Raw genomic sequence first — 54,909 nt, 5'->3', positions numbered from 1 at the left:
CGTGCAGCTGGAGCAGCAGAAGCGCGAGCTCGCCGCGCAACTGGTGACGACGCGCCAGATGCTCGAAGCGAACGAGATGCTGATGGCGGTGCTCAGCCACGATCTGCGCACGCCGCTCGGCGCGGTGCTGGCGTCGGCGGAATACCTGATGCGCACGGCCGCCGACGAGCAGGCCGCAACCGTCGCCGCGCGCGTGAAGAACAGCTCCCTGCGCATGGCGCGGATGGTCGATCAGCTGCTGAACCTCGCGCGCCTGCAAGGCGGACGTCTGCCGTTGCAGCCGCGCTCGATCGAACTCGCGACGCTGTGCCGCTCGGTCATCGACGAATTCGCATCGCAGAAGAGCGGCAAGCAGATCGTGTTCACCTGCACCGGCAATACGGCCGGCGCGTGGGATACCGATCTCGTGTGGCAGGCGGTGTCGAATCTCGTCAGCAACGCGCTCCATCATGGCGCGCCGGAGGGCGATATCGGCGTGGAGGTCGATGGCGACGCCGAGGATTGCGTGCGCCTGAAGGTGTCCAATCGCGGCACGATTCCGGCGGAGCTGTTTCCGCATCTGTTCAAGGCGTTCGTGTCGAACGGCAACGGCGCGCGCTCGCGCGAAGGGCTCGGGCTCGGTCTGCATATCGTGCAGGAGATCGCGCGCATGCATGGCGGCGGCGTCAGCGTCGTATCCACGGACGAGTCCGGCACGACCTTTACGATCGAATTGCCGAGGACGGTGGCGTTGCAGCGGGGGTCGTTTACCCGGCGATAGAGCATCGCCAGGCCGGCGATCACGCCGGTGGGCCACCGCGTGCCCGCTGTGCTACGCTTGCCGCAACCCAATTCACGCAGCGCAAGCACGAATTCCCATCATGCGTTCCTGGCGCCTCGCATCACCGCAGCGCAGCGGTCAGATCAGCACCGCGCGCGCCACCGACCTCGTCATGGCGATCTCCCACCCGGATGCCGACGCGCTCGCCGCGAGCATTCTGCTGACGGTTGGCGAAACGTTGTCGCTGCCCGTCTCGCAGTGCACGATCTTCGCGTATGAGTTCGACGCGCGGCCCCGTACGGTGTCGGCGGCCGACCATCGGGGCGGCCATTTTCTGCGCGACGTCGCCGAACGCTACGCCGCGCATTTCTATGCGCTCGACGGCAATCGCGCGATCATCGGTCAATCGAACCACAGCCGGCGCACCGCTTTGCGCGATGCGCTGGTGCTGCATCAGCAGCGCGGCGACGAAATCGAAAACGAAGCGTATCGCGCGGCCTGCTACGCGCAGCCGAACGTATCGGACCGGCTGTCGTTGCTCGTGCAGCCGGCGGATAGCGTGTGGCTGTCGATCAACCTGTATCGCGACCGCGCGTACGGCGTGTTCGCGCCGGGCGAACTGGAGCGGATCGAAAGCGTCGCGCCGCTGTTCGCGCATGCGGCGAAGGGCCAATACGCGCTGAACGGGCAACATCAGCAGGGCACCGGTGCGGCGATGCTCGCGCGCGTGCGGCGCGCATGTCCGACGCTGACGCCGCGCGAGCTCGACGTGTTGCGTGGCACGCTCGATGGCGCGAGCGCGGCCGAGATCGCCGGGCAGATGGGCGTGAAGCCGGCGAGCGTCGTCACGTACCAGAAGCGCGCCTACGCGCGGCTCGGGATTTCAAATCAGCGACAACTGTTCGCGCTGTGTATGCAGCCCTAGCTGCACGTCTGTCGAAACTCGCGCCGAAGCGCGCGTCGCATCGCGCGTCGAGTCCGCTTCAACTCCGCTTACCCCGCGTCTCGGCCTGCGTCTCCCGATCCCAACGCTTCAACCACGGCATCACGAAATCCGCGAAGCCGTCGGCCGATGGCGACAGCGCACGCTCGGTCGACCGATACACGCACACCTCGCGAATCGTTTCAGGATCGACGATGCGCTTCATCAAGAGCCCGAAGGTCCGCGCGAGCGGTGCGACATAGGCTGGCGCGAGCGTGACCGCCAGCCCTTGCGCGGCGAGGCCGAACGCGGTGGTCACGTTGTCGACGACATCGACGGGAATGATGCGCGCCTCGACCGGCAGATTGGCGAGCATCTGGTCGACCGCGCGCTCGTGGTCGCGGCCGGTCGCGACGATCGGCACGTCGCGCAGATGCTGCCACCGCACGCGGCGGCGCGCGGCGAGCGGATGCGCGGCCGAGCACCACATGACCCACGGACTCGCGAACGCGGGCTCGGAGCGCACGCGCGGCCCGCTTTGCCGATCCGGGCCGATCGCGAGATCGATGTCGCCGCTCTCGACGCGCTCCACCAGTTGCTCGACCACGGTATCGCAGACGCGCACGACCACCTTCGGTTTGTCGCGCGCGTATTCGGCGATCGCCGCGGGCAGCGCCGTCGACGCGATGACGAGCGGCGCGCCGACCCGCACGATGCCGGCCGCGCGGTTGCGGATATCGTCGGCGGATTGGGCGGCTGCGCGCACGTGGCGCAGCACCGATTCGGCCGACGCCAGAAAGTCCTGCCCCGCGCTGGACAGCGCGACGCGCCGCGTGGTGCGATCGAACAGCCGGAAGCCGAGCTCCGTTTCGAGTTCGGCAAGCAGCTGGCTGACCGCCGACGAGGTCAGCCCGAGCCGCTGCGCCGCCGCGCCGATGCTGTGCAGATCGGCGATGGCGAGGAACGCTTCGAATTGACGGATCGTGACGCGGGTAAGCGGCATACGATCGATTCTAAAGAAAAACTTACGAATCGTGAAAAATCGATTGATTGTGCGCGGCGCGTCGACGACCGACACTCGTGCGGGTCGACTTGGCCCGGCAAACCCGCTTAGACTCAAGGTTTGCCATGTCGTCCCGCGGCGCGCGGACGACCGCTACAACAGGCCTGCAGAGGCCGTCTTCAAGGACCCGTCATGTTCGACCATATTCCCGCCTATCCGGGCGACCCGATTCTGAGCCTGAACGAAGACTTTCAGCTGGACCCCCGGCCGAACAAGGTCAACCTCAGCATCGGCATCTATTTCGACGACGCCGGCAAGCTGCCGGTGATCGACGCGGTGCGCCGCGCCGAAACCGCGCTGCTCGACGCGATCGGCCCGCGCTCGTATCTGCCGATGGCGGGTCTGCCGCTCTATCGCGACACCGCGCAGGCGCTCGTGTTCGGCGCCCACAGCGCGGCGCGCGCCGAAGGCCGGATCGCGACGCTGCAAACGCTCGGCGGCTCGGGCGCGCTGAAGGTCGGCGCCGATTTCCTGAAGCGCTATTTCCCCGGCTCGCAAATGTGGATCAGCGATCCGAGCTGGGAAAACCATCGCGTGGTGTTCGAAGGCGCGGGCCTCACGGTCAACACCTATCCGTACTACGACGCGCAAACGGGCGGCCTGCGCTTTGCCGAAATGCTCGCCGCAATCGACACGCTGCCGGAAAAGAGCATCGTGCTGCTGCACGCGTGCTGCCATAACCCGACGGGCGTCGATCTGAGCCCGTCGCAATGGGCGGAACTGGTGCCGGTTTTGCAGCGCCGCAAGCTGATCGCATTCGTCGACATGGCCTACCAGGGTTTCGGCGCGGGCCTCGAAGAAGACGCCGCGCCGGTGCGCCTGCTCGCCGACGCGAACGTGCCGCTGATCGTCGCGAACTCGTTCTCGAAGAATTTCTCGCTTTACGGCGAGCGCGTCGGCGCGTTGAGCGTGGTCTGCAAGAGCGCCGACGAAGCGGCGCGCGTGGCGGGCCAGCTGATGTCGGCGGTGCGCGCGAACTACAGCAATCCGCCGACGCACGGCGCGCGCCTCGTCGCCAACGTGCTCGCCGATGCGACGCTGCGCGCGTCGTGGGAAGCCGAGCTCGGCGCGATGCGCGAGCGCATTCTGGCGATGCGCAAGGTGATCCACGCCGGGCTCGACGGACGCGTCGATGAAGTGATGCGCGCGCGCTATGTCGCGCAGCGCGGCATGTTCACGTATACGGGCCTGTCCGAAAGCCAGGTCGAGCGTCTGCGCAACGAATACGCGGTGTACGTGCTGCGCTCGGGCCGCATGTGCGTCGCCGGGCTGAACGCGCGCAACGCGGACTATGTCGCGTCGTCGATCGCGGCGGTGGTGTCGGGCGCCTGAAGCGGTTCGGCGCTCGGGCCGCTGTTGCGGCACGCGTGAATATGATGGGCGGCGCGCACGGGCGCGCCGTCACAACGACAATCTTGGAGACACCGACGATGGCCACGACCTTCGCAGCGCAACCGGCGAGCCCGCCCAGATCGGCCGCGATGCATCCGGACGAATGGCAGGCGCGCGTGCAACTTGCCGCGTGCTACCGGATTTTCGATCTGCTCGGTTGGACCGAGATGATCTACAACCACATCACGCTGCGCGTGCCCGAAAGCGTCGGCGGCCCGGAGCGCCAGTTCCTGATCAATCCGTTCGGGCTGCACTACAGCGAAGTGACCGCGAGCAATCTGGTGAAGATCGACGCGCAGGGGCGCGTGCTCGACGGCTCGCCGTATCCGGTGAATCCGGCTGGCTTCGTGGTGCATGCGGCGATTCACGAGGGCTTGCCCGACGCGCACTGTGTGATGCATACGCATACGACGGCGGGCGTCGCGGTCGCCTGCCTCGAAGAGGGCCTGCAGCAGACCAACTTCTATAGCGCGCAGTTGCACGACCGGATCGCGTATCACGACTTTGAAGGCATCACGATTCATGCGGAAGAGGGGCCGCGGCTGCTCGCGCATATCGGCGACAGGCAGGCGGTAATCCTGCGCAACCACGGTCTGCTATCGTGGGGCCGAACATTGCCGCAGACCTTCGCGATTCTGTGGACGCTGAATCGCGCGTGCGAAGTCCAGGTGGCGACGTTCTCGATGGGCCGCGCTCGGCCGGTGCCGGAGGAGGTCGCGATTCGCTGCTCGCGCGACGCGCTGCAGTTCGATCCGCGCCACGGCGCCGGACAGGACGTGTTCGATGCGCTGGTGCGGCGGGTCGACCGGATCGATGCGAGTTTCCGGCAATGATTGAAGCCACGCATAAACGAGCGCGACAATCAACGCTGCAATAATCACAGCAACAGGCAAGGATTCAGGCGATGAAAGTAGCGATCTACGGCGCCGGCTCGATCGGCGGCTGGATGGGAGTGAAGCTCGCGCAGGCGGGCCATCGGGTCAGCGTGGTCGCGCGCGGCGCGACGCTCGACGCGGTGCGCCAGCATGGTCTGCGGCTGATCGAAGGCGGCGTGATCTTCGCCGAGCAGGTGAAGGCGAGCGACAAGCCGGCCGATCTCGGCGTGCAGGAACTCGTCGTGATCGCGGTGAAGGGCCCGGCGATGGCGACCGTGGCCGCGCATATCAAACCGCTGCTCGGCCCCGAGACGATCGTGCTGACGGCGATGAACGGCGTGCCGTGGTGGTTCTGCGACGGTTTGGGCGGCGAACTCGCCGGCCAGCGCCTGAAGACGATCGATCCCGACGGCGCGATCACCGCCGCGATCCCGGCCGCGCAGACGGTCGGCTGCGTCGTGCATGCCAGTTGCCTGATCGACGCGCCCGGCGTGATCCGGCATCACCAGGGCAACGGGCTGATCGTCGGCGAGGCGTCGGGCAAGCCGAGCGAGCGTGTCGAGCTGCTCGCCGCGCTGTTGCAGGCGGCGGGCTTCCATGCAACGGCTTCGGCGCAGATCCAGCGCGACGTTTGGTTCAAGCTGTGGGGCAACATGACGATGAACCCGGTCAGCGCGATCACCGGCGCAACGACCGACCGGATCCTCGGTGACGAACTCGTGCGTGGTTTCGTCACGCACATCATGCTGGAGGCGAAGGAAATCGGCGCGCGCTTCGGCATCCCGATCGACCAGGCGCCCGACGACCGTCACGCGGTCACGCTGAAACTCGGCGCGATGAAGACGTCGATGTTGCAGGACGTGCAGGCCGGCAAGGCGGTCGAACTCGATGCGCTGGTCGGCGCGGTGCGCGAACTCGGGCAACTGACGCGCGTGCCGACGCCCTATACGGATGCGTTGCTCGGACTCGCGCGGCTGCATGCGAGTACGTTGGGCTTGTATCCGAGGCAGTGAGGTCGGTCTGCCAGCGCCCGTTTTGTTGTGATGGCTGTAATTCCCTCGCACTGCTGCGGCATTGCCGTTACCGCCGCTAGCGAACCGCCTCCAGGGAGGCGGTTTCTTTTACCCGCGCCAGGCCGTGGCGGCAGCCGGCAGCTTCGCGGCTTCGATCAACGACAACGCGCGCCGCGAGTCGTCGAGTTCGGTCAGGCACAAGAGCGCGAGGCGCGCGAGATACAGCGACGCCTGCGCCTCGCCTTCGTGGGTCAGCGTGTTGCACAGCGTCGTATAGACGAGGTCGAGATCGGAATCGGTCATGATGTCGAAGGTCCTTGCGCGTTAGTTCTGCTGTGTCAGCGTGGCATCGAGCGCGCGCAGAACGGCCGCCGCGCTGCCGTTGCGCCAGCGCGCGAGCACGTGGCCGTCGGGGCGGATCAGATAGACGGTGCCGGGCCGTGCGTCGAGCATGTCGTGCAGGCGGCCGGTTGGGTCGATCGCTCGCGGGCTGTTTGCCGATTGCGCTTCGGCCGTGACGATATCGATCACGTTGAACGGAATGCCCCGGCTGGCTAGCGTGCTTTGCAGTTGCTGCCACGCGTCACCATCGTTCGCGAGGTCTGCGTCGAAGCGCAGCGCCGTGAAGCACGGTCCGAGCAGATCGGTTAGATGAATGCCGAGCCGTGCGCCATCTTGCGATTGTTTGAGCAGCCTGCCCTCGGGCAGCACGGTACCCGGCGCGGGGCCGCGATCGAACGCATCGGCTCCGTCGCCTGTGAAGTTCAGCGGCGATTGCCGATACGCGATCGCATGCGTCTGGCGCGGATTGATCAGCGGCCGCACCGCCGCATGCCGCTCGGCGAGCCCGAGCACGGCCGTGCGCAGCAAGTCGAACGCGAAGGTCGGCGGCGCCATGAATTCGGTACTTTTCATGCCGTAGCTCAGGTTCTCGCGCGCCGCGTACACACGTTCGTCGCTATAGCTATCGAGCAGCGCTGGCGACGCGCTCCCATTGATCACGCAGCCGAGCTTCCAGCCGAGATTGTCGGCGTCGTCAATGCCGGAGTTCGCGCCGCGCACGCCGAAGATCGGCACCAGATGCGCGGCGTCGCCCGCGAATAGCACGCTGCCATGCCGATAGCGTTCGAGCGTCAGCGCATTGGCCTTGTAGATCGTGATCCAGATCGGCGACCAAGCGCCGGCTTCGCCCATCGAGTCGAGCAAGTTTTGCACGCGCGGTATCACGTTCTCGGGCAGCACGGCGGCGTCGGGGTCTTCGTCGTCGCGTAACTGATAGTCGATGCGCCACACGTTGTCAGGCTGCTTGTGCACGAGCACCGTCGAGCCCGGATTCGACGGCGGATCGAAGTACGCGAGCCGTTCGGTCGCGCGCGTGCCGTCGAGTTCGATATCGAGGATCACGTAGCGGCCTTCGTAGGTCGTGCCTGTGAGCTTCAGCCCGAGCAGGTCGCGGATCGTGCTGCGTCCGCCGTCGCAGGCGACGACCCACGCAGCGTCCATCTGCCAGCTTTTGCCTTGCGGATCGGCAGGATCGGCGCTGCGCAAGGTCAAGGTCGCGCCGCCCTGCGGCCGTTGCTCGAGGCCCGTCACACGCGTTTGCCAGCGCACGTCGATCAGATCGGCGTGCCGTTCGATCTCGTCGAGCAGCAACTGCTCGATCTGATACTGCGCGATATTGATCATCGGCGGCAGCGACTGCTCGTCGTCCTGATGCATCGCGAAGCGGAACACCTCGGTGTCGCGATAGAAACTGCGCCCGCCGGTCCACGCCAGCCCCTTTTGCAGAAAACCGTCGACGACGCCGAGCCGCTTGAAGATTTCGAGGCTGCGTCGCGAGATGCAGATCGCGCGGCTGCCGGTGCACACGCTGTCGTCCGCCTCGATCAGCACCGAGCGCACACCCTGGCGCGCGAGCGCAAGCGCGAGCGTCATGCCGACCGGACCGCCGCCGACGATCGCGACGGCGCGCGCTTGTGGATCGCGTCCGTCGATGAGCGGCGGCACCACGGCTGGATAGCGGCGCGGGGCGAACGGATAGGGCTTGAACGGACGGGTCATGCGTGTCTCCAGTTTTCCTGCGTTATCGGTGCAGTATGCGTCGGCGTTCGCGCGCGGCTGTCCTCATTTTGGGTACAGCGCCGCGCGCGAGCGTGAGGAGTGGTAGAGACCTGGACCTTCGCCGCTCGTTAGCCGTCCAGACAGGCGCGCAAGCTCCGCGCGAGGTGGCCCGCCTCACCTGCATTGGCGATGTTCGCGAAGCCCATCACAACGCCACGCGGCGTGCTACGCGTGCGACCATTCGCGTACCAGACCGAGAGCGGCAGAACGGCGAGCCCCGCGTCGCGGGCGCGCGCCGCAACCGCGACGTCGTCGACCGGGCCATCAGGGCCCTCGACGAACTGTGCCGCGAACTGGATTCCCCCTGGCGGCAGTTCGACGATCAGCCGTTCGCCGAACGCCTGCTCCAACGCGCGCACGATCAGCACGCGCCGCTCGGCGTATAACGCACGCATGCGCTTCAGATGTCGCGCAAAATGCCCCCGCTCGATGAAGTCGGCCAAAGCGGCCTGCAACACGGTTGGCGATCCGGCGTTCATGCTGCGCGCCACCCGCCCGACGCGCTCGACGGCCCGCTCCGGCACCACCGCATACGCGAGCCGCAAGCCGGGAAACATCACCTTGCTGAATGTGCCGCAGTAGATCACGTGATCGCGACGATCGAGGCTCTTCAATGCCGGCAATGGCCGGCCCAGATAGCGGAACTCGCTGTCGTAATCGTCTTCGACGATCCAGCTGGACGCTTGCTCTGCCCAGCCCAGCAACGCCATGCGTCGGGGAAGCGATAACGTGTGCCCGAGCGGGCTCTGGTGCGACGGCGTGACCAGCGCGAAGCGCGCCTGCGCATCCAGCCGTGTGCCGTGTTCGACGTCGATCCCATCTTCGTCCACCGGCACTGCGACGAGCTGCACGCCGGTTTCGGCGAGAAAACCGCGCGCGAGCAGATAGCCCGGATCTTCGTACCACACGCTGTCGTTCGGGCGGGCGAGACTGCGCAACACGAGCTCGAGCGTCGCACGGTAGCCGCCCGTCACGAACACCTGGTCCGGCAGGCAGGTCACCCCGCGCGACAGCCCAAGATACGTGGCGATGTGTTCGCGAAGCGGCCGGTAGCCGACAGGATCCGGGTACGCGAGCATCGCGCGCTCGCCGCTGCGCGCGCGATGCGAAACGAGACGATTCCAAACCTTGAGCGGAAACGCGTCAAGCGCGGGCAGCCCGGGTTGCAACGGCCGGGGCTCGCCGCTCATGGCGGCGGCAATGGCAAGCTGGCGCGGCGCCGGTTGAGCGCCGTGCGATTCGCCTGGCGTCTGAGGTGCGGTAGCCGTTTTAACGCTCTGCGTGCCGTTCGAACTCTTTGTGCTTTGCGTACGCGAGCGCGTCACTGAAGCTGGCAGCGAGGGCGACACGAACGTGCCAGCCGCACCGCGCATCTGGAGGTAGCCTTCGTCGACGAGGACCGTATACGCCAGTTCAACCGTGCCGCGCGCTGTGTTCAGTTGCGTAGCGAGGCTGCGCAGCGCGGGCACGCGATCGCCTGGACGCAGATGCCCTGCGGCGATCGCGGTTCTGAAGCGCGCGCAGATCTGCAGGTAGATCGGCGACTGGAGCTGCCGATCGATATCGACGGTGAATGCGGTAGGCGATACGGTCATCACAGTCTTGCCGGCAAGCAGACCGGAATCAGGATGTCCTGGTCCGATCGACAATTCTTGGCACTTTTCGATAGTTCATGATCTTCTCACAATAGCCTCACACGATGCGACGGCGGCGAGTTCTTTCCCGCGATGCAACGGCCGCCAGTCGCCTGCCCGTGTCAACTGACTCTCATCTGGAGAATGTGCCATGAAGATCGTCGTAATCGGTGGTTCCGGCCTGATCGGCTCGCGCCTCGTCACGCTGCTCGGCGAGGCGGGTCATGAGGTACTTGCTGCGTCGCCGCGTACCGGTGTGAACGCCGTGACGGGGGAAGGTCTGAGCAACGCGCTAGCGGGCGCGGACGTCGTAGTGGATGTGGCGAACGCGCCTTCCTGGGAGCCTCAGGCGGTGCTCGACTTTTTCCGCACCTCGACGCGCAACCTCGGCAAAGCCGAAGTGGCTGCAGGGGTACGCCATCACGTCGCGCTTTCCATCGTCGGCTGCGACCGCACGCCGGAAAATGCGTATTTCGTTGCCAAGGTCGCGCAGGAAGAGGCGATTGAAGCGGCGGGCGTGCCCTATACGATCGTGCGCGCGACCCAGTTCATGGAATTCATCGGCGCAATTGCTGATTCCGGCGCAGAAGGCGGGACGGTGCGCGTTGGGGACGGACTGTTCCAGCCGATAGCCGCGGACGACGTCGCAGCGATCCTCGCGCAGGTCGCTCTCGCCACGCCACTGAACGGCACAGTCGATATCGCGGGCCCGGACCGTGAACCGTTTGCCGCCATCATCAGACGTTATCTGAAGTCTGTCAGCGACCCGCGCCCTGTTGTGACGGATCAGGGTGCGCGCTATTACGGCGGCCGCGTCGAGGAACAGTCGCTCGTACCGCTCGGCGAGGCGCGAATCGGCCGCGTGAGCCTGGACCAGTGGCTGGCGCAAACTGAAAAGGGGTGATTTCAGGTCGATACGAAACCAGAATCAGCATGTCTGCGTTTTGCTCGCGATCGGCGTATTTGAGAGGATGAACGTATCCCGTTCGTGTCGAAACGCTGGTTATTTGTAAGCGTGCGTATCCCGATCTTATTTGCAAATACGTTGGGATACAAAGGGAAGATGCGGGGAGAGAGGCAGGGCAGAGACGAGGACGGTGGCGTGACGTGGCGAGGCCTCAGCCGGTTTTGCTGGCTGATTCGGCTTCCATGTTCTTCGCCACGCCCCGCGAAAACCGCATTTGATATTCGCTCGGGGACAATCCGGTCTTGCGCTTGAACAATTGCCGAAATGTGCTGATATCGCCATAACCGACACGTTGACTCACCGCCTCGAGCCCAATTGGCCGCGTTTCCAGCAAGCGTTTTGCGACCTCGATGCGCAGATTTTGCAGATACGTCAACGGTGCCAGCCCGACCGCTTCCTTAAAACGGCGATTGAGCGTGCGTTCGCTGACAGCAAGCGACGCTGCCAGATCGCTCAAACGGAATCCCTGCTGCAACGTAGCCTCCATCTGCTGCTGGGCGCGCGCGACGAGCGTGTCGGTATGCCCATGTTCGTCGAGAAGCGTTGCAAAGGAAGCCTGCGAAGTCCGATTCATGTCGATCAGCAGCGCCTTCGCGGTCATCGCGGCGAGTTTTTCGCCGGCGAATGTTTCCACGAGCCGCACGGCGAGATTCAGATACGACGTCACGGACCCGCCAGAGATGATGCCGTCCTGCTCGATCAGCAGTTCCTGTGCGCGAACTTCGACACGCGGATAGCGGCGCCCGAAGTCCGACGCTCTCGCCCAGTGCGTCGTTGCGGCGCGGCCATCCAGCAGGCCGGCCTCGGCGAGCAGATAATTGGCCGTGCAATAAGCCGCCAGCACGGCGCCGGCCTTGCGTTGGCGCCGCAGCGCGGAAGACAGCTCGTTCAACTGCTCGCGGCGCCCTATGAACTCGTCGATGTTCGAGAAAAACGGTGCCGTCAGCAGAACGGCATCCGCCCGTTTGCGCGGGTCGATCTTTCCGTCGACGTGAACGGTCTGACCCGACGCAGCCGTGACGGGATGTCCGTCGAGTGATTCCACCCGCCATACGAACACGGGCGCGGATGTCGTGCCCGGTCCAGCCTTGCGCGTATGGAACTGATTGGCCGCGCTGAAGACATCAACAGGGCCCGCGACGCCGGACGCGAGGATTCCGTCATAGACCCAGATGCGGATGATGGCCATTTGCGTGTCTGAAATTCCCTGAATAATGGCGATGCTGCCACTTCTGGCCGCACCAGTAAACCCCGATCATGGCCACATTCAATGAACTGAAGGCAGGAGCAGAACCATGCCAATGATCGATGCACTGTGGCCCGAGGACGCCTTGGCGCCCGAGTCCGAAGCTCGCCTCGTCAAGGAACTGACCGACATCCTGATCGAGGCGGAAGGGTACGATCCCGCCAGTCCGCTCGCCCAGCGTGTCACCGTGTTCCATCTTCATCGGCCTGCGGCGATCTACATCGGCGGTGAACGCACGAACACGATCCGCTACCGGATCATTCCGTCTGCACCTGAGGGGCAATACACCGACGAATCGCGTCGCTCGCTCGTCAGACAGGTCACGGAAGCAGTGGCGCGCGCGGAGAACCGGCCGTTCGACGACGTCGCGCCGCGCGTCTGGGTCTTCCCAACCGAGATACCGGATGGCGCCTGGGGGACGCGCGGCGCGATCTGGATGTTGCCCGATATTCATGCGCTGCTGGCGGGCGAGTCGGAGCGCGACGCGGGCGTTGGACGGCTTGCGCGACGCCGCCTCGAAAAAGCGCGCATCACGCTCGAAGCATGGCTCGATGCCGCTGGCGCTGGCAGCACGAGCAAACCATAACCGGAGCGCCCAGCATGAAATTCAACGACACAGCCCCCGTCATGGCATCCGCTGGCGCTCCGCCGCTCTGGCTAACGAGCCTCGCTGAAAACGCGACGCTCGAAGCCTCCGTGCTGAAGCGTCCGATCGAAGGACGAGCCGATATTCTCTCCGTGATCAAACACGCGGTCTCGCTGTACGAATTCCAGCATCACAGCTACAAGGGCACGATTGGCGACGGTTTATATATGGAATCCTATCGCTCGCAGATCCAGGGGGTGCCGATCGAGACGGTGGTCGTCGCGCATATGAACGGGCAAGGCGAGACGGAGTCCGTGGTCATCAATCATCGCCCACTCAATGCGATGCTGCTGTTTTCGAAACTGATGGGGGAGTGCGTCGAAGAGCGCTTCCGCGATTGCTATCTGACGGGACCGGAAGCAGCGGCGCTGAATATGGTTCAGCCTCCGTTCGGAGCCGAATGATGAAACGGCTTCTTCCTGATTTGACAACAGCCTCCGTGCTGGTCGCTTCTGCTGGAGTTTCCATGGCGCATACCACTCAGATGCCAACCACGCCAACCACGAAGATATTGGCGATTGGCACCTTTCCGCCGGGCACGGACATGCAACTTGTCCAACACTTCCTTCCGAGCGAGGCTCGCGAGACGGCGCAGCGCTACCTCGAGGGCAAGATTGATCAGTGGTATTCACTGCAAGACCGGGCTGGGGTGGCGTTCATCCTGAACGTTACCGACGTAAGTCAAGCGCATGAAATGCTTGAGGCCCTTCCTTTAGGGAAAGCGCACTTGATGACATTCTCACTGCTCCCAATTGGCCCACTGAAGCCGTTGAGTAAGCTGTTGAATTCGCCTTCCCCCCAGCAATGAAGTGCAATTTACCTGGCGCAATTTCGCACTAAAACGGGAACCACGATCATGTTCAAACCTGTAACGGAGACGACAGTCTTCTCCGCAGTGACTGCGGCCATTTCAGCATGCAGCATCGTGCCCACGTCATCTTCGTCGGCGCCGAAGGTTGAAGTCGGCGAGGTGCAGGTCAATCCTGACATCAAGCTGCGTCATATGGTCTATCGGCCCGCGCATCCAAAGGGTACGGTACTGTTCCTGCACGGCTTCCCGGAGACGATGTATGCGTGGAAGCCCATTGCCGAGTCCCTGTCCAGCGACTACGAGGTGCATGCGTTTGACTGGCCGGGCTACGGACAGTCCTCGCGTCCAGGCGCCGAGCGCTTTTCCTACGCGCCGAAGGATTATGCGCATGTGCTGGAAGACTATATCCGCACTTCTGGCATCGACAGTTCGAAGCTGTTGATTTATGCGACCGATATCGGGGCCTTGCCTGCGCTGCTGGCAGCATTGGAGCAGCCGAATATCGCCAGGGAAATCATTGTTGGCGATTTTGCCCCGTTCAACCGCCCGCAGTACATGTACGAAAGCCTGCAGGGCCTGAAGTCAAAGCCATCGTCTGACGCCGTGCGTGCCGCGATGAACCAGAACCGTGACGAAATCCTGGCAAACACGTTCTTCCGCGGCATGTCGGCGAAGGAGCGCTACGCATTGTCCGAGGAGTTCAAGGACGATATGGCGAAAGGGTGGGGCGGTGATGTCACATCGGCGGACGCCTTCTTCCGCTACTACTCGTACTTCACCCGCGACCAGGACTACTTCGAAGCCAACATGGCAAAGCTGAAGGTCCCCGTGAAGGTGGTGTGGGGCGAGCAGGATTTCTATATCAAGAAGGAAATGGGCGTTGAGTACGCGAACCGTAACGGTGTGAAGCTTTCGATTTTTCCTGAACTCGGCCATTTTCCGCATCTGCAAGCGCCTGAACAGACGGTGAGCGAAGTTCGGGCCGCGTTTAGCGCGGGCAATCCTGTGAGTGACTAGAGCGAGTGCGCCGTCGGGCATGCAGCCGACTCCGCGTGCGTGCGATCTTGCCGTTCCGATATCCGATGCGTTACGACTGATACGGGGGACGTTGCGGCCCGACGAATTCGATCCGGCGACAGCCGATCAGGTGTTCACGATTGCAATGAACGACTATTCCGCTTTCGTTCTGCTGCCGCTGCTGTTGGCACGCCTGAGCATCGAGGCGCCTCATGTTGACGTGCGTGTGCGCGGTACGTTCGGCCGGGATGAAGCGGTGGAACTGCTCGACAGCGGCGAGGCAAGTCTCGCGATCGGCTTCCCCGTCGAAGTGTCAGCACGCATCCTCACGCGCTCCTTGCTACAGGAAGATTTTTCGTGCGTAGCTCGTCCAGGGCACCCCGCGTTTGCGGACGGTGCCAGCGTTGAGGACTTCGCGGCTGCGTCGCATCTGCTGGTATCTCGCGAAGGCGACCGAGCGAGTCTGGTTGATCGCGAACTCGCGAACCTGGGGCTCGAAAGGCGCGTGGCCCTGAGCCTGCCGCAATTCCTGGTTGCCCCTTTCGTCATCGCCGAGACCGATCTTGTCGCGACGGTGGCCTCTCGTGTGGCCCGACGCTTCGCGGCGAGCGGGCTCTCCAGGCTACCGGCAATCGACCGCACCGGCGAAGACGCCCAGGATCTAACGCTGCACAACTGCATCAATCTCCGATTGCCAACGCGAGATTCACTGCTCCCGTGGGAGCTACGGAAGGGGCGGCGAGAACTGCAGGTGCGGGTCGAAGGGCAGCTCACCTTCAATAGTGTCTACCAGATGATGGACGCAGCGCTTGGCGGGTTTGGGCTCGCGTACGTGCCCAAAGACCTGGCTGAGGTGCATGTCCGGGCCGGGCGCTTGAATTGGGTGCTGGAAGACTGGTTTCCCACGTTCGTCGGACATCACGTCTATTACCCTGGTCGCCGCAAATCATCCCGGGCAGTCGAGCTTGTGGTGGACGCATTGAAGAGCGGTTATCAGCGTCGAGCGCAGTGACCGCCAAATGGCGATCACGACGCAGATTTTCACCACTTCGGTCATACACGCATTCACTGAATGCGGCGCGGGCGTCAGCCCACCCAGCCTCAGCCGGCGCTGGCCGTCTGCGACGGCTGCCGCATGGGCTGCCCAGCCGTCGCCGCGTGACATGCCTCGATCATCGCGCGGAACGTCGGCGACGCATGCAGCTCGCCGCCCGCATCGAGTTCGACGCTGCCGTCCGGCGCGTCGCCGACGCCGACGCCGACCACCAGCGTCGCGCGTGGCCGCCATTCGCGCGTGCGCCGCAGCATGTTGCGCAGGTACAGCGGCGACTCGGGCGCGTCGAGCGACACGATGCAGATGATCGACGTGTCCTTGAAGCTCGGCTCGTCGGCGCGTGCGCTGCGATAGCCCGAGTGCGTCGCCATCAGCGGCGCGAAGCCCTGGCGATTCAGCAGTTGCACGGCGATCGCGGTCGTCACTTCGTCGAACGCGCCGCGGCCGGGCACGCACAACACCGCGGCCTTGCCCGCTCCGCCCGGCTGTTGCGAGCGCGTGAGCAGATCGCTGCGGTATCGCTGCGTGGCACCCACGCCCGGCGACGCCAGATCCGGCGTCCCGGCAAGCAGCGCGTTACCCGCGTCCGCCGGTTCGGCAGGCGACAGCGAATCGCGCAGCCCTTCGGCGATATCGAGGTTCTCGACGATATCGACGAGCGCGTCGTTGATCCGCTGCAACTGCTCGGGCATCAGCACGCCGCGCTGCGCGTCGTTGCGCGCGAGCCGCAGGCCTTCGAGCGCGACCTTGTCGTAGTAGTCGATCAGCGACATCTCGCGCAGCAGCCGTTCGGCCTGCACGATCGCCTCGTGCGGATCGTCGGCGAGCAGGCGCTGATAGAAGTTCTGCGCGGGCGTCAGCGCGGGCTGATCGCCGAGCAGCACGGTCAGGAAGTTCAGCCGGTCCGCGTAGCGCCCGAGCGTGACGACGCACAGCGTGAGCGGCGTCGACAGCACGAGGCCGATCGGCCCCCACAGCCAGCTCCAGAAAATCGCCGCGACCACCACCGCGAGCGGCGACAGGCCCGAGCGATGACCGTACAGCAGCGGCTCGGCGATCTGCCCGGCGACCACGTCGACGACGATGAACAGGATCAGCGTGAGGACCGCCATCGTCCATTGCGGCTGGATCGCGGCCGCGAGAAAGAATGCGAGGATCGCCGCGATCCAGATGCCGATGTACGGCACGAAGCGCAGCAGCGCGGCGATCACGCCGAACAGCAGCGCCCCCGGTACGCCGATGATCGCGAGCCCGATCGCGATGATGCCGCCCGCGCTCAGATTCACGCCGAGCTGCGCGACGAAATAGCGTGACAGGCGCCCGGCGGCGTCGTTGATCGCGGTAGTCGTGCGGTGCAGGTCGCGCGAACCGAACAGGCTGATCAGACGGTCGCGCAAATCCTCGCGCTGCAACAGGATGAAGATGGTCACGACGAGCACGATGAAGGTCGTCTCGATCGGCGCGATGGCCGGCGTCAGCGCGCGCTGCGCGAGTTGCACCGGCGTCGGCGCGGGCTCGTGCACCTCGACCTGTTGCGGCACCTGCGGCGCGTTGCGCGCAGCGCGGCCGGTCGGGCGCGGCGGTGCGGGGCGCGATGGCGCCACGCGCTGCAGCGCGCTGGCAGCGCTGCTCATCAGGGCGTCGGCGCGGCCCACGGTCTTTTCCTGCACGGTTTCGATCTTCTGCTCGATCGCTTCCTGGTACTGTGGCAGCGCGTCCGCGAGCTGCACGAGCTGCGCGCCGATCAGCGCGCCGACCGCGAGCAGCGAGGCGAGAGCGAACAGCACCGCGATGAAGATCGACGGCAACTGGCCCATGTGCAGACGCCGCAGCATCTGCACGAGCGGCGCGAGCAGGAAGCTCAGCAGCACCGACAACGTGATCGGAATCAGTACCTCCCGCCCGAAGTACAGCCCGCACACGACCACCACGCCGGTGATCAGCGACACGAGGCCATGCAGGCCCGGCGTGCCCGGCGGGTAAACGCGGTTGGGCCGCCCTTGCGGCGGCGGTAGCGATATTTTCATGTAAGCAGAATTCCGGTTGGGACGCGTTGACGACCGAGCGGAGCACTGGTCGTCAGCAAGACAGATGCCCGAATTGTAGGTGGTTTGGCGGGAGGGGGCTCACGCGTGGCTGTGCGTTGAGTCGCTCAATGCGCTCGAGTCGTCAGCCGACATGCACCCGCAGCATCTCCAGCAACAGCGAACTCACATACAGCAACAAGCCGATAAATCCGCCGACGATCGTCCCATTGATGCGGATGTACTGCAGATCCTTGCCGATATTCATCTCGACCTGGTGCGACATCTCGTGCGCGGGCCAGTTCTTCACCGTATCGCTGATATGGCGCGTGAGGAACCGCGCGAAATCCGGCGCCATCGCGCGCGCCGCTTCCTCGAGGTGATCGTTCAGCGATTGCCGCAGCGCTGGATCGCGCGCGAGTTCGCGGCCGACCCACGCGCCCATCGCGGCGACACGCGCATGCAGTGCCGAATCGGCGCTTTGCAGATCGCGCTTGAGCCACGCGCGCAGCTCGCCCCACATGTCCTTCACGTAGCTGCCGAAAGCCTCGCCTTCGACCAGATAGCGCTTCAGTGCTTCGCCTTGTTGCAGGAACACGGGATCGGTCTTCAGCCGCACGATCAGCTTCTGCACCGCGTGGTCGAACTTGTCGCGCAGCTCGTGCGTGGGGTTCTCCGCAATCTGTTCGAGCATACGGTTCGCGGCGCTCGCGATCGCCTCCGCCCCCTTGTCGCCGAGCCATACCGACGGCAGAAACTTCTCCATCGTCGGATACTCGCTTTTCACCCAATCGACGATGCGCGCGGCAATGAATTCGCGCGCCGGCGCCTCGCGCAGTACCGCGATCACCTGATCGATCGCGGTGTCGAGCAGTTCCTGATGGCGGCCGTCGCGCGTCAGCGTGTCGAGAATCGCGCCGAGCGATTGCGACAGATCGACCCTCGCGAGCACGTCGCGCAAACCGTCCCTGATGAAGTTCTGAATGCGCGCGTCGTCGGCCACGTCGAGGATGCCGCCGGTGAGCCGCACCACGTAGTCGCCGAGGCGCGCGGAGTTGGCCGATTCGCTGAGCCACGCGGTGATGGTCTGCGCCGGATCATGCCGGCGGATCAGACCGACCAGCGACGGCACGTCGAGAAACTTGTCCTGCACGAAGTGCGCGAGGTTGTCGGCGATCTTGTGCTTGTTGCGCGGGATGATCGCGGTGTGCGCGGACACGAGCGGAATCGGCACGCGGCGAAACAGCGCCGCGACCGCGAACCAGTCGGCGAGCGCGCCGACCATCGCAGCCTCGGCGACGGCCTTGATGCCGTCGACCCACAGGCCGCGCGGCAGGAATGCGGCGACGACGAAAACGCAGGCGGCCGCGAGCAGCAGCAGTAAAGGCGTGCGCTTGGCCTTCTTCAGTTCGGTGGTCTTGTCCATCGGGCGCGGTTGATCGTGTCGGGCGGGGGCTGGAAAGTCGGCGGGCTCGGCCGGGTCGGTTGCAATGATGCGGTACGGCCCGCGCGCGCGTCCAGCCTGGATACGCGCGCGCAATACGCGCCGGCGCTTCGGCAAGGTAACATTCGCGATTGGGCTCCTCGGCGAAATCAACGCAAGAGGACGCAACGCAATCGCAATGGAGGCACAGTGATCAGGTTTCTGCACACCGCGGACTGGCAGATCGGCACGCAATTCGGTCAGTTCGAACCGGACGAGGCCGCGCATCTCGCCCAGGCGCGCTTCGACACGGTGCGCCGCATCGCCGAAGAAGCAGCCGCGCGCAACGTCGACGCGGTGCTCGTCGCGGGCGACGTGTTCGATCTGCAGACGGTGTCGGACACCGTGATCCGACGTTTGTTCGCCGCGCTGCAAGCGTTTTCCGGAGCGTGGATCATGCTGCCGGGCAATCACGACGCGGCGCTCGTCGAAAGCGTGTGGACCCGCGCGCAGCGGCTCGATTGCGTGCCGCCGAACGTGCGCCTCGTGCTCGAAGCCGGCGTCGTGCTGCTCGACGCGTGCCGGTGCGCGCTGCTGTGCGCGCCGCTCACGCAGCGCATCACCTACGACGACACCACCGCGTTCTTCGATTCCACCGATACTCCGCCCGGCTATCACCGCGTGGGGCTCGCGCATGGCAGCGTCGGCGGCATTCTGCAAGACGGCATCGACTCGTCGAATCCGATCGCGCCGACGCGCGCCGCCAGTGCGCGGCTCGACTATCTGGCGCTCGGCGACTGGCACGGCCATCTGCGCGTCGACGAACGCACGTGGTACGCGGGCACGCACGAGCAGGACCGTTTCCGCGCAAACGAGCCGGGCTTCGTGCTCGACGTTACCGTCAGCGATCCCGGCGCGGTGCCGCAGGTCGCCGCGGTGCGGGTCGGGCAATACCGGTGGCATCGCTGGGACGAGACGATTTCGGTGCCGACCGATGTCGATGCATTGAAAACCCGCCTCGCCGAACTCGGCGCGAATGACGTGCTGCGCATCGAGGTCGGCGGCACCGCGGCGCTCGCCGATGCCGAGGCGCTGCATGTCGCGGTCGAACAGGCGCGCGCGCGTGTGCGCGCGTTGCGTGCCGATCTGGGCAGTCTGCACGTGCTGCCGACCGCCGACGATCTCGCCGAACTCGGCGCGCAAAGCGGCTATCTCGCGAAGGTGGTGGCGCGGCTGCGCGGCCTGCAGGAAGACGCGCAGGCCGATCCGCAAGAGGCGCGGCGCGCGGCCGAGGCGTTGCTGCTGCTGGCGCGGTTTCAGCGCGACCAGCGGCAACGCGATTCGCAGGCCGCACCACCCGCGCAGACGCGCGAGCGGCAGCAACCTGAAGCGCCGCGTGAAGGAGCCCCCGCATGAAGCTGCAACGTATCGCGATTCAGGAATTCAGGCAGTTCGGCGGGCAGATCGTGATCGACGATCTGCAGCCCGGTCTCAATCTGTTCATCGGCCCGAACGAGGCCGGCAAAAGCACGATTGCCGAGGCGGTGCGCACGGTGTTCCTCGAACGCTACAAGGCGTCGCATCTGAAAGACCTGTTGCCGTGGGGGCTCGCGAGCGGGCAGCCGTCGGTGGAGGTCAGCTTCGAGTTCGATGGCGTGGCGTGCCGTTTGTCGAAGCAGTTCGTGTCGCGTCAGCGTTGCGAGCTGAGGATCGGCCATGCCGTGTATAGCGAGGACGAAGCCGAAGACAAGCTCGCCGCGCTGCTCGGCTTCGCGCGCGCGGCGCGCGGTCCGATGAAAGCCGAGAACGCCGGCGTGCCGGGTCTGTTGTGGGTGCAGCAAGGCGGCACGCAGGAGATGCGCGATTCGACCGGGCACGCGGCGCAGTATCTGCGCGACGCGCTCACGCAACTGTCGGGCGGCCGCGAAGCGGGCGGCGAGGACGCGCTGATCGCGGCCGTGCAGCGCGAACTGCGGCAACTGCTGACCGCGCGCACGCAGAAGTCGACCGGGCCGCTCGCCGAGGCGGAGCAGAAGCTCGCCTCGCTGATCGCGAGCCGCGACGAGCTGCAACAGCAGCGCCAGCAGTTCGACGACAACATCGCGCGCCTCGCCGCCCAACAGCAGGCATTCGACGACGCCGAGCGCAGGCGTCCGTGGGAGCTTCACGAGCAGAAGGCCGCGCTCGCGCAGCAACGTGCCGTGGCGGTCGAACAACTCGAACGCGGTCTCGAAGGGCTCGCGCAGTCGCTGAAGATCGGCGAGGCCGAACTCGCGTTGTCGGTGCAGCAGGAGCAGGGCGCGCTCGAACTGGAGGCGGCCATCGCGCGCGAACGCGAGCAGCTCGACGCGGTGCGCGTCGAGGTCGCGGCCGCGCAAACCGCGCATGCGCAGGCGCAAAGCCGTGCGGTGCAGTTCGAGCAGGCATCGGCCGAGGCGAACCGCGCGCTCGAACTCGCGAACGCGGCGGTAACCGCCGCCGATCTGCGCAGCCAGGTCGATTTCTATCGGGCGGAGGGCCAGCGGCTCGAAGCGTCGATCGGCGAGGCGGACAAGGCGAACGCGGCGGTGTTGCAGGCCGCGCGCGAGGCGGCGGCGCTCGAACTCGACGAAGCGCAGTTCAAGCGCCTCGTCGCGCTCGACGGCGAATTGACCGTGTTGCGCGCGCGGACCGAAGCGGCGATGACGCGCATCGAGTACAGCTTGAATGGCGAATTGAGCGTCGGCGATCAGACGATCAGCGGCACGGGCGTGCTGCATGTCGACGCTGAAAAGCGCATTGGTCTCGGGAAGCTCGGCGAATTGCGCGTGATTCCGGGCGTGTCCGATCTGTCCGCGCGGTTGTCGGAGCTGGCGTCGCTCGAGGCGAAGCACGCGCAGTTGCTGCGCTCGCTCGGCGTCGCGTCGGTGGGCGATGCGCAGGCGCGTCACGAGCAATGGAAAACGCTGGTCGCGCAACAGAAGAGCCAGGCGAGGATTCTCGAGGTGCACGCGCCGCAAGGCATCGATGCGTTGCGCGCGGCACTGGCATCGACAGCGGCGCGCTTGCAGGCGTCGAGCGAGCGCCTTGCCAGTCTCCCCGACGTGTCCGCGGCGGCACCGCTCGACGACGCGCGCCGCAACGCCGACATCGCGCGCGACGCGTTGGAGACCGCGCGCAAGGTGCTCGCGCAGGCGGCGGGCGCGCAATCCAGCGGCGTTGCGAAGGCCGATTCGCTCACGGCGCAGTTGCAGCGTAAAGAAGCGCAGCTGAACGACGAAGCGTTTCGGCGCAACCGCGCGCAGTGGCAGGCGCATATCGTCGAGCAACGCGTCAAGGTCGATGCGCTGAAGAACCAGCGCGGCGAGCGCGAGCGCGAACTCGATGCGGCGCGTCTGGACGACCCCGTGGCGGAGGCGAAGCGTTATCGCGCATCGGCGGACCTCGCGCGCAACGAGCAGCACGAGCGTCAACTGCGGATCGCGGAGCTGCGTAGCCAGCTCGAAACGATGGGCGCATCGGGCCTCGGCGAACGGCTTGCCGCGCTCGAAGCCCAGGTCGAGCAGGCCACGCGTCGCAAGGACGAATTGCGCCTGCGCGCGAGCGCGCTGAGTCTGCTCGACGAAGTGCTGGTCGACGAACGCGACGCCGCGCTCGCCCAACTGCGTGCGCCGTTGACCGAGCGGGTCGGTCACTACCTGAAGCGGCTTTTTCCGCAGTCGAGCCTCGCGCTCGGCGACGATCTGATTCCGGCGATGCTCGATCGTGACGGCCGCGCGGAACTGCTCGATGCGCTCAGCTTCGGCACGCGCGAACAGCTCGGCATCCTGACGCGGCTCGCGTATGCGGATCTCTTGCAGGCCTCAGGCCGGCCGACTCTGCTGATGCTCGACGATGCCGCGGTACACACCGATGCCGCGCGCCGCGACGCGCTCAAACGCGCGTTGATCGACGCGGCGACGCGGCATCAGATTCTGGTGTTCACGTGCCATCCGGAGTTGTGGGACGACCTGGGCGTCAGGCAGCGGGCAGTGCAGGATCTGAAGGTGGCGTGAGCGGGGCGGGCCGGTACCACCCGGTACGGTCCGCTTACTCGTACCACCGCGGCGTGTACACCCACTGCGCGCCGTGATGACCGCAAGCGAATCTTCTCGTCAGCGACGACCCGACGATCACCATCGTACGCATATCCACATCGGCCGAGCGAAGCTCGCCGAGCGTCAGCATGCGCAGCGTGCCGCCGGGCCGGCCGATATCGCGACCCAGCACCACCTGGGTCGATGGCACGCGATACTCCCGCACGATGTCGAGTGCCTTGTCGAGTTGCCACGGACGCGCGCGCGAAATCGGGTTGTAGAACGCCATCACGAGATCGGCTTGCGCCGCATGGCGCAGGCGGGTTTCGATGATCGTCCACGGCTTCAGGTTGTCCGACAGCGACAGCATGCAGAAGTCGTGGCCGAGCGGCGCGCCGGCCTGCGCGGCGGTCGCGAGCGCGGCCGACACGCCCGGCACGATCGATAGTTCGACGGCCGCCCATGCGTCGTTGCGGGAAGCTTCGAGCGCTTCGAGCACGGCGGCCGCCATCGCGAACACGCCGGGGTCGCCCGACGACACCATCACGACCGAGCGGCCTTCGCTCGCGAGCCCGAACGCGTGCCGCGCGCGCTGCATTTCCTCGCGATTGTCGGTGCCGTGCACGCGCTGACCGGCGCGCAGCGGGCCGGCCATTTTCACGTAGGTGTCGTAGCCGAGGATGTCGGTCGCTTCGTTCAACGCGGTGCGCGCGGCCGGAACCATCAGCTCGGCCCGGCCGGGGCCGAGGCCGATCACGGTCAGACGGCCGCGGGCACGGCCGAGCGTCGCGGGGTCGATGGCGAGCGGGGAGAGGGCGAGCGCGACGTTGGGGTGTGTGTCGTCGTGCAGCGTTTCGTGGGGGACGCGTAGCGCGGTATGCAGCAACCTTACGGCACTCGATTCGCCCTGTTCGGCGCTGGCATCGGCGAAGCGCAGGGGCACCTCGAGAAGCCTTGCCGCTTGCGCAACCGCCGGGTCGGCCATGCTCGTCGATGGCGCGAGCAAGGCCGCAAGCGAAAGCATCGCGAGACCCTGCGCGTTCAGTGCCGCGCGCACGCGTGCGACGATCGCGTCGGCGGCATCGGCATCGTCGCTGGCGACAGCCGCCACCACACTGCGCGGATGAATTACGAGCTCGTCTTCACGCCCATCCCACGCGCGCGGCGTCACGCGAATCGCGAGACGCGCCGACGCCGAGCGCGGCAGTTGCGCGTCGTCGAGCCACGGCGCGTCGCCTTCGATGCGCGTGCTTTCGCCCGCGAGCAGATCCGACACGAAGCGCTTGCCCTGACCCAGGTCGGCGAGCGCATAGCCATCGGGCGGATTGAGCACGCAGGTGCCGAAGCGCAGTTCGCCGCTCGTCGTGATCGCGGGCTGTACGGCCAACGCCGCGGCGATGTCGCGCGCCATCACGTTGACGCCCGCGAGGCCGCCGAGCAGCGGCACGACCGCGCTGCCGTCCTCGGCGACCGCGAGCACCGGCGGCTCTGCGCCTTTGTTCGACAGCAGCGGCGCGAGGCAGCGAATCACGATGCCGGCCGCGCACAGCGCGACGATCGGCGTGCCGCGCGCATACAGCTCGCGCAGATGCGCGCCGAGTTCGCTGTACGAGACGTCGGCGTCGACGCGCCCCTGCAGCGCGTGGACCTGGCAGTCCGCGGGAACGCCGGCCGCGGCATGCGCGCCGCGCTCGACATACGACGCCTGAATCCGCCGCGCGGTCGCAAGCGCGCCCGTGCCGAGAATCACGATGGCGGGCGCGTTCATCCTTGCCATTTTTGCCCCGGCACGACCAGCAGTGAGAAATACGGCGACGCCATCGGATCGACTTCGGCGAGCGCCACGATGCGCTGATTTCGCATCGTCGCGCGTTCGACGTACAGCGCGCGCTGCGCGAGTCCGAGTTCGTCGAGCACGCGCCGTACCTTGTCGAAATTGCGGCCGAGTTTCATGATGACCGCCGCGTCGGCGTCGGCCAGACGGCGGCGCAATTCATCTTCGGGCAGCACGCCCGACAGCACCGACAAGCTCTGGTTGCGATACACGAGCGGCGCGCCGAGCACCGCCGCGCCGCCGAGCATCGAGCACACGCCGGGCACCACCTCACTGTCGTAGCGCGCCGCGAGCCGGTCGTGCAGATACATGTACGAGCCATAGAAGAACGGATCGCCTTCGCAGATCACCGCGACGTCGCGGCCCGCGTCGAGATGGCCCGCGACGATTTCGGCGGCGGTGTCATAGAAGTCCGCGATGATCGCTTCGTACGACAGCGGCGGTTCGAGTGCTTCGGTGGTGACCGGATAGACGAGCGGCAGATGCTGCTGCGCGTCGTGCAGATACGCCTCGATGATGCCGAACGCGTTGCCCCTCTTGCCCTTTGCGACGAAATACGCGACCACCGGTGCCGCTTTGAGCAGCCGCAGCGCCTTCAACGTCAGCAATTCCGGGTCACCGGGACCGACGCCGATGCCGTACAGCCGTCCGCGACTCGTTAGCTGGCTCGCCATTTATTCGACCTCCGTCGCAAGCGCGTTGACCGCGGCGGCGGCCATCGCGCTGCCGCCGCGCCGTCCGTGCACGACCAGATAGGGGACGCCGCGGCTGTTTTGCGCGAGTGCCGCTTTCGATTCCGCCGCGCCGACGAAGCCGACCGGAAAGCCGAGAATCAGCGCCGGCTTCTGCGCGCCGGCATCGAGCATGTCGAGCAGATGAAACAGCGCGGTCGGCGCATTGCCGATCACGACGACGCTGCCCGCCAGATGCGGGCGCCACAATTCGAGCGCGGCGGCCGAGCGCGTGTTGCCGATTTCGCGCGCGAGCGCGGGCACGTCCGGGTGCGTGAGCGTGCAGATCACTTCGTTGTTCGCGGCCAGCCGCGCGCGCGTGATGCCTTGCGCGACCATGCCCGCATCGCACAGGATCGGCGCGCCTTGCGCGAGCGCGCGGCGGCCCGCGCTGCCGGCGCCGTCGGAGAACGCGAGGTCGTCGATCACGTCGACCATGCCGCACGCGTGGATCACGCGCACCGCGAGCTTTTCGAGGTCGGCGGGGATGCGCGCGAGGTCGGCCTCCGCGCGGATCGTCGCGAACGATTGGCGATAGATCTCCTGACCGTCGCGAATGTAATCAAGCATGTGGAGTACTCCGGGCGAGGCGCGCGAGCAGCGCGGCGGCCTCGTCGATCGTCAGTTGGGGCGCAACGCATTGGCCGAAGCCGGGGCGGCCGTCGCGTCGATAAAGGTCGTAGAGGCCGGGCGCGGCGGCGAGCAGCGTGTAGGGCGCGCGATGCGCGGCCGCGCAGGAGCGCGGACAGCCCGTCAGATGCACGTCGACGCCGGCGGGTAAGCGCTCGGCGAGTTGCAGCGCGTCGGTCTTGGTGTCGGCGAGGCCCTTCGCGCAGCCGGCCGAACCGGCGCAGGCGATCACGTGCGTGATGGCCTGCGCGGGATCGCACGCGAGACCGAGTTCGATCAGCTTCGCGAGCACGGCGGGCACCGCCGTCGTCGCGATGTCGGGCAGCAGCACGCTTTGCCATGGCGTCGCGTGCAACCTGCCGTCGCCGTGTTTTTGCGCGAGCGCAGCCAGGGCGCGCAGCGTGGCCGCATCGATCCGGCCGAGCGGTGGTTGGCCGCCGACATGCGACGTGCCGTCGCCGCGCTGGACGTGCGCGCCGAGCCGCAGCGATGGGTCGGCGGCGATGTGCCGTTGCCAGTGGCTCAGCGATGCGTCGCGCGCGAGCGGGAAATCGACGTAGCGCTGCGCGTGCTGCAGCAGCGCGTCGGCGCAATGCGTAGCGAGCAGGTCGCGCATGCGGGTCGCGTCGGCTGCGGCGAGGTCGAGGAACGTGTGCAGCAAGGCACGGAGGAGCGCGGGCACGCGCGACGCCGGCACCGCCGCGAGCGCGCCCGTGCCGTTGGAATCGCGATGGTCGCGCGGGTTCAAGTTTTCGCCCGCCGGAGCCGGGCACCCCGCGAGGCCGAACACGAAGCGCACGCCTTCTTCGTCAGCCGACGCCGCGAGCCACACGTCATGCGGATGATCGACCCGCGCAAGCTGTTCGCCGCCGTCGAGCAGCAGCGCGAATTTCGGCGACAACGCTACGAAACGCGCATCGCCTTGCAGCAGCGTCAGCAGTTCTGCGCACAGCGGCGTCGTGTCGATCAGCGCGTGCGGATCGCGGCCGGCGGCGGGGCTGATCATCACGTTGCGGACGTCGTCGGCGGAACTGAGCGCGCCGGCCGGTCCAAGCCCCGCGCCGATCAGCGCCGCGCTCAACGCCGCTTCGTGTCCGTTACGCACGCCGCGCAGTTGCAGATTCGCGCGATTGGTCAGCTCGGCGACGCCGTTCGCGTGCCGCGTGCTGGCATCGGCGATCGCGCGTGCCTGCGCCGCGCTCAGCACGCCGCCGGGCAGTTTGATGCGGCAGATGCCGCCGTCGCGCGCGGGGACGATGCGCAGCAACCCCGGACATGCCGAGGGCCGCGGTGTCGTGACCGCGTGGGACGAAACAGTGGGAGGCGAAGCTCGATTCAAAGGGGCACCGGGTTTAGCGTCGCGCGACGGCATGGCTGCGGCCTCGCTGCATGCTGCCCGACGAGGGCCGGCGTGAACGGTGCGGCCGAAAAGCGCTTCGGGCCGACCGTGGGCAATGAAAGCGGCCATTATATCTTTACGCTGTGGCCGCAGCGCCTGTTTGCCGGCCATCGCGCGATGCCGGTGATCCCGGCCGCATGGCGCTCCGCCGCGAACCCGCGGGCCGCATGGCGGCGGTATCATGCCGACTTTCGCAACCCGCGCTCCGAGCCTGTGCAAAGCCGCATGCGTGAGCCGGTGCAATCGCTAAAGAATCGACGCAACTGATGAGGATGGATGCATGCCGGCATGGCTGACCGTAGTGGGCATTGGCGACGACGGCTTCGCCGGTTTGGGGCGGCCCGCGCGGCGTGCGTTGCTGGGCGCGTCGGTCGTGTACGGCGGCGAGCGCCATCTGGCGATGCTGCCCGCGCGGCTCGCCGCGCGCCGTGCCGCGTGGCCGCGTCCGTTCGATCTTGCGCCGTTGCTCGCCGAGCGTCCGCACGCGGTGTGCGTGCTCGCGAGCGGCGACCCGATGCTGTTCGGCGTCGGCGCGACGCTCGCGCGGCAGTTGCCGGCCGGCGAGCTGCGCGTGCTGCCGGCGCCGTCGTCGTTATCGCTCGCGGCCGCGCGGCTCGGCTGGCCGTTGCAGGATGTCGCGACCGTCTCGCTGGTCGGCCGACCGCTTGCCGCGCTGAATGCGCATCTGCGTGACGGCGCGCGCCTGTTCGTGCTGAGCGCGGACGGGCGCACGCCCGCGGCACTGGCGGCCTCGCTCGATGCGCGCGGTTTCGGCGCGACTGCCATGACCGTGCTCGAACATCTGGGCGGTGCACGCGAACGGCGTGTCGATGGCCGCGCGGATCAATGGCCGGCCGGCGAGATGGCCGCGCTCAATCTGATCGCGCTCGAGTGCCGCGCGTCGGCGCATGCGCCGCGTCTGCCGCTGACCTGCGGTTTGCCCGACGACGCCTTTATCCACGACGGCCAGTTGACCAAGCGCGACGTGCGCGTCATCACGCTCGCGCGCCTCGCGCCCGCGCCCGGCGAGTTGCTGTGGGACGTCGGCGCGGGCAGCGGTTCGATCGGAATCGAATGGATGCGCGCGCATCCCACGTGTCGCGCGATCGCAATCGAAGCGAACGAAGCGCGGCAGCGCTTCATCGAACAGAATCGCGATGCTTTGGGCGTGCCCGGGCTGCAACTCGTGGCCGGCCGCGCGCCTGACGCGTTGCGGGGACTGCCGACGCCGCACGCGGTGTTCATCGGCGGTGGGGTGACGGAGCCTGACGTGCTCGACACCTGTTGGACACAACTGCGCGACGGCGGCCGGCTCGTCGCGAACGCGGTGACGCTGCAAGGCGAGGCGGTGCTCGCCGCATGGCGCGAGCGGCATGGCGGTACGCTGACGCGCATCGGGCTCGCTCACGCGCAACCGCTCGGCGGCTTCGATACGTGGCGCCAGGCGTTGCCGATCACACTGCTCGACGTGACCAAACCCGCCAAACCAGCGGCCGATTCGTGATGCGCGACGAGACTCCCGAGCAGCCAGCGCCGCTGCGCAGCGGCTATACGACCGGCAGTTGCGCGACCGCGACGTCGCTCGCGGCCGCTCGTCTACTGCTGGCGGGCGAGCTCAGCGAGGTCGCGGAGATCGTGTTGCCGAAGGGCCAGCATGTGCCGATGCGGCTCACGTTCTGCCGCCTTGTCGCGCTGGACGGCGAGCGGATCGCCGAAGCCGGCACGATCAAGGATGCCGGCGACGATCCCGACGTGACCCACGGCGCGCTCGTGTTCGCGCGCGTGCGCCTCGTGCCCGGGCCCGGTGTGATCTTTCGCGCGGGGCCGGGCGTCGGCACGGTCACGCGCGCGGGGCTCACGCTGCCGGTCGGCGAACCGGCGATCAATCCGGTCCCGCGCCAGATGATCACGCAGCACCTCGTCGAACTCGCCGCGCGCCACGCGTATCTCGGCGGCTTCGAAGTGACGATCGGCGTCGAAGGCGGCGAAGCGCTCGCGCTGAAAACGATGAACCCGCGACTCGGGATTGTCGGTGGGCTGTCGATACTCGGCACCACCGGCATCGTGCGGCCGTTTTCGTGCTCGGCGTATATCGCGTCGATCCATCAGGGCATCGACGTCGCGCGCGCGAACGGCTATACGCATGTGGCCGCCTGCACCGGCAACGCGAGCGAGGACGCGATGCGCGCGCACTACGGCCTGCCCGACATCGCGCTGATCGAAATGGGCGATTTTGTCGGCGCGGTGCTCAAGCATGTGAAGCGCGCGCCGGTCGAGCGACTGAGCATTTGCGGCGGCTTCGGCAAGCTCAGCAAGCTCGCGGCCGGCCATCTCGATCTGCATAGCCGCAACTCCAGCATCGATCTCGAACAACTCGCCGGCTGGGCTGCCGCGCATGGCGCCGACGCCGCGCTGCAAGCGGCGATGCGCGCGGCCAACACGAGCCAGCAGGCGCTCGCGCTCGCTCACGCGCGGCAGGTGCCGCTCGGCGATATCGTCTGTCAGCACGCGTTGGCCGTTGCTCGCGATATCGTGCCGCCGCAGGTCAACGTCGAAATCTTCGCGATCGACCGGCAGGGCAACATCGTCGGAGTCGCGCGATGACGCGCATCCTGCTGCTCGGCGGCACCGGCGACGCGCTGAAGATCGCGCGCCAGCTCGGTCCCGCGCATGTGTACAGTCTCGCGGGACTCGGCAAGGTCCCCGACGACTTGAAGTGCGCGGTGCGCGTCGGCGGTTTCGGCGGCAGCGCGGGTCTGGCGCGTTACCTCGCGAGCGAAGCGATCGGCCTCGTGATCGACGCGACGCATCCGTACGCGGCGCGGATCAGCGCGAATGCCGTAGACGCGTGCCGCGTGGCGAAGCTGCCGTGCTGGGCGCTGCGGCGTCCAGCGTGGCAGCCGCAAGCCGGCGACGAATGGCGCATGGTCGATGACTGGAACGAACTGATCGACACGCTCGCGCCGTTCAGGCGGCCGCTTTTCACGCTCGGGCGCGAACCGCTCGCGCATCTCGACGAGATTGCGCCGCATCAATTCTGGACCGTGCGCGTGCTCGACTCGCATCCGGACACGGCGCGCTCGCGCATCCTCGCGGCGCGCGGACCGTTCACGCTCGACGGCGAACGCGCGCTGTTCGCGCTGCAGGCGTTCGACGTCGTCGTCAGCAAGAACAGCGGCGGCGGCGCGACCGAGGCGAAGCTCGAGGTCGCGCGCGAGCGCGGCTTGCCGGTGATCATGCTGCGACGGCCGGTGTTGCCCGAGGTCGATCGCGAGTTCGCCAGCGTTGCCGATCTTCTCGATGCGTTGCCCGCGCAGGCGAATGCGGATTCGGGTAAGTGCGCAAATAATTGGAGTACTGAATGACAGTGTTTTTTATCGGCGCGGGTCCGGGCGACCCGGAACTGATCACGGTCAAAGGGCAGCGTCTCGTGCGCAGTTGTCCGGTGATCCTGTATGCGGGGTCGCTGGTGCCGGCCGCGGTGCTCGAAGGTCATAGCGCGCAACAGGTGATCAACACCGCGGAGCTCGATCTCGACCAGATCGTCGCGCTGCTCGCGGCGGCGCACGCGAAGGGCCAGCATGTCGCGCGGGTGCATTCGGGCGATCCGTCGCTGTACGGTGCGATCGGCGAGCAGATCCGCCGTTTGCGCGAGCTGGCCATTCCTTACGAAATCGTGCCCGGCGTGACCGCGACGGCCGCATGCGCGGCGGCGCTCGGCTGCGAGTTGACGCTGCCCGGCGTGTCGCAGACGCTGATCCTCACGCGCTACGCGAGCAAGACGTCGATGCCCGAAGGCGAGCAGTTGGGCGATCTCGCGCGGCATCGCGCGACGCTGGCGATTCACCTCGGCGTGCGGCATCTCGCGCGCATCGTCGATGAGTTGCGGCCGCATTACGGCGGCGCGTGTCCGATCGCGGTGATCTATCGCGCGAGCTGGCCCGACGAGGAAAAGATCACTGGCACGCTCGACGATATCGTCGCGAAGGTGCAGGGCAGCGCGATCGAGCGCACCGCGCTGATTCTGGTCGGCCAGGTGCTGGCAGCCGAAGGGTTCGCCGATTCGACGCTGTATGCGAAGGGCAGTTGACGGCGCCGTGAAAGCCTTTCTGGCGTCAGGAAGCGGCGTGGATTGTCGATCATAAATCCGGGTAACAACGCGCTGGAGCCGCGCACGCGCGACGGCTTCATCCTCTGGTGCTCGCGAACGCAAGTGGTTCGCGACGCCGCGCGACTCAGTCCTCGAGCGGCGACAAGGCCTTGAGTGGTGCCGGCTGGTCGTCGCCAAATCGGATCGTTGGGACCAGCGCGAGCAGCGCGACCACGAATAGCGCGATCACGAACATCGACACGAAGGTCAGATGCAGCGACTGGTGCAGCACGAGCCGGACCAGATCGCTGTCGCCGAGATCGGCGGCGCGGTTCTGCAGCAGCGCCTTCAGCTGATCCGACGTGACCGTCGCGACGCCCTGCGAATGACTGAGCCCGAAGTTCAGCACCGCGCCGAATAGCGTCGCGCCGAGCGTGCTGCCGAGATTGCGCGAAAACAGGTTCGACGCGGTCGCGCTGCCGCGTTCGTCCATCCTGACGATCTCCTGGATCAGCACGAGCGAACTGACGCTCGACGTCCCCATGCCAAAGCCCATGATCAGCGACGCGAACCCGGCGACGAGCGGCGACGCGCCCGGCGACAGCAACAGCAGCAGCACCGCGCCGAGCGGCACGAACGCGCTGCCGCAGATCAGGATGCGCCGCAAACCGAGCCGGTGAAACGACTTCGCCGCGAACGTCGCACCGGCGGGCCAGCCGACCATCATCATCGTCAGCGCGAGGCCGGCCACCACGGGCGAACGATGCAGCACGCCCTGCACGTACATCGGCAGGAACGTGGTCGCGCCCATCAGGATCATGCCGGCCAGCACCGTCGCGCTGTTGCATGCGGCGATCGGGCGGCGGCTCCATAGCGCGAACGAGATCATCGGTTCGGCCGCGCGACGCTCCTGCAGCACGAACAGCAGCACGCACAGCACGAAGACGCCGCCTGCGAACGAGGCTGGCGCCAACGCGTCGTCGCCGGCGTAGGTCAGCGCCATCATCAGCGCTGCGATCGCGGCCATGAACAGCGCGGCGCCGGCGAAGTCGATGGACGGCCGCGCGTGCCGTTCCGATTCGCGCAGGAACGCGACGAAGCCCGCCGCCGACGCGAGCCCGATCGGCACGTTCATCCAGAAGATCCACGCCCACGACAGGTTGTGAATGATGAAGCCGCCGACCATCGGACCCACGACCGCCGAAATCGCCCACACGCTCGCGAGATAACCCTGCACCTTGCCGCGTTCGCGCGCCGGGTACAGATCGGCGACGACGGTCAGCGTGACCGGCTGGATCGCGCCCGCGCCGATCCCCTGGATCAGGCGGAACACGATCATCGCCGGCATCGACCACGCGAAGCCGGCGAGCACCGAGCCGACGAGAAAGATCGCGATGCCCGCGAGGATCACGGGCTTGCGCCCATAGAGGTCGGCGAGCTTGCCGAACACCACGGTCATCGCGGTCTGCGTGAGCAGGAACGACGAGAACACCCAACTGTATAAATGCAGGTCGCCGAGTTGCGAGACGATCTGCGGCATCGCGGTCGACACGATGGTCGCTTCGATCGCGACCATCGCCATCGAGGCCATCACGGCGGCGATCACGAGCGGGCGTGAAGATTGAGTATTGCGGGACATGAAGGGCGTAGTATCGATATGTTGAATGCGTCGACGGCCCGGAGGAGGCCTTGCTGCGACGCATCGGCGCGGCCGCGCGTGGCGGCCGGTCAGGAGTATGCACCTTGCGGAGAGTGCGCGCTCGCGCCCGGGCAGCCGGCGAGCCGGCCGGATTGGGCACGACCGTTGCGTATTCGGATTTCCCTTTGACACACGGAGGACAATCATGAGGATCGAATTCACCGGACGCCGGGAAGTGGTGGCTGCTGCGCGCGTCGCCTACGAGGCCAATGTGGACGGGAAGGACGTATGGTGCAGCGTGTCGCTCGACGCGCTCAATGACCATTTCGGCAATGGCAGCCTCGGCAACGGTGCCCCGTCTGCTCACGATCTGGTGGGAGCGTTCGAGGCGAACCGCGCCCGCATTGAAAATGCTACGCGGCGGGTGCTCGAACGCAACGGGGGACGGTCCGTGGAGCTCGAGACGCGCGACTTCGATTGAGCGACCCGCTTGCTTGTATCGGGTCAAGCGATTCGTGCCGCGGTGGAAAGGACTCTTCCATCGCGGCGACTATATCCGCGATGTCGGCGCGGGCTACAGTATCGACGCACACACCGCTTAACGCGTGTGAGCGAGAGAGTTGGACCCGGCTGCCGGCAGCCGGGTCTTTTTTTATGGCGCGTGCGAGCACGCCCATTATTTCGCTGGCAATTCGCCGCAGGAGCGTGCGACGATTAGCACGGTGATTCGCGCGACGATTGAAAGGCTGCGGTATAGTCGCGGCAACTTTAAATCCGTCTCTTCGATTCTCTGGAGAATATCGTGCAGGAAATCATCGAAGGTCTGATCCGCTTTCAACGCGAGGTCTTTCCACAGCAAAGCGCGCTCTTCAAGCGTTTGTCGACCGCGCAGAATCCCAGCACGCTCTTCGTGACGTGTTCGGACAGCCGCGTGGTGCCGGAACTGCTGACGCAGACCGAACCGGGGTCGCTGTTCGTGATCCGCAACGCGGGCAACATCGTGCCGTCGTATGGTCCGGAGCCGGGCGGCGTGTCGGCGACCGTCGAATATGCGATTGCCGTGCTCGGCGTGACCGACATTGTGATCTGCGGCCATTCGAACTGCGGCGCGATGACAGCGATCTCGAGCTGCACGAATCTGGAGCACATGCCGGCGGTCGCGAGCTGGCTGCGTCACGCGGATGCGGCGAAGGCGATCAACGCGTCGCGCCACTACGGCTCGGATGCGGAGCGTCTCGAGGCGCTGGTCAAGGACAACGTGATCGCGCAGCTCAGCAACATCCGCACGCATCCGTCGGTGGCGGTCGGACTCGTGAACAAGACGCTGCGGCTGCATGGCTGGATCTTCAATATCGAAAGCGCCGAAATGCTTGCGCTCGATGGCAAGACCGGTAAATTCCTGCCGCTTGCGGATAATCCGGAAATTTATGCGAGTTGAAGTGGCATTAAAACGGGTTTTTAGTTTGAGGGATTAACACCTTGGCTTGCTAAAAGCCTTGCATAAAGCGAACGCGGCGCAACGGATTTTTCCGGTGCGCCGCGTTGTTTTTTCGGGTTGGCCGGCGCGGCGACGCGGCTTCGATCCCACCGCGCCGCCCGGCACAACCACCTCTATCAGTTCGATGTCACCAGCGAATCCGACGGCACGATCTTCAACACAGCAGGGCTCTTCGCAGCCGGGTTCGACCACAGCAGATGCATGCTCGCCGCGCCCCTGCCGTGCACGTACTCGACCTTGATCGACGCGCTCTGGTTCGCGGCGAGATGGACCTTCCCGATCGCGCTGCCTGGCGTCGTGCTCGTCTTGTCGATCACCTTCACGCCGTCGATCCACAGACGCGCGACGTTGTCGCTGTTGATCGTGAACGTATATTCGCCGTCCTGTGTCGCCTTCAGCGCGCCGGTCCAGCGCACGCCGTAGTTGGTCGCGTTGACGCCGGCCGATGCATCGGGCGAATCGGTGCCGCGCTCGGTGTTCAGATCGAAATCGATGAGCGGCGTGATCGACGTCTTCACCGGCGCCGCGCTGAAGGTCGGATCGTTGTAGTACGCGACCTGCAGCACCGGCAGCTTGAGCGCGGGCATAATCCTGTTTTCCATCACCCACGCTCACCGAACCGTCCATGCCGCCCGTCGCCGCCGTCCGCCCGAGCGCCGTACCGTTGCGCAGCGTCGCGCTGATCCTCGTGTCGATGTTCTGCTTCGCGCTCGTCGACGCCCTCGCGAAATCGCTTGCGCTCGCCTATCCGGCCAACGAGGTCACGTTCTTCCGCATGCTGTTCGGTCTGTTCCCGGCCGTCGCGATGTGCCTGCGCGGCAAGCCGCTCGCCACGCGCTTGCGGCAACTGGACGTGCGCGGGCAGACCCTGCGCGCGCTGACGCTGCTCGGCGCATCGGGTCTGTTCTTTGCGGGGCTGCCGTATATGCCGCTCAGCGAGGCGGTCGCGATCGTCTATTCGGAGACCTTGCTCGTGATCGTGTTGGCGCCGCTGCTGTTGCACGAAACGCTCAAGCCGCGCGACGCGCTGGCCGCGGCGGTCGGTTTCGCCGGCATGCTGCTCGTGGTGCGCCCTGACGGCTCGCATGCGAGCTGGCTCGGGCCTGCGCTGCTGATCGCGAGTGCGTTGTGCGGCGCGCTGTCGATCATCCAGATCAAGCGCATCAAAGCCAGCGACGATTCGGGCACGACCGTGCTGTACTTCACGCTGGTCGGCACGGTCGTCATGGGCGCGTCGCTGGTCTTCGCGTGGCGCACACCGTCGTTCGATGCGCTCGCGATCATGGCGCTGCTCGGCGCGCTTGCGACGGCGGGCCAGTTGCTGATGACGATGGCGTTCCGCGATGCCGATGCCGGCGCGCTCGCGCCGTACAACTACACGAGCATCGTGTGGGCCGCGCTGTTCGGCTACCTGGTGTGGGGAGAGACGATCGGCGGAATATCGATGCTCGGTATCGCGTTGATCGTCGGCAGTTCGATCGCCGTCGCGATGCGCCGCAAGCCGGAGGAAGGGCCGCTCGTCTGAGCTGCGCTTGCGTCGCTGAAAACAGGGTCGAAGGCGGCGCCGGAAGAACCGCTTGGGACTCCGATTAAAGCGCGCGTTTGAACGGAAGAATACCCGTCGGTTTCGGACACATCCCCGACCAGATCCGCCGATTCGTCGGTTGTTGGGCCTAAAAGGAAAACACTGTCATTCGTATCGCCCACACTTTGACTACTGGGTCGGTCGATCGGTTGGAATGGGGAGCGTGCCTTGTATAGCGAACCGAGAATGATCGTGTTGATGGGCCTCGTCTTCGGCGCGGTGACGATTGGGGCCTATGTGTCGCAGCTGGACAACGACTGGTCGTCCGGTCGGGACGTGAGTCTCGTCCCCGACGGCGAACGGGGTGTCAGCGCGACGGCGGCGGCGGGGCAGAGCGAAGGCCGGCCCGGCGCGGCGACGGTCGCGCCGGCAACGCGGCGCCATGCGCTGCGCGACGACGTGACCGCCTTGCGGGCTCAGCCGGCCGCGTCGATTGGAGCGCAGGCGGGCGACGCTCTGGCCATCGCGGCGTTGCAGTTCGCGCGGGAGTCGAACAAGGCGCAGCAACAGCAGCAGTTCCCGCAGCCGCAGCCGCAGCCGCAGCAGACGAGTTTGCCGCCGCAGCCTGCGGTGACTTCGAACCGGACCCAGGCGCCACCCACGGCAAAGACCGGGCACGCACACCATAGCCGCGTTGCGTCGGGTACCACGACGAAACCTCGCTCAGCGCAAAGTGTTGCGACGACATCGGGTAGTCATGCGCGGGGCGGCAGCCACCGGAAAAGTTCTAGTGCTGAGCGGTCTGGGAAGAAAGCGGCCAGCGTCGTGCCAGAGGCGCGGCCGTTGCCGCAATATGCAACGCAAGGCGTCGAGTCGCCATGGTCGATGCCGCGCACGGGGCTGACCAGCCCGTCCGCAACTCAAGCGGTCGCCAGCAACGGCCCCAAAACCCGCGCCGAAGTAGAGGCCGAACTCGTGCGCGCGCGTGAGAACGGTACGATGCCCGCGTTCGGCAGACCCGAGCCATCGGGACCTGGGGCACACTGAAGCGGGCCTCGCGCCGCGTCCCCGGCAACCGTTAGATCAACGACGCGGCGAGCCGCGCGAAGGTGGCTTCGTCGGTGCGATCGAAAGCAAGCGGCGTGACCGATACGCGCCCCGCCGCGACGGTTGCCGTTTCGCTGTCGGCATCGTTCTCGCGCGGGCCACGATCGAAGCGCAGCCAGTGATACGCGATGCCGCGCGGGTCGACCTCCGGCAGCACCTCGATGTCCCTGACGAGCCCGACGCCCTGGCGCGTCGGCGTCAGCGAACCGGCGTCGGCGGCATCTACGTCGGGGAAGTTGATGTTCAGGCAGGTCGGCGCCGCATGCTCGATCGCGAGCAATTGACGGATCACGCCGGGTGCGAGCGTGCGCGCGGTGTCCCAGCGCACGCGCTCGCGATCGCTGAACGCCTGGCTCAGCGCGAACGACGGCAGCCCGAGCAGCAGACCCGTCATCGCCGCGCCGACCGTGCCCGAGAACATCGTTTCGATGCCGAGGTTGCCGCCGCGATTGACACCGGACAGCACCAGCGACGGCGGCGCCTCGCGCATCAGATGACGCACGCCCATCACGACGCAATCGCCGGGCGTGCCGGTCACGCCGAAACGGCGTTCGCCCTGGCGGCTCACGCGCAGCGGCGAATGCAGGCTGATGGAATGCGACGTACCGCTCTGGTCGTGCTCGGGCGCGACCACCCAGACTTCGTGCGCGAGCTCTGCGGCCACGGCTTCGAGCACGGCGAGGCCGGGCGCGTCGATACCGTCGTCGTTCGTCAGCAGCACTCGCGGCAGCTTGGATTCGTAAGCGGACATCGCGTCAATCTCCTGTGGCTCGGTGAATGAATCGTAGGGAAGGGACGCCCATTATCGAGCTTTCGTCGGACGCGCGTACGATGACGGTGAGCCGCCAACGACCCTGGACGACCCCCGTGCAGATCGACCCGTTTGAGATTGCGATCGCCGATCAGGACATCGACGATTTGCGCCGCCGCATCCACGCCACCCGCTGGGCGCCCGCGACGCCCGCGCCCGCCTGGCGGCAGGGCGCCGACCCGGCCTGGCTGCGCGAACTCGCGACCTATTGGGCCGGGCAATTCGACTGGCGCGCGGCCGAACGCAGGTTGAACCAGCTGCCGCAATTTCTCGCCGACGTGAACGGCCAGACCGTGCACTTCGCGCATCGGCGCGCCGCTAGTGTCGCGCCCGGCTTTCAGGCTTATCCGCTGGTGATCACGCACGGCTGGCCCGGTTCCTTCTTCGAGTTTCACGCGCTGCTCGATCAGTTGTGTGATCCGGTCGCGTTCGGCGCCGATCCCGCCGACGCCTTCGACGTCGTCGCGCCGTCGCTGCCGGGCTTCGCGTTTTCGCCTGCGCCCGCGCAGGCCGGCATGTCCGCGTTCCAGGTCGCGGACCTGTGGGTGTTACTGATGCGCGGGCTCGGCTACGAGCGCTTCGGCGCGCAGGGCGGCGATCTTGGCGCGGGCGTGTCGATCGCGTTGGCCGCGCATCATCCGCGGGTGGTCGACGGCATCCATCTGAACTTCCTGCCGAGTTCCTATGAGCCGGCGATCGGCGCGGCGCAGCGGGAGCTGACGCCGGCCGAGCAGGACTATCTGCGCGAGAAGAACGACTGGGCCGCACTCGAAGGCGGTTACGCGCATCAGCACGGCACCAAACCGCTGACGGTCGCCGCGTCGCTGAACGATTCGCCGGTGGGACTCGCCGCATGGATCGGCGAGAAGTTTCGGGCGTGGAGCGATTGCGGCGGCGAGGTGGAAAGCGTGTTCCCGAAAGACGATCTGCTGACCAATATCTCGCTGTACTGGTTCACGCAGTGCATCGGCCCAGCGATGCAGATGTATTGGGAAAACCGCCTGCAGCCGATGCGTTTCTCCGACGGCGAGCGCATTGACACACCAGTCGGCTTCGCGCTGTTTCCGAAGGAGATCAATCATCCGCCGCGAAGCTGGCTCGAACGAACCTTCAACGTCGCGCAGTGGAGCGAAATGCCAGCCGGCGGGCACTTCGCGGCGATGGAAAAGCCCGCGTTGCTCGCGGCCGAGATTCGAAAGTTCTTCAGGCCGTTGCGGCAGAAAGCGCGCTAGGCAGCGTCGATCACTAACGGCGAAGGCGGCTCATGCCGCCTTTTTTATTCATTCGGCGCGCGTCGAACGCCTCGGCGTGGCCGCAACGGACACGCTATTCATCGACGACAGCCAGGCCAGCGTGGACGGCGCGCTCGCGGCCGGTTTTCAGGGCTTCCGGTTCGTCGACGCGGCGAGCTTGTCGATCGAACTCGCGCGGCGCGGTGTGTTATAGCAGTTGCGATGACGGTCGAACTTTCATGCACGAGGGCACCATACACGCTATGGCACATTCGTCGAACCACGATCACCGCCGCCGTTTTCTGCGCACGGCGCTCGGGCTGCCGGCAGCGCTTGCGCTGTCGCGCGTCACGTCCGCGCAAACTGAGGCGCACGCGCAATCCGGCGCCGCCTTACCCCGCATGAGCCGCCGCGCGATCCCGTCCACCGGCGAAGCGCTGCCGGTGATCGGCTGCGGCACGTGGCGCACCTTCGACGTCGGCGACGATGCCGCCGCGCGCGCCCAACTCGCCGAGGTGCTGCGCATCCTGTTCGAAGCGGGCGGCTCGGTGATCGATTCTTCGCCGATGTACGGTTCGTCGGAAGCGGTCGCGGGCGCGCTGCTCACGCAGCTCGACGCGCATCGCAAGGCGTTCGTCGCCACCAAGGTCTGGACCGAGGGACGCGAGGCCGGCATCGCGCAGATGGAGGAATCGCTGCGGCGTTTTCAGCAGCCGCATGTCGATCTGATGCAGATCCACAATCTGCTCGACTGGCGCACGCAGCTCTCGACCTTGCGCGACTGGAAAGCGCGCGGCCGGATTCGCTATCTCGGCATCACGCATTACACGTCGAGCGCGTTCGACGAAGTCGCGGCGGTGATGCGCAGCGAGAAGCCCGACTTCGTGCAGATCAACTACGCCGCCGACGATCGCGCGGCCGAGCAGCGCATCCTGCCGCTCGCGGCCGATCTCGGCATCGGCGTCGTGATCAATCAGCCGTTCGGCGGCGGCGGTTTGCTCGCGCGCGTGATGAAAATGCCGTTGCCCGCATGGGCCGGCGAAATCGGCTGCACGAGCTGGGCGCAGATTCTGTTGAAATTCGTGCTCGCGCAGCCGGCGGTGACGGTCGTGATTCCGGGCACCGGGCGGCCGCAATACATGGCGGACAACGTGCGCGCGGGATCGGGACCGCTACCCGACGACGCGATGCGCGCGCGGATCATCGCGGCGGTCGGCGGCTGACTTGATGCGCAATCCAGTGCGCAATCCATCACGGCGATTACTTGCCGCTTGCTATTCGCATACAGGCGCCGCCTCCCACAAACGCCGCACGACACGGGAATAAAACCCGCCACACGCCAGTCATGCCTCACGAACCGGATTCGGTTCGGCGAATCCTTATCGTGAGGTCATCATGTCGTCACATCATTCATTCGACCCGGCGCGTCGCGGCGCGCTGAAGTGTCTTGCGTTCGGTGGCCTCGGCACCGTGTTCATGCTGTCGGGCGGCGTGCTGACCCCGGTCGAACTCGCGCTCGCGGCCGACGCGAACACCGCGACGCCAGCGGCTGGCACGCCGCTTTTCTTGCAGATCAGCGACACGCATATCGGCTTCAACAAGGAGGCGAATCCCGACGTCGCGGGCACGCTGAAACAGACGATCGATTACGTCAACGCGATGCCGGCGCGTCCGCCGCTCGCGATTCACACCGGCGACATCACGCATCTGTCGAAGCCCGCGGAATTCGATCTGGCCGCGCAGCTGATGTCGGGACTGAAGATCACCGAGCTGCACACGGTCCCCGGCGAGCATGACGTCACCGACGGCCCCGGCACGGAGTACTTCAGCCGCTTCGGCAAGGCTTCGGATAACCGCGGCTATTACAGCTTCGATCACCAGGGCGTGCATTTCGTCGGGCTCGTCAACGTGATGCATTTCAAGCCGAACGGCCTCGGCGGTCTCGGCGACGAGCAGCTCGAATGGCTCGAAAACGATCTGAAAGGCCGCTCGTCGAGCACCCCGGTCGTGGTGTTCGCGCACATGCCGATGTGGACCATCTACGAGCCGTGGGGCTGGGGCACGGGCGACGCGGGACAGGCGATGAGCTATCTGAAGCGCTTCGGTTCCGTGACGGTGTTGAACGGCCACATTCATCAGATCGTGACGAAGGTCGAGGGCAACGTGACCTTCCATACCGCGCGCTCGACCGCCTATCCGCAGCCGAGCGCCGGCCAGGGCGATGGCCCTGGGCCGCTGAAGGTCGCGAGCGACCAGCTGCCGAAGATGCTCGGCGTGACGAGCGTCAGCATCGCGCGTCATCCGCTGAAGGCGACGCTCGACGACACGACGCTCGCCTGACGACACGCGCTACTTTTACGCTCGAGGAGATCAATGATGCTAACCAGGATGATGGGCCGCGCGCTCGCGATTCTACTCCCCAGTGTCGCGATTCTGGCGGTGTCGGCGGGGCCCGGGTTTGCGCAAACGACGATGCCGATGCAGGTGCAGAAACAGACCGTCGCGTCGACGCCTGGCACGATCGTCATCAAGAACTTCATGTTCTCGCCGATGGAACTGACCATCAAGGCGGGCACGACGGTCACATGGAAGAATCTCGACGGCGAGCCGCACACCGTGGTCAACGACGCGGGCCTGTTCCGCTCGGCCGCGCTCGATCAGGACGACACCTATCAGTTCAAATTCGATAAACCGGGCGTGTACAAGATCTTTTGCGGCATCCATCCGAACATGAAGGCGACCATTACCGTGCAATGATCCAATTGCCGCCAAGCCCTTGCTCAGCCAGGGCAGTTCGGATTTGGCTCCGAACTCAACCCTGGATCGCGAGCACTGTTATTCCGTAGGCGGCTTGGCCTGTCCCCAGTCGACGGGGTGGTGCAGCGAAATCTGCAGACGATCGCGCAATTCGGGATGGACAGACGCCTGGTTGAGAACAGCCATGCCTCCGATTTGACGCAAGGTTTCGTCCGTGATCGGCGCGCGGCAATCGTCCGAACCCAGAGGCACAGTCATTGCCATTCTGCGCGCGATCTGCCGATCTATTGCCCCCTCGACTTCCTCGCGCGGCACGGTACATACCTGGATTTCACAGGCATCCTCGTATCCTCGTTATAAAAAATCACGGTGGCACGCTGGCGCTTTGTCATCTCAGAAACCTCTGCAGCTCTGGTAATTTTGAAATGCCGTCTGTTTGCACATGGCATAAGCACGGGGGTCTTGGGTCATCGCTCGTACGAAGTTGCATTGCTCCAAATCAAATTCGTACTCGGCAAAACAATTTGCCTCAGTTGCCCATCGTGCATCGCGTTGCGGTCCTGGTAGTTCTGACTGTGCGGAACGCCGCTCACGCGGTATGCAGCTCGCTCAACCGGCATAGCAGAATCCCATAGCCGGTCAGATGCCCGAGGTACACGCTCGTAAACACGTTCGACGCGGGCAGGTCCTCGGTCAGCTGACGCAGGTCCTCCAAATGCAGCGGCGGCGCGTCGAGCGGCGGGCGCTCGACGCGCAGGTCCGCCGCCTCGGCCAGTTGCCGGTGCGCGTTGACGAGCCGCGCGAGCCGCGCGAGAAACATTTCGCGCCACGCGGCGTCGAGCGCGGCGAACTGATCGTGAAACGTGTCCATCGTTTCAAGAAAATTGACCAGCGAATCGAAGGTCTCCTGATAGCTCGCGAACACCGGCAGCCGTGCCGCGTTGCGCTTCAGATGTGGCGACACCCACGCCTGCTCGAGGTCGGTCTTCAGCAGCAGGTGCGCCTGCTTCAGGTTCGTGCTCAGCGTGCGCAGCCTGGAGGCCGCCGGCTTGATCTGCGCTTTGTCGAGCTGGCCCGTGGCCAGCTGCGCGACGACATCGGTGGCCTGTTCGTTGCCGTCGTTGACGAGCGTGTTCGCCCAGTAGCCGTGATCGGGCGGAAACGCGATCTGCTGGATGACGAAGCCGAGCAACATGCCGAGTACCACGCCAATCAGGCGCTGTTCGAGCAGCGGAAGATGTTCGCCGGTATAGAGCACGAGCGTGATCGGCACCGTGATGCTGGTCATCTGGAACAGCGACGGCCGCAGCGCGACGATGCCGAAGATCACGACCGGCAGCAGCGCCGCACCCATCCACAGGTGCGGCGCGGTCAGCCAGATCAGCAGCGTGCCGATCGGCATCGCCACCACATTCGAAAACACCCGCTTGTAGAAGTAGCTTCGAGCCGCCGAAATCGAGCTACCGAGCGCCAGCGTCAGCATCGTCGAACCGGCGAGCGGCACGGCCGCGTCGGGAAAGCCGAGCAGGTATGGGATGCCGAAACCGATCCACAGGCCGAGCGTCAGCTTCGTGTACTTGGCGGTTTCCGACAGAGAAAAGCGCGCGAGCGCGCGGCGCAACGGCGTGAGTGGCTGGTGCAGATACCTGTTCGACATGATTTTTATGCTGACCGATGACGTTGGGCCGGGCACCGTTGGGCCCGGCACGGCGCGGCGTTCGCGACATGCGCGCACGTGACCTTACCATCCGGCGCGGACGGCTTCGGGAATTCGCACGGCAGCAGGTTCGCGGAATGCTGCTCGAGGCGCGCGGCGCGCAGCGCGCAGTCCAACGCGGGTTTCAAGCGGCGGTTTCGGCGTCGCGCGCGCGTTCGCCGCCAGGCCCGCTTGTTGCATGCGAAACGGCGACCGCGTTGGCGCGTTTCGCAGAATCCGCGTCGCATCGGGCGTAGCGGCCCTCGGCAGGCGCACGGCTGGCTGTCGGGCTCTTTACCGGGTTGGAGTTTTTACCGGCTTTGCACGCTTTTTTGCCAACCCACACGGCATCTGGCGGCGTCGTTCGAAGCACCACCGAAGCGAGGCGGAAACGCAACGCTGCTATGTTGTCGGCCGTTCGCGACAGGATTACATTCATTGAGCATTGCGTGCAGCGGCAGCCTGCGAGTTCGGTTTACGCGCCGGCTCGTCAGCGCGCCAGTTTGTCTGCAAGAAGTGGCATACCCGGAGCGTATTGCGATGGCTACCGATCCCGACGATATCGACTTGCGTCATTCCACAACGGACGGCCGGTCCTCCTTCGAACCCGACGGCCCTGACGAATCGGGCGTGCCGCCCCCGCGCTTCGGCCGCCTCGCCCTGTGCCTCGCGGCGGCCGGCGCGCTGACCTTCGGTGTGATGGGCACCGTCGCCTACGGCGTCTGGTTCAACCAGGATCAGCAGACGTACGCGGATGCCATTGCGGGCGCGCGCCGGGCGCTCGGCTCATCGGCATCGGCCCGGGTGCCGACGGTGGCCGTCGCGCACGCGCCGGAGGAGGCCGCCGCGCCCTTCGCCATGCCGTCAGCCAGGCAGCCCGCCGCGCCAGACGTCGCGCTCGAAGCGGCCGGCGCGAACGGCGGCTTCGAGGACACCAACCCGGCCGTGTGGTCCGGGCAGATCCGCGCGAGTACGCCTGACCCGAATCTCACCGCCACGCTGGCCGATACGCCGGTCGATACCTCGGCGGATATGTCCGCGGATATGTCGGCGGATATGTCGGCCAACCCACCCACAGCCCCCATTGTTCCCACGCCACCGCCGGGCTACACGCGGCACGTCGCCAATGCCGCCAATTCCACCGCGAAGCCCGCGGCCGGTCACGACGCGAAAGAAACGCGGCTCGCACAGCAGGAGCGGCGCGCGTCGTCGCAGCAGAAGGGCGGTCTGTTTGCGCGGATCGGACAGTTCTTTCGACGCGTGAGCTATCGTCAACATGACAACGGCCGACGGCAACAAGATCCCTACTCCCATCCCTGAGCACGCGGTCGTCGGGCCAGCGGGGCGAGCGGGGCTGCGCGGCGCCGCACACGCGCGCGTGCCGGTGTGGCGCTTCCGGCCGGGGCCCGCGAGCGTCGGCGTGGCCGCGCTGTTGTGTCTGCTGTTCGGCCTGCTGTATGTAGCGATGCAGATCCGCACGGTGTTCTCCGATCAGTTGAAGCAGGAGTACGCGGGCCTCGTGCTCGAAGCCGCCGGGCGCGTCGACAGCGCGCGCGAACAGTTGGCCGCGTGGCAGCGTATGGCCGACACCCCGGCGAGTCACGACGCGTCGTTCGTGCCGGCCTATGACGCGGCGCGCGCCGAACTCGCGCAGCGTTTCGCGGCGCTCGCGGCGCTCGTCAACGCGAGTCCGTCGCTGGCGCCGCCCATTCCGTCGGTGTCACCGACACAGGCGACGCCCGAAGCCGTCGCGGCGATGCTCGGCAGCGTATCGGCCTATTGGCGCGCGCAGCGCGACGCGTCGAGCGCCGACGTGCGGCTGCGCGTCGCGCACGTCGCACGCACGCTGATCGCGCTCGCCGCGCTGCTGTTCTGCATGCTGATCACGGCGCTCGGCATGTACGCGAAGCGCAACCGCCAGCTCGCGGGGCAGTCGCACGAGTTCGAGCTGGCGTCGCTGCACGATTCGCTGACGGGCCTGTCGAACCGCCGCAAGCTGCTGGCCGCGCTCGACTCTGCCGCCAGGCACGCGCGGACCGCGGCCGTCGAGCAGCGCCTCGCGGTGCTGTATATCGACCTCGATGGCTTCAAGCAGGTCAACGATTCGTTCGGGCATCGCACCGGCGATGAATTCCTCGCCGCGGTATCCGCCCGGTTTCGCGCGTCGGTGCGCAAAGGCGATCTGGTCGCGCGCATCGGCGGCGACGAGTTCGCGGTGCTGGTGCGCACCTTTGCGGGCGATGACGAGCTCGCCGAGATCGCGCGCCGGCTGATGGCCTGCGTGGTCGACACCGACGCACAGATGGGAATCGGCGGCGTGCGCGCGAGCGTGGGCATCGCGAGTTATCCCGACGACGTCGAGGATCACCGCCGTCTGGTCGCCGCCGCCGATGCCGCGATGTATCAGGTCAAGCGCGACGGCAAGAACGGCTTCGCGTTCGCGGCGCAGACGGGCAGGGAAGCGACGTTGTGAACCGCCTGAACGTCACTGGCCTTCGTTGCGCCACTCCGTCAGCTTTTCGCGCTCGTTGAGTTCGATGAACGCCGGCCGTGCGCGCAGCCTGCGGATATAGCTCGCGAGATGCGGCCAGCCCACCGTCGCCGGGTGGGGCATGTTGCGGGTCCAGCGCATCAGCACGAGCGCGAGCAGATCGGCGGTGCTGAGCTTGCCGCCCGCGAGGTATGCGTGGCCGTCGGCGAAATGCCTGTCGAGCCGCGCACACGCTTCTTCGATGCGGCGTTGCGCGAGCGCGCGCACCGCCTCGGCGCCCGCGGGGTCGCCGTCGCTGCCGGCGTAGAACCAGTCGCGCATCGCGGGCAGCAGCGTATTCGCGAGGCAGATCATCCATTCGAGCCATTGCGCGCGTGCGGCCGAGCCGGGCGCGGGCGCGAGGTCGGCCTCGGCGTGGCGCTCGGCGAGCAGCATCAGCAGCGCGGCCGATTCATGCCGCGGCACGCCATCGACGACCAGCGTGGGCACGCGCCCGGCCGGATTCAGACGCAGATACTCGGGATCGTGCTGCCGGCCCGCGTCGATATCGACGAGGCGCGCTTCGAACGGCACGCCCATTTCGAGCAGCATCCAGTGCACGGGCATGCTGGCCGCGCCGGGCGAGTAGTAGAGAACGTAGGACATTCGGGGCTCCGTGGATCGTCGAGAGCGCGGTCGAGCCGTGAACAGAAAGAATAAGGGGCTGTCGCCGAAACGAACAGCCCCTTCAGATGCGTCAGGCGCCAGCGTACGCAAATGCGGGCGCTCGAAACAGCAAGCCTCAAATCACGCCCGCGGCCAGGTCTTTCAATGCGCCGACGCGTGCTTCTCCTGCTCGGCTACGCTCGGCTGCGTCACCGCGCTGACGATCACGAACACGATCACGTTGACCGCGAGCGCAAGGAAGCCGATGTTGACGTCCTTCAGCGCATCGGGCAGGAACGGCATCAGTTGACCCACGCTCCAGTGCAGCGTCGTGGTCAGTGTGACCACCGCGACACCCGCGACGATGCCGCAGAACGCGCCTTGCCTCGTCGCGCGGTTGTGCGGGAACAGGCTGCAGAGCACGGCCGGGAACAATTGCGTGACGAAGCTGTAGCCCATCAGCAGCAGCGCGACGATGGTTTCGCCGCCGTTCAGCGTGAAGGTGACCGCGACCAGCGCCACGACCGGTACGAGGAAGCGCGCGATCACCGCGACCGACGCATCCGACGCGTTGCGGTTCACCATGCCGCGATACACGTCGTTGGCGAGCAGCGTCGACGCCGAGGTCAGGATCATCGAGCCCGGCACCAGCGCGGTCAGGATACCGGCCGCGCCGATCACGCCGACGAACCACGGATCGAACGTCTGCAGCGACAGGCGGAACAACGACAGGTCGATGTCGGCGCCCTTCAGGCCCGGCACGCGTAGCGTCGCCGCGAAGCCGACGAAGAACACGAACAGCAGGATCAGCTGATAGAGCGGCAGAATCGCGGCATTGCGGCGGAAGATTCGCTCGTCCCTCGCCGTGAAGATCGAACCGAACGTGTGCGGCCACATGAAGAAGCCGAGCGCGGTCAGCAGCACCGTCGACTGGAACCACACGACGCTCGAACCGCGCGCCGGGAAGGTCAGGAAGCCGGGACGGGCGGCGTCGATCGTGCGGAACATCGCGCCGAAGCCGCCGTAGTAATGCAGCGGCAGATAGATGCCGAGGAACAGCACGATCGCGAGAATCAGCAGATCCTTGGCCACCGAGTTCCAGGCGGAGCCGCGCACGCCCGACACGATCACGTAAGAGGTCACGACGATCGCGCCGATCCAGATCGCCGCCGTCGACGAGATCGCACCGTACGACGCGGTCGAGACGATGATGCCGAGGCCCTTCAATTGGAGCACCAGGTACGGGATCAGCGCGGCCACGCCGACCAGCGCGACCAGCGTGCCGAGCGCCGGGCTCTCGTATTTGCGCGTCAAGAAGTGCGGCTGCGAGACCAGGCGGTGCGTCTTCGCGTAGCGCCAGATCGGCGGCAGCATCCAGTACGACAGGATGTACGCGAGCGTGCCGTACGCGAGGATGTAGTAGACCGGCGCCCCCTTGCCGTACGCGAAGCCGCTGCCGCCGAGGAACGTGAAGGTCGTATAGATTTCGCCGGCCATCAGCAGGAACACGAACGCGGTGCCGAAGCTGCGGCCGCCCACGCTCCACTGCTCAAGGCTCATGTCGTGGCCGCGCCTTGCGCGCACGCCGAGGAACAGCGCGAATAGCGTAACGGCGGCGATGATGACGAGTGCGCTCATGGGCGAACCTCCTCGCCATCGGCGGCGACGTGTCGGTTGGACGGATCCAGGTTGTAGATGATCGCCATGATGATCGCGCTCAACACCACCCACATGACGATCCAGGCCAGCACGAACGGCATGCCGAGCACGAGCGGCTCGACGCGATTGACAAACGAAATGCCGACCAGGATGCCGATGAACGGCAACGCGGCAAGTACACGAAGCAGCATGTGGACAACTCCTCGAACCAGTAGGTATGTGTCGTTGATATTCCGGCTTCGCTGAGGACTGTATGCCGGATACTTCGGTCCCGTAAAGTAGGTCAAAATAAATGTCGGAGTTTCGACCGCTGCAATTGCATCTTTCCAGCCCGGATTGCTGCAGTGCAAAGCGGGACGCGCCGTGGCGCGCAAGGTGTCGGGCGGCTTTTCTGCAGGCAGACTGGCGCGCCGCGATATGATCTGCGAGCATTGCAGCATTTTCCGGACCGCGCGATTCCGGCCGGGTTCATGACCGGCGGCGCGCCCAGGCGCGAACCCGCGCGAGCACACGCAGACAAGCAGGCACACGGACACGCACATGGTCGAAAGTCTGATCTCGGACATCATGTTTGGCTTTATCGGCTTAATCAGCATCATCAATCCATTCAGCGGCGCGTTTGTGTTTCTGGACCGGACCGCGTCGTTGACCCTCGACGAGCGCACCTTACTCGCCCGCAAGATCGCGATCAACGCCGCCGTTGTGCTGCTGGTGGCATTCTTCATCGGCACGCCGATCCTGCATTTCTTTGGGATCTCAATGGAGGCGCTGCGCATCGGCGGCGGGCTCGCGCTTGCCGTGGGCGGCTGGCAAATGCTCAATGCGCCGGACACGCCGGCGGTCGAGCAGACGGAAGTCAAGCGCGTCGACGCCGAAACCGCGAAATCGCGCGCGTTCTTTCCTCTGACCGTGCCGCTGACCACTGGCCCCGGCTCGATCGCGACCGCGATCGCGCTGTCGGCGAATCGCACGCACAAGCTGTCGGCGTTCGTGATGTCGGGCATCGCGTCGGTCGCCATCACGTTCGCGGTGGCCGTCTGCGTGTATCTGATCTACAGCCGCGCGACGATCCTCGCGCGCTATCTCGGCGTCGAGGGCACCAAGGTCGCGTTGCGCGTGTCGGCGTTCCTGCTGCTATGCATCGGCGTGCAGATCATTCTGACCGGCGTGTCCGAATTCCTGATTCCGATCGCGACGATGCGCCCGCCGGCGGGCTAGCGCCGCATGCCGGCGCCATGCATGCTGTGGCGGCGGCGCCGCCGGTGGATCGCCTTCGGGTGGTTCGTGCGGAACGTCGACCGGATCGTCCGGGATCGGATCGGGGTCGATCTTCGGCGGCGGCGTGTTCGGCGCGATGTCGGGGTCGACTTCGGGCGGCATCGGCGCATGCGGATGCAGCGGCAGCGGCAGCGGCAGCGACTGCAACGAAATTTGCGCGTGGGTTGGCGCGTTCAGGTCGAATGTGCCGACTGCACTGGGCGCTTGCCGGCTCGTATCAGGTAAATCCATCAGTCCTCTCCCCATAGTCTTCGTTCAGACGCGCAATGCTCGTGCCGCATGCCGACGGATGGCGTTCGCGTGGAACGCCAATTGCTGGAACCCGGCACGCGCGCCGCATCGCGATGACCGCGCGCGCCCGGCTCACATTGGACATCGCCCACGCAAAGCACTGGACGAGGAGCGCATATGGCGCGACACAAGGCCGACGTTGCCGACGACGACTTCGAGATTTTCGCCAGCTATCACGGAACAGGTGACGGCCGATACATAGGTGGACTGAAGGTTGTGAGGAAAGCGGACAGGCGGATTCTGTTCCCGTTCGAGGGCGCACCGCAGATCGGCCCCTATGCGACCGCCGACGAAGCACGCCGCGCCGCGATTGCGTACGGCCGCAAGCTCGTCGCGGCCGATCGTGCCGCGCCCGAAGGCTGAGCGGGCGCAGCCGGTTTGACAGTGCTTCCGTGAGAGGCGCAGAGCCATCAGGGCAGACCGCCGAGCGACGGCGAAATCGTGCTGCCGCGCGCGGGATCGTCCGGATGTTCGTCGGGCACGGTGGGGCGCGCCGACAGCGGCGGATGATCGCGATAGCAGGTGTCGACCGAACCGTCGACGAGGCAGTTCTGGAACGCATCGGCGTCGCTCTTTTGCGCGAACGTGTACAGCGTGCGCTCGACCTGCACCTCGGTATCGGATACGCGAATTGTCGTAATGCTCATGAGGTTCTCCTTCGGGGGCGCGCCTTTTTTACAAAGCGAACGTGTCGTGCTACCGCCTTCGGGATCGCAATGGCCGTGCCTGTTGCGCTGCGCGCGGACTTCTCCGGCAAGGCTCGAATGTTGCTGCATGAACCAGATGCCCGTTCGAGATGGCGCGTAACGACGCGAATCGACGGCAGAACAAACGAGGAGGGCGCGATGCAAGATCCCCAATCGACCGACACCCCGCAGCAGAGCGCGACGCCAGGCGGCGAGCAGTCCGCGCGGCCAGATAGCCGCGCCGCGCCTCCGATGTCCGACGAAGTCAAAGCCCGCAACAAGCCGAGCGGCACGCACTACGTCGAGCCGAGTCCGCTCGGCATCGAACCGGTCGTGCAGACCGGCGTGGACAAAGCGACCAATCCGCCACGGTCGAGCGAGCGGCCGCGCCACGGCGCCGAAGTGCCGCTCGGCAGCGGCGAGCACGCGGAGCCGCCGGGGGGCGGCGGGCGCGAATCGCATCACAAGCAGCCGGGCGAGAAATGACGCGGCGCGTTGCGTGCCAGCCCGTGCATCGAATCCGTCAACACCCAACCGGAGAAAGCGCATACAACCGGACAATCCAACCGAATCGATGAACCCCGGCGACGAAGCGCCGCCCAACACGTCGGGCGCTGGCGAAGACCTGTGCGCCGCCTGCCACGGTACGGGCAAGGTCGAGGGCGCTCGCTGCGCGGTGTGCGGCGGCACGGGCAAGGTGCTGCAGGGCATCGGCGGAGGCTAGCCGGCTGCTCGTGCGCAGGTTCGCGGCAACCGCATCACAAGCCAGGAGCAACCATGTTCAACGAGTCCAGGCACGGCTTCGACGCCGCGCAGACCGAATACGAAGCGTTCATGCTGGAGCCGCACGACTGGGTGCCGAACAACAGCAAGCTGCCGGTCGTGCTGTACCGGCGCGCGCTGGCGCCCGGCAGCGGCAATCTGCCCGCCGCGTTCGAAATCCTCTTCGAGCGCAATGCATGGCCCGCGCAGTGGCGCAACGGCATCTTCGACTTCCATCACTTTCACGCGACCGCGCACGAGGTGCTCGGCGTGACAGACGCGAGCGCCGAGGTGATCGTCGGCGGGCCGGGCGGACGCGTGGTGACGGTGCACGCGGGCGACGTGCTGCTGCTGCCGGCCGGCACCGGCCATTGTCTGCAATCGTTCGAACGGCATTTTCAGGTGGTGGCGGGCTATCCATTGGGGCAGCAATGGGACATTCGCCGCGAAGCGCTGACGCCGCAGGAACTCACCGAGATGCTGGCGTTGCCGTTTCCGCCGCTCGATCCGATCGACGGCAAGCATGGTCCCGTCATCGAGTTTTGGCTGCAGTCGGCCTGAACTTCGTCGTTTGCGAAGCAACCGACCTGCCGCGGCGTGGCGTGCAGAGTTGCGCGGTTAGGCGCATCATCTGTGGGCTTTGCCGCGATTTTCCCGCGCGCTTTCGGCGCTGACGCCGGCACGTGGGCGGTTCCACGTGCGGCTTCGCGTCCTTATCGACATGCCCGGACGCGCGCGATTCCATGTCGACACGATGCGCCGATCCGTCCGCGCGCTCCGCGGCGCGCGTCGGCCGTCTTCCGAATTGCCGAACAAGGAGCGTCCCATGCAAAACGATTCCGCCCTCGATCAGTTGTGCATCAACACGATCCGCACGCTGTCGATGGACGCCGTGCAGAAAGCCAATTCCGGCCACCCCGGCACGCCGATGGCGCTCGCGCCAGTCGCGTATCACCTGTGGCAACACCACCTGCGTTACGACCCTGACGAGCCGCTGTGGCCGAATCGCGACCGCTTCGTGCTGTCGGCCGGGCATGCGTCGATGCTGCTGTATTCGCTGCTGCATCTGGCCAACGTGAAAGCCGTCGACGAACACGGCAAGCCGACCGGCGCGCCGGCCGTGTCGCTCGACGACATCGAGCATTTTCGCCAGATCGACAGCAATACGCCGGGCCACCCCGAGTACCGGATGACGACCGGCGTCGAGACCACCACGGGACCGCTTGGGCAAGGGCTCGGCAATAGCGTCGGCATGGCGATGGCCGCGCGCTGGTACGAGAGCCACTTCAATCGCTCGGACGCGCCGCTGTTCGACTACCGCGTGTACGCGATTTGCGGCGACGGCGACATGATGGAAGGCATCTCGCACGAAGCGGCCTCGCTCGCGGGCCATCTGAAGCTGTCGAACCTGATCTGGATTTACGACAGCAACCGCGTGACGATCGAAGGCCATACGGACCTCGCGTATAGCGACGATGTGGCAAGCCGCTTTCACGGCTACAACTGGCACACGCTGCACGTCGGCGATGCGAACGACACCGCCGCGCTGGAAAAGGCGCTGGTCGAAGCGAAGAGCGTGACCGACCGGCCGACGCTGATCGTGGTCCACAGCATCATCGGTTGGGGGGCGCCGAACAAGCAGGACACCGCGTCCGCGCATGGCGAAGCGCTCGGCGTCGAGGAAGTCGCGCTCGCCAAGAAATTCTACGGCTGGCCCGAGGACAAGTTCTTCTACGTGCCCGAGGGCGTGCACGAGCGCTTCGCGCAGGGCATCGGCGCGCGCGGCAAGGCGGCGCGCGAACAATGGCAGGCGAAGTTCGACAGCTACAAAAAGCAGTATGCGGAGCTCGCGCGCGAATTCGCGCAGATGGAGGCGCACGAATTGCCGCAGGGCTGGGACAGCGACATCCCGAGCTTCAACGCGGACCCGAAGGGCATCGCGACACGCGAATCGTCGGGCAAGGTGCTCAACGCGATTGCCGCGCGTGTGCCGTGGATGATCGGCGGCGCGGCGGACCTGTCGCCGTCGACGAAAACCAACCTGAAGTTCGAAGGCGCCGGCAGCTTCCAGGCGGATCACTATGCTGACCGCAATCTGCACTTCGGCATTCGCGAGCATGCGATGGGCGCGGTGGTCAACGGTCTTGCGCTATCGAATCTGCGCGCGTACGGCTCGACGTTCCTGATCTTCAGCGACTACATGAAGCCGCCGATCCGCCTGTCCGCGATCATGGAAGTGCCGGCTATCTATGTGTTCACGCACGATTCGATCGGGCTCGGCGAAGACGGTCCGACGCATCAACCGATCGAGCAGCTCGCGTCGCTGCGCGGCGTGCCCGGCCTCACGGTGCTGCGTCCCGGCGACGCGAACGAAGCAGCCGAGGCCTGGCGCGTTGCGCTGACACAGCCGCATCGGCCGGCGTGCATCGTCTTGTCGCGCCAGCCGCTGCCGACGCTCGACCGGAGCCGCTATGCGCCCGCGAGCGGCGTCAGGCACGGCGCGTATGTCCTCGCCGATGCGCCCGCTGGCAAGAAGCCCGAGGTGATCCTGATGGCGACCGGCAGCGAGCTATCGATCTGCGCCGACGTGTACGAGAAGCTGAAGAGCGAGGGTATCGCGGCGCGCGTCGTGTCGATGCCGTCGTGGGACATCTTCGAGCGCGAGGACAGCGCGTATCAGGAGTCGGTGCTGCCCGCGGACGTCGAGGCGCGCGTCGCGGTCGAGCAGGCTGCGTCGCTCGGCTGGGATCGGTATACAGGACGGCTCGGTGCGCAGGTCGTCATGCATACGTTCGGCGCGTCGGCACCGATCGCGGATCTGAAGAAGAAATTCGGTTTCACGCCGGAAGCCGTGTATCAGGCGGCGAAGCAGCAGATCGAGCGGGTGAAGAAGGGGAAGGGCACTTGAGCGTGCGACGCTCGACGACGTCGTGAACGCTTGATGCGAAAAGCGGTGGGCCGGCGGAATCTATCCGTTTCGATCAGGCGTGCGGCCACGGTTTGCGGCCGCTTGCCGGCCTACCCGGTCGCGAGGCCGGACGCCTCGCCGCGCCATGAAAGGAGACTTCAAATGGCCGAGATCAATAAGGAAGACGTTGTTGCGGTGCTGAACCGGATTCTCGAAT

57 protein-coding genes and 2 pseudogenes (2 of these 59 running past the window's edge) are annotated in these 54,909 nt (G+C 66.2%); 37 read left to right on the top strand and 22 right to left on the bottom strand.

Translation table 11 applies throughout. The features are described from left to right. Both HDG33_RS25775 and HDG33_RS25770 read left to right on the top strand, forming a co-directional pair. Positions 1-760: the 3' portion of a hybrid sensor histidine kinase/response regulator gene (locus HDG33_RS25775; RefSeq protein WP_184035470.1), read on the top strand. 368 nt of this gene lie to the left of the window's left edge; the window shows 760 of its 1,128 coding nt (coding positions 369-1,128); the start codon falls outside the window, past its left edge; it ends in the stop codon at positions 758-760. A 100-nt stretch (positions 761-860) separates the two neighbouring features. Further along, positions 861-1,685 (top strand): helix-turn-helix transcriptional regulator, encoded by an 825-nt coding sequence (locus HDG33_RS25770; RefSeq protein ID WP_184035467.1) that lies wholly within the window; start codon positions 861-863, stop codon positions 1,683-1,685. A 58-nt stretch (positions 1,686-1,743) separates the two neighbouring features. On the opposite strand, the gene HDG33_RS25765 is transcribed toward HDG33_RS25770, so the two are convergent. Further along, the gene (locus tag HDG33_RS25765; RefSeq protein WP_184035463.1) at positions 1,744-2,685 is read right to left on the bottom strand and encodes a LysR family transcriptional regulator; all 942 of its coding nucleotides are present in this window, start codon (positions 2,683-2,685) and stop codon (positions 1,744-1,746) included. A gap of 192 nt (positions 2,686-2,877) precedes the next feature. Between HDG33_RS25765 and HDG33_RS25760 the strand changes: the two genes are divergently transcribed. From HDG33_RS25760 to HDG33_RS25750, 3 genes are all read left to right on the top strand, one after another. After that, positions 2,878-4,077, top strand: coding sequence for an amino acid aminotransferase (locus HDG33_RS25760; protein ID WP_184035460.1), 1,200 nt, complete (start codon positions 2,878-2,880; stop codon positions 4,075-4,077). Positions 4,078-4,175: 98 nt separating this feature from the next. Further along, the gene (locus HDG33_RS25755; protein WP_184035457.1) at positions 4,176-4,970 is read left to right on the top strand and encodes a class II aldolase/adducin family protein; all 795 of its coding nucleotides are present in this window, start codon (positions 4,176-4,178) and stop codon (positions 4,968-4,970) included. Positions 4,971-5,041: 71 nt separating this feature from the next. Then, positions 5,042-6,025, top strand: a complete 984-nt coding sequence (locus tag HDG33_RS25750) for a 2-dehydropantoate 2-reductase (RefSeq protein WP_184035454.1) — start codon at positions 5,042-5,044, stop codon at positions 6,023-6,025. Positions 6,026-6,133: 108 nt separating this feature from the next. On the opposite strand, the gene HDG33_RS25745 is transcribed toward HDG33_RS25750, so the two are convergent. The 3 genes from HDG33_RS25745 to HDG33_RS25735 form a co-directional block, all read right to left on the bottom strand. Further along, the gene (locus HDG33_RS25745; protein WP_090809820.1) at positions 6,134-6,328 is read right to left on the bottom strand and encodes a hypothetical protein; all 195 of its coding nucleotides are present in this window, start codon (positions 6,326-6,328) and stop codon (positions 6,134-6,136) included. Positions 6,329-6,349: 21 nt separating this feature from the next. Next, entirely contained in the window at positions 6,350-8,086 is a 1,737-nt protein-coding gene (locus HDG33_RS25740) for an FAD-dependent oxidoreductase (protein ID WP_184035451.1), read from the bottom strand. Positions 8,087-8,214: 128 nt separating this feature from the next. After that, entirely contained in the window at positions 8,215-9,741 is a 1,527-nt protein-coding gene (locus HDG33_RS25735) for a PLP-dependent aminotransferase family protein (RefSeq protein WP_184035449.1), read from the bottom strand. A gap of 190 nt (positions 9,742-9,931) precedes the next feature. Here HDG33_RS25735 and HDG33_RS25730 point away from each other — a divergent pair, with 190 nt between their 5' ends. Further along, a complete protein-coding gene (locus tag HDG33_RS25730; RefSeq protein WP_184035446.1) occupies positions 9,932-10,684 on the top strand; it encodes an SDR family oxidoreductase in 753 nt (250 codons plus the stop codon). 214 nt (positions 10,685-10,898) lie between these two features. On the opposite strand, the gene HDG33_RS25725 is transcribed toward HDG33_RS25730, so the two are convergent. After that, a complete protein-coding gene (locus HDG33_RS25725) occupies positions 10,899-11,936 on the bottom strand; it encodes a GlxA family transcriptional regulator (RefSeq protein WP_184035443.1) in 1,038 nt (345 codons plus the stop codon). 106 nt (positions 11,937-12,042) lie between these two features. Between HDG33_RS25725 and HDG33_RS25720 the strand changes: the two genes are divergently transcribed. The 6 genes and pseudogenes from HDG33_RS25720 to HDG33_RS25695 form a co-directional block, all read left to right on the top strand. Continuing rightward, on the top strand, positions 12,043-12,579 hold the full coding sequence (locus HDG33_RS25720) for a Tautomerase enzyme (RefSeq protein ID WP_184035440.1): 537 nt from the start codon (positions 12,043-12,045) through the stop codon (positions 12,577-12,579). A gap of 14 nt (positions 12,580-12,593) precedes the next feature. After that, positions 12,594-13,043 (top strand): hypothetical protein, encoded by a 450-nt coding sequence (locus HDG33_RS25715; protein ID WP_184035437.1) that lies wholly within the window; start codon positions 12,594-12,596, stop codon positions 13,041-13,043. Continuing rightward, positions 13,043-13,447, top strand: a complete 405-nt coding sequence (locus HDG33_RS25710; RefSeq protein WP_260330591.1) for a hypothetical protein — start codon at positions 13,043-13,045, stop codon at positions 13,445-13,447. The genes HDG33_RS25715 and HDG33_RS25710 overlap by 1 nt, the downstream gene beginning before the upstream one ends. 48 nt (positions 13,448-13,495) lie before the next feature. Continuing rightward, positions 13,496-14,467 carry an alpha/beta fold hydrolase gene (locus HDG33_RS25705; RefSeq protein ID WP_184035434.1) on the top strand — a complete coding sequence of 324 codons (972 nt, stop codon included), beginning with the start codon at positions 13,496-13,498 and terminating at the stop codon, positions 14,465-14,467. A 19-nt stretch (positions 14,468-14,486) separates the two neighbouring features. Further along, positions 14,487-15,035, top strand: a pseudogene (locus HDG33_RS25700) (LysR substrate-binding domain-containing protein); the annotation flags it as partial. Positions 15,036-15,078: 43 nt separating this feature from the next. After that, a pseudogene (locus HDG33_RS25695) lies at positions 15,079-15,479 on the top strand (LysR substrate-binding domain-containing protein); the annotation flags it as partial. Between the two features lie 89 nt (positions 15,480-15,568). Here HDG33_RS25695 and HDG33_RS25690 read toward each other — a convergent pair. Further along, complete coding sequence (locus HDG33_RS25690; protein ID WP_184035431.1) at positions 15,569-17,548, bottom strand: AI-2E family transporter; 1,980 nt, start codon at positions 17,546-17,548, stop codon at positions 15,569-15,571. 142 nt (positions 17,549-17,690) lie between these two features. Continuing rightward, the gene (locus HDG33_RS25685) at positions 17,691-18,971 is read right to left on the bottom strand and encodes a DUF445 domain-containing protein (protein ID WP_184035428.1); all 1,281 of its coding nucleotides are present in this window, start codon (positions 18,969-18,971) and stop codon (positions 17,691-17,693) included. 207 nt (positions 18,972-19,178) lie between these two features. On the opposite strand from HDG33_RS25685, the gene HDG33_RS25680 reads away from it, so the two are divergent. Then, positions 19,179-20,384 (top strand): DNA repair exonuclease, encoded by a 1,206-nt coding sequence (locus HDG33_RS25680; protein WP_184035424.1) that lies wholly within the window; start codon positions 19,179-19,181, stop codon positions 20,382-20,384. Further along, the gene (locus tag HDG33_RS25675) at positions 20,381-23,002 is read left to right on the top strand and encodes an AAA family ATPase (protein WP_184035422.1); all 2,622 of its coding nucleotides are present in this window, start codon (positions 20,381-20,383) and stop codon (positions 23,000-23,002) included. The genes HDG33_RS25680 and HDG33_RS25675 overlap by 4 nt, the downstream gene beginning before the upstream one ends. A gap of 34 nt (positions 23,003-23,036) precedes the next feature. Here the strand turns inward: HDG33_RS25675 and cobJ are convergent, their stop codons facing one another. From cobJ to cobG, 4 genes are read right to left on the bottom strand one after another with little or no spacing between them, the layout of a single operon-like run. After that, a complete protein-coding gene (cobJ, locus tag HDG33_RS25670; RefSeq protein ID WP_184035542.1) occupies positions 23,037-24,791 on the bottom strand; it encodes a precorrin-3B C(17)-methyltransferase in 1,755 nt (584 codons plus the stop codon). Continuing rightward, positions 24,788-25,531, bottom strand: coding sequence for a precorrin-2 C(20)-methyltransferase (locus HDG33_RS25665; RefSeq protein WP_184035419.1), 744 nt, complete (start codon positions 25,529-25,531; stop codon positions 24,788-24,790). Before HDG33_RS25665 ends, cobJ begins: the two co-directional genes overlap by 4 nt. Continuing rightward, positions 25,532-26,158, bottom strand: coding sequence for a precorrin-8X methylmutase (locus tag HDG33_RS25660; RefSeq protein ID WP_184035416.1), 627 nt, complete (start codon positions 26,156-26,158; stop codon positions 25,532-25,534). Then, on the bottom strand, positions 26,151-27,590 hold the full coding sequence (gene cobG, locus HDG33_RS25655; protein WP_184035413.1) for a precorrin-3B synthase: 1,440 nt from the start codon (positions 27,588-27,590) through the stop codon (positions 26,151-26,153). Before cobG ends, HDG33_RS25660 begins: the two co-directional genes overlap by 8 nt. Before the next feature lie 39 nt (positions 27,591-27,629). Between cobG and HDG33_RS25650 the strand changes: the two genes are divergently transcribed. Genes HDG33_RS25650 through cobM form a run of 5 tightly spaced genes read left to right on the top strand, consistent with a single transcriptional unit; the run spans position 27,630 to position 31,707 of the window. Then, positions 27,630-27,884, top strand: coding sequence for a hypothetical protein (locus tag HDG33_RS25650; RefSeq protein WP_184035410.1), 255 nt, complete (start codon positions 27,630-27,632; stop codon positions 27,882-27,884). Positions 27,885-27,897: 13 nt separating this feature from the next. Then, on the top strand, positions 27,898-29,121 hold the full coding sequence (gene cbiE, locus HDG33_RS25645; protein WP_184035407.1) for a precorrin-6y C5,15-methyltransferase (decarboxylating) subunit CbiE: 1,224 nt from the start codon (positions 27,898-27,900) through the stop codon (positions 29,119-29,121). Beyond that, on the top strand, positions 29,121-30,221 hold the full coding sequence (locus HDG33_RS25640) for a cobalt-precorrin-5B (C(1))-methyltransferase (protein ID WP_184035404.1): 1,101 nt from the start codon (positions 29,121-29,123) through the stop codon (positions 30,219-30,221). The genes cbiE and HDG33_RS25640 overlap by 1 nt, the downstream gene beginning before the upstream one ends. Next, entirely contained in the window at positions 30,218-30,982 is a 765-nt protein-coding gene (locus tag HDG33_RS25635; protein ID WP_184035401.1) for a cobalt-precorrin-6A reductase, read from the top strand. The genes HDG33_RS25640 and HDG33_RS25635 overlap by 4 nt, the downstream gene beginning before the upstream one ends. Further along, a complete protein-coding gene (gene cobM / locus HDG33_RS25630) occupies positions 30,979-31,707 on the top strand; it encodes a precorrin-4 C(11)-methyltransferase (protein WP_184035399.1) in 729 nt (242 codons plus the stop codon). The genes HDG33_RS25635 and cobM overlap by 4 nt, the downstream gene beginning before the upstream one ends. Positions 31,708-31,852: 145 nt before the next feature. On the opposite strand, the gene HDG33_RS25625 is transcribed toward cobM, so the two are convergent. Next, positions 31,853-33,553 carry an MDR family MFS transporter gene (locus HDG33_RS25625; protein ID WP_260330589.1) on the bottom strand — a complete coding sequence of 567 codons (1,701 nt, stop codon included), beginning with the start codon at positions 33,551-33,553 and terminating at the stop codon, positions 31,853-31,855. Between HDG33_RS25625 and HDG33_RS25620 the strand changes: the two genes are divergently transcribed. After that, a complete protein-coding gene (locus HDG33_RS25620; protein ID WP_008923225.1) occupies positions 33,552-33,827 on the top strand; it encodes a DUF1488 domain-containing protein in 276 nt (91 codons plus the stop codon). The genes HDG33_RS25625 and HDG33_RS25620 overlap by 2 nt on opposite strands. Positions 33,828-34,148: 321 nt before the next feature. Beyond that, positions 34,149-34,784 (top strand): carbonic anhydrase, encoded by a 636-nt coding sequence (locus tag HDG33_RS25615; protein WP_184035393.1) that lies wholly within the window; start codon positions 34,149-34,151, stop codon positions 34,782-34,784. 176 nt (positions 34,785-34,960) lie between these two features. On the opposite strand, the gene HDG33_RS25610 is transcribed toward HDG33_RS25615, so the two are convergent. Further along, complete coding sequence (locus HDG33_RS25610) at positions 34,961-35,446, bottom strand: PA14 domain-containing protein (RefSeq protein WP_184035380.1); 486 nt, start codon at positions 35,444-35,446, stop codon at positions 34,961-34,963. A gap of 23 nt (positions 35,447-35,469) precedes the next feature. On the opposite strand from HDG33_RS25610, the gene HDG33_RS25605 reads away from it, so the two are divergent. Then, positions 35,470-36,369 carry a DMT family transporter gene (locus HDG33_RS25605; protein WP_184035368.1) on the top strand — a complete coding sequence of 300 codons (900 nt, stop codon included), beginning with the start codon at positions 35,470-35,472 and terminating at the stop codon, positions 36,367-36,369. A 246-nt stretch (positions 36,370-36,615) separates the two neighbouring features. Continuing rightward, positions 36,616-37,416: a DUF4148 domain-containing protein gene (locus tag HDG33_RS25600; RefSeq protein WP_184035365.1), complete on the top strand. Its 801-nt coding sequence runs from the start codon at positions 36,616-36,618 to the stop codon at positions 37,414-37,416. A 31-nt stretch (positions 37,417-37,447) separates the two neighbouring features. Here HDG33_RS25600 and surE read toward each other — a convergent pair whose 3' ends face one another. Further along, positions 37,448-38,227, bottom strand: coding sequence for a 5'/3'-nucleotidase SurE (gene surE / locus HDG33_RS25595; RefSeq protein ID WP_184035362.1), 780 nt, complete (start codon positions 38,225-38,227; stop codon positions 37,448-37,450). 116 nt (positions 38,228-38,343) lie between these two features. Here surE and HDG33_RS25590 point away from each other — a divergent pair, with 116 nt between their 5' ends. The 5 genes from HDG33_RS25590 to HDG33_RS25570 all read left to right on the top strand — a co-directional run bounded on the left by HDG33_RS25590 (position 38,344) and on the right by HDG33_RS25570 (position 42,276). Further along, a complete protein-coding gene (locus tag HDG33_RS25590; RefSeq protein WP_184035359.1) occupies positions 38,344-39,519 on the top strand; it encodes an epoxide hydrolase family protein in 1,176 nt (391 codons plus the stop codon). 76 nt (positions 39,520-39,595) lie between these two features. Further along, positions 39,596-39,733 carry a hypothetical protein gene (locus HDG33_RS25585; protein WP_260330588.1) on the top strand — a complete coding sequence of 46 codons (138 nt, stop codon included), beginning with the start codon at positions 39,596-39,598 and terminating at the stop codon, positions 39,731-39,733. A 49-nt stretch (positions 39,734-39,782) separates the two neighbouring features. Further along, on the top strand, positions 39,783-40,742 hold the full coding sequence (locus tag HDG33_RS25580; RefSeq protein ID WP_184035356.1) for an aldo/keto reductase: 960 nt from the start codon (positions 39,783-39,785) through the stop codon (positions 40,740-40,742). 172 nt (positions 40,743-40,914) lie between these two features. Continuing rightward, positions 40,915-41,859 (top strand): metallophosphoesterase, encoded by a 945-nt coding sequence (locus tag HDG33_RS25575; RefSeq protein ID WP_184035353.1) that lies wholly within the window; start codon positions 40,915-40,917, stop codon positions 41,857-41,859. Between the two features lie 132 nt (positions 41,860-41,991). Further along, on the top strand, positions 41,992-42,276 hold the full coding sequence (locus HDG33_RS25570; RefSeq protein ID WP_409259070.1) for a cupredoxin family copper-binding protein: 285 nt from the start codon (positions 41,992-41,994) through the stop codon (positions 42,274-42,276). Positions 42,277-42,354: 78 nt separating this feature from the next. On the opposite strand, the gene HDG33_RS37595 is transcribed toward HDG33_RS25570, so the two are convergent. From HDG33_RS37595 to HDG33_RS25555, 3 genes are all read right to left on the bottom strand, one after another. Further along, the gene (locus HDG33_RS37595) at positions 42,355-42,540 is read right to left on the bottom strand and encodes a hypothetical protein (RefSeq protein ID WP_260330587.1); all 186 of its coding nucleotides are present in this window, start codon (positions 42,538-42,540) and stop codon (positions 42,355-42,357) included. 325 nt (positions 42,541-42,865) lie between these two features. After that, positions 42,866-43,933 carry an FUSC family protein gene (locus HDG33_RS25560; RefSeq protein ID WP_184035347.1) on the bottom strand — a complete coding sequence of 356 codons (1,068 nt, stop codon included), beginning with the start codon at positions 43,931-43,933 and terminating at the stop codon, positions 42,866-42,868. Between the two features lie 184 nt (positions 43,934-44,117). Then, positions 44,118-44,411 (bottom strand): hypothetical protein, encoded by a 294-nt coding sequence (locus tag HDG33_RS25555; RefSeq protein WP_184035343.1) that lies wholly within the window; start codon positions 44,409-44,411, stop codon positions 44,118-44,120. Between the two features lie 101 nt (positions 44,412-44,512). On the opposite strand from HDG33_RS25555, the gene HDG33_RS25550 reads away from it, so the two are divergent. Together HDG33_RS25550 and HDG33_RS25545 are read left to right on the top strand one after the other, a co-directional pair. Then, positions 44,513-45,292, top strand: a complete 780-nt coding sequence (locus tag HDG33_RS25550; protein ID WP_184035340.1) for a hypothetical protein — start codon at positions 44,513-44,515, stop codon at positions 45,290-45,292. Beyond that, positions 45,249-46,445: a GGDEF domain-containing protein gene (locus HDG33_RS25545; RefSeq protein WP_221311534.1), complete on the top strand. Its 1,197-nt coding sequence runs from the start codon at positions 45,249-45,251 to the stop codon at positions 46,443-46,445. The genes HDG33_RS25550 and HDG33_RS25545 overlap by 44 nt, the downstream gene beginning before the upstream one ends. Before the next feature lie 12 nt (positions 46,446-46,457). Here the strand turns inward: HDG33_RS25545 and HDG33_RS25540 are convergent, their stop codons facing one another. From HDG33_RS25540 to HDG33_RS25530, 3 genes are all read right to left on the bottom strand, one after another. Next, positions 46,458-47,108: a glutathione S-transferase family protein gene (locus HDG33_RS25540; protein WP_184035334.1), complete on the bottom strand. Its 651-nt coding sequence runs from the start codon at positions 47,106-47,108 to the stop codon at positions 46,458-46,460. A gap of 162 nt (positions 47,109-47,270) precedes the next feature. Beyond that, positions 47,271-48,746, bottom strand: a complete 1,476-nt coding sequence (locus HDG33_RS25535; protein WP_184035321.1) for a sodium:solute symporter — start codon at positions 48,744-48,746, stop codon at positions 47,271-47,273. After that, positions 48,743-48,958 carry a DUF3311 domain-containing protein gene (locus HDG33_RS25530; protein ID WP_184035307.1) on the bottom strand — a complete coding sequence of 72 codons (216 nt, stop codon included), beginning with the start codon at positions 48,956-48,958 and terminating at the stop codon, positions 48,743-48,745. The genes HDG33_RS25535 and HDG33_RS25530 overlap by 4 nt, the downstream gene beginning before the upstream one ends. Before the next feature lie 349 nt (positions 48,959-49,307). Here HDG33_RS25530 and HDG33_RS25525 point away from each other — a divergent pair, with 349 nt between their 5' ends. After that, the gene (locus HDG33_RS25525) at positions 49,308-49,985 is read left to right on the top strand and encodes a MarC family protein (protein ID WP_018425193.1); all 678 of its coding nucleotides are present in this window, start codon (positions 49,308-49,310) and stop codon (positions 49,983-49,985) included. Here HDG33_RS25525 and HDG33_RS25520 read toward each other — a convergent pair. Next, on the bottom strand, positions 49,902-50,276 hold the full coding sequence (locus HDG33_RS25520) for a hypothetical protein (RefSeq protein WP_260330586.1): 375 nt from the start codon (positions 50,274-50,276) through the stop codon (positions 49,902-49,904). The genes HDG33_RS25525 and HDG33_RS25520 overlap by 84 nt on opposite strands. Positions 50,277-50,453: 177 nt before the next feature. On the opposite strand from HDG33_RS25520, the gene HDG33_RS25515 reads away from it, so the two are divergent. Then, entirely contained in the window at positions 50,454-50,699 is a 246-nt protein-coding gene (locus tag HDG33_RS25515) for a DUF6723 family protein (protein WP_090809892.1), read from the top strand. A gap of 47 nt (positions 50,700-50,746) precedes the next feature. On the opposite strand, the gene HDG33_RS25510 is transcribed toward HDG33_RS25515, so the two are convergent. After that, complete coding sequence (locus HDG33_RS25510) at positions 50,747-50,983, bottom strand: hypothetical protein (protein ID WP_184035304.1); 237 nt, start codon at positions 50,981-50,983, stop codon at positions 50,747-50,749. Between the two features lie 198 nt (positions 50,984-51,181). Between HDG33_RS25510 and HDG33_RS25505 the strand changes: the two genes are divergently transcribed. From HDG33_RS25505 to HDG33_RS25485, 5 genes are all read left to right on the top strand, one after another. After that, complete coding sequence (locus HDG33_RS25505; RefSeq protein ID WP_184035301.1) at positions 51,182-51,508, top strand: hypothetical protein; 327 nt, start codon at positions 51,182-51,184, stop codon at positions 51,506-51,508. Between the two features lie 13 nt (positions 51,509-51,521). After that, positions 51,522-51,746 (top strand): hypothetical protein, encoded by a 225-nt coding sequence (locus tag HDG33_RS25500; protein ID WP_184035551.1) that lies wholly within the window; start codon positions 51,522-51,524, stop codon positions 51,744-51,746. Positions 51,747-51,799: 53 nt separating this feature from the next. Further along, on the top strand, positions 51,800-52,345 hold the full coding sequence (locus tag HDG33_RS25495) for a cupin (protein WP_184035298.1): 546 nt from the start codon (positions 51,800-51,802) through the stop codon (positions 52,343-52,345). A 265-nt stretch (positions 52,346-52,610) separates the two neighbouring features. Beyond that, a complete protein-coding gene (gene tkt, locus HDG33_RS25490) occupies positions 52,611-54,692 on the top strand; it encodes a transketolase (protein ID WP_184035294.1) in 2,082 nt (693 codons plus the stop codon). Positions 54,693-54,854: 162 nt separating this feature from the next. Continuing rightward, positions 54,855-54,909: the beginning of a bacterioferritin gene (locus HDG33_RS25485; RefSeq protein WP_018425186.1), read on the top strand. 404 nt of this gene lie beyond the right edge of the window; only the first 55 of its 459 coding nucleotides appear in the window; its start codon is at positions 54,855-54,857; its stop codon lies beyond the right edge, outside the window.

The organism is Paraburkholderia sp. Cpub6, assembly GCF_014201065.1.
Lineage (GTDB): Bacteria > Pseudomonadota > Gammaproteobacteria > Burkholderiales > Burkholderiaceae > Paraburkholderia > Paraburkholderia tuberum.
Note: the sequence above shows the minus strand (reverse complement) of the source record. Positions and strands in the feature narration are given on the sequence as shown.

Bases quoted from the DNA above. Each gene is read 5' to 3' on its own strand.
- HDG33_RS25770 (WP_184035467.1), top strand. From the start codon at position 861: ATGCGTTCCTGGCGCCTCGCATCACCGCAGCGCAGCGGTCAGATCAGC.
- HDG33_RS25765 (WP_184035463.1), bottom strand. From the start codon at position 2,685: ATGCCGCTTACCCGCGTCACGATCCGTCAATTCGAAGCGTTCCTCGCC.
- HDG33_RS25760 (WP_184035460.1), top strand. From the start codon at position 2,878: ATGTTCGACCATATTCCCGCCTATCCGGGCGACCCGATTCTGAGCCTG.
- HDG33_RS25755 (WP_184035457.1), top strand. From the start codon at position 4,176: ATGGCCACGACCTTCGCAGCGCAACCGGCGAGCCCGCCCAGATCGGCC.
- HDG33_RS25750 (WP_184035454.1), top strand. From the start codon at position 5,042: ATGAAAGTAGCGATCTACGGCGCCGGCTCGATCGGCGGCTGGATGGGA.
- HDG33_RS25745 (WP_090809820.1), bottom strand. From the start codon at position 6,328: ATGACCGATTCCGATCTCGACCTCGTCTATACGACGCTGTGCAACACG.
- HDG33_RS25740 (WP_184035451.1), bottom strand. From the start codon at position 8,086: ATGACCCGTCCGTTCAAGCCCTATCCGTTCGCCCCGCGCCGCTATCCA.
- HDG33_RS25735 (WP_184035449.1), bottom strand. From the start codon at position 9,741: ATGACCGTATCGCCTACCGCATTCACCGTCGATATCGATCGGCAGCTC.
- HDG33_RS25730 (WP_184035446.1), top strand. From the start codon at position 9,932: ATGAAGATCGTCGTAATCGGTGGTTCCGGCCTGATCGGCTCGCGCCTC.
- HDG33_RS25725 (WP_184035443.1), bottom strand. From the start codon at position 11,936: ATGGCCATCATCCGCATCTGGGTCTATGACGGAATCCTCGCGTCCGGC.
- HDG33_RS25720 (WP_184035440.1), top strand. From the start codon at position 12,043: ATGCCAATGATCGATGCACTGTGGCCCGAGGACGCCTTGGCGCCCGAG.
- HDG33_RS25715 (WP_184035437.1), top strand. From the start codon at position 12,594: ATGAAATTCAACGACACAGCCCCCGTCATGGCATCCGCTGGCGCTCCG.
- HDG33_RS25710 (WP_260330591.1), top strand. From the start codon at position 13,043: ATGAAACGGCTTCTTCCTGATTTGACAACAGCCTCCGTGCTGGTCGCT.
- HDG33_RS25705 (WP_184035434.1), top strand. From the start codon at position 13,496: ATGTTCAAACCTGTAACGGAGACGACAGTCTTCTCCGCAGTGACTGCG.
- HDG33_RS25690 (WP_184035431.1), bottom strand. From the start codon at position 17,548: ATGAAAATATCGCTACCGCCGCCGCAAGGGCGGCCCAACCGCGTTTAC.
- HDG33_RS25685 (WP_184035428.1), bottom strand. From the start codon at position 18,971: ATGGACAAGACCACCGAACTGAAGAAGGCCAAGCGCACGCCTTTACTG.
- HDG33_RS25675 (WP_184035422.1), top strand. From the start codon at position 20,381: ATGAAGCTGCAACGTATCGCGATTCAGGAATTCAGGCAGTTCGGCGGG.
- cobJ (WP_184035542.1), bottom strand. From the start codon at position 24,791: ATGAACGCGCCCGCCATCGTGATTCTCGGCACGGGCGCGCTTGCGACC.
- HDG33_RS25665 (WP_184035419.1), bottom strand. From the start codon at position 25,531: ATGGCGAGCCAGCTAACGAGTCGCGGACGGCTGTACGGCATCGGCGTC.
- HDG33_RS25660 (WP_184035416.1), bottom strand. From the start codon at position 26,158: ATGCTTGATTACATTCGCGACGGTCAGGAGATCTATCGCCAATCGTTC.
- cobG (WP_184035413.1), bottom strand. From the start codon at position 27,590: ATGCCGTCGCGCGACGCTAAACCCGGTGCCCCTTTGAATCGAGCTTCG.
- cbiE (WP_184035407.1), top strand. From the start codon at position 27,898: ATGCCGGCATGGCTGACCGTAGTGGGCATTGGCGACGACGGCTTCGCC.
- HDG33_RS25640 (WP_184035404.1), top strand. From the start codon at position 29,121: ATGCGCGACGAGACTCCCGAGCAGCCAGCGCCGCTGCGCAGCGGCTAT.
- HDG33_RS25635 (WP_184035401.1), top strand. From the start codon at position 30,218: ATGACGCGCATCCTGCTGCTCGGCGGCACCGGCGACGCGCTGAAGATC.
- cobM (WP_184035399.1), top strand. From the start codon at position 30,979: ATGACAGTGTTTTTTATCGGCGCGGGTCCGGGCGACCCGGAACTGATC.
- HDG33_RS25620 (WP_008923225.1), top strand. From the start codon at position 33,552: ATGAGGATCGAATTCACCGGACGCCGGGAAGTGGTGGCTGCTGCGCGC.
- HDG33_RS25625 (WP_260330589.1), bottom strand. From the start codon at position 33,553: ATGATTGTCCTCCGTGTGTCAAAGGGAAATCCGAATACGCAACGGTCG.
- HDG33_RS25610 (WP_184035380.1), bottom strand. From the start codon at position 35,446: ATGGAAAACAGGATTATGCCCGCGCTCAAGCTGCCGGTGCTGCAGGTC.
- HDG33_RS25605 (WP_184035368.1), top strand. From the start codon at position 35,470: ATGCCGCCCGTCGCCGCCGTCCGCCCGAGCGCCGTACCGTTGCGCAGC.
- HDG33_RS25600 (WP_184035365.1), top strand. From the start codon at position 36,616: ATGATCGTGTTGATGGGCCTCGTCTTCGGCGCGGTGACGATTGGGGCC.
- surE (WP_184035362.1), bottom strand. From the start codon at position 38,227: ATGTCCGCTTACGAATCCAAGCTGCCGCGAGTGCTGCTGACGAACGAC.
- HDG33_RS25580 (WP_184035356.1), top strand. From the start codon at position 39,783: ATGGCACATTCGTCGAACCACGATCACCGCCGCCGTTTTCTGCGCACG.
- HDG33_RS25575 (WP_184035353.1), top strand. From the start codon at position 40,915: ATGTCGTCACATCATTCATTCGACCCGGCGCGTCGCGGCGCGCTGAAG.
- HDG33_RS25570 (WP_409259070.1), top strand. From the start codon at position 41,992: ATGCCGATGCAGGTGCAGAAACAGACCGTCGCGTCGACGCCTGGCACG.
- HDG33_RS37595 (WP_260330587.1), bottom strand. From the start codon at position 42,540: ATGGCAATGACTGTGCCTCTGGGTTCGGACGATTGCCGCGCGCCGATC.
- HDG33_RS25560 (WP_184035347.1), bottom strand. From the start codon at position 43,933: ATGTCGAACAGGTATCTGCACCAGCCACTCACGCCGTTGCGCCGCGCG.
- HDG33_RS25555 (WP_184035343.1), bottom strand. From the start codon at position 44,411: ATGAATGTAATCCTGTCGCGAACGGCCGACAACATAGCAGCGTTGCGT.
- HDG33_RS25550 (WP_184035340.1), top strand. From the start codon at position 44,513: ATGGCTACCGATCCCGACGATATCGACTTGCGTCATTCCACAACGGAC.
- HDG33_RS25545 (WP_221311534.1), top strand. From the start codon at position 45,249: ATGACAACGGCCGACGGCAACAAGATCCCTACTCCCATCCCTGAGCAC.
- HDG33_RS25540 (WP_184035334.1), bottom strand. From the start codon at position 47,108: ATGTCCTACGTTCTCTACTACTCGCCCGGCGCGGCCAGCATGCCCGTG.
- HDG33_RS25535 (WP_184035321.1), bottom strand. From the start codon at position 48,746: ATGAGCGCACTCGTCATCATCGCCGCCGTTACGCTATTCGCGCTGTTC.
- HDG33_RS25530 (WP_184035307.1), bottom strand. From the start codon at position 48,958: ATGCTGCTTCGTGTACTTGCCGCGTTGCCGTTCATCGGCATCCTGGTC.
- HDG33_RS25525 (WP_018425193.1), top strand. From the start codon at position 49,308: ATGGTCGAAAGTCTGATCTCGGACATCATGTTTGGCTTTATCGGCTTA.
- HDG33_RS25520 (WP_260330586.1), bottom strand. From the start codon at position 50,276: ATGGATTTACCTGATACGAGCCGGCAAGCGCCCAGTGCAGTCGGCACA.
- HDG33_RS25515 (WP_090809892.1), top strand. From the start codon at position 50,454: ATGGCGCGACACAAGGCCGACGTTGCCGACGACGACTTCGAGATTTTC.
- HDG33_RS25510 (WP_184035304.1), bottom strand. From the start codon at position 50,983: ATGAGCATTACGACAATTCGCGTATCCGATACCGAGGTGCAGGTCGAG.
- HDG33_RS25505 (WP_184035301.1), top strand. From the start codon at position 51,182: ATGCAAGATCCCCAATCGACCGACACCCCGCAGCAGAGCGCGACGCCA.
- HDG33_RS25495 (WP_184035298.1), top strand. From the start codon at position 51,800: ATGTTCAACGAGTCCAGGCACGGCTTCGACGCCGCGCAGACCGAATAC.
- tkt (WP_184035294.1), top strand. From the start codon at position 52,611: ATGCAAAACGATTCCGCCCTCGATCAGTTGTGCATCAACACGATCCGC.